This window comes from Pseudomonas sp. NPDC086251, assembly GCF_044746405.1.
GTDB lineage: Bacteria > Pseudomonadota > Gammaproteobacteria > Pseudomonadales > Pseudomonadaceae > Aquipseudomonas.
The window spans coordinates 67539-112216 of sequence record NZ_JBIVBY010000024.1; the positions used below are offsets into that span (position 1 = coordinate 67539).

The following is a 44678-nucleotide window of genomic DNA, read 5'->3' on the forward strand; positions in this document are numbered from 1 at the left end:
CGAAGCAGTCGTGAAACCTGAACTTGCGGTTTTCCTGATGCTCCGCGTTGTCTGATTTCACGACTGCTTCGCAGCCGAACGCAGCCTCGCAAGCTCGACAGCTGCTACAAGGGGCGTGCAATGTTCGGCATTGCTGTCAGGCCAGCTGCTGAAAGTCCTGGCGTATGGGGAGCGGGTTGGCTTCCTTGTTGCACGAAACGGTGCTGGATGAAGTCCGCACTGAGCTCCACGACACGGCGGTATTGCAGGTCGACGGTGATCATGTGATAGCAGTCGTCCAGCAGGATCTTCACCACCGGCCCACCCAGCTTGCGTTCCACATAGTCGGCGTTCCAGGGGCTGGTGATGTCGTCTTCGCGCGAGTGCAGGACCAGCGTTTGAGTGGTGATCTGCGGCATGCGTTTTTTCACCACTGCCACCAACCGATGCAGTTCCCGAACACTCACTCCGGACATGCTCAGCAGCCCGGCACTGCTGCTTTCACCGGCCTTCATCTGCCGCTCGACGAGGGCCCGCAAGCGTTCGTCCTTGATACCGAACGGTGATTTTTCGTTGAAGCGGCACAGGTGCACGCCAAACGGAATCGACATGACAAAGCGGCTCAACTTTGCCACCCAGGGCATGTTCCAGCCGTCGTAACGCAGCGTGGTCGAATACAGCAACAAGCCTTCGATCTGCCCCGGATGCTCGGCGGCCAGGTACATCGACAGCACCGCGCCCATGGACAAACCGCCGACAAACACATGCTCGTGTTTGCGGCGTACGCCGATGAAGGTCTTGCGCGCGCTCTCATACCAGTCGCGCCACCCGGTGGCTTGCAGGTCGGCGTTGTTCCCACAGTGCCCGGCCAGGGTCGGCACGTAGACCGTACACCCAGCCTTGGCCAGGCCGGTGGCCACCCGGCGAAATTCGGTCGGCGTGCCGGTGAGGCCGTGGATCAACACCACCGCGACCTCGCCGCTGCCGAGAACGAAACCGGCGCTGCCTTCGCCCATGTCGATCGCTTCGGCCATCATCTTTGCATCGTCCGGTGCAGCAGACGGTCGAGCAGGGCGATGCCCAGATCGATTTCCGGGTAGCTGATTTCCAGCGACGGCGCGAGGGTGATCACGTTCTTGTAGTAACCGCCCACGTCGAGAATCAGGCCCAGGCGTCTGCCATCGATTTCGATGTCGCCCTTCATGCCTTCCTCGACCATGAAATCCAGGGTCGCCTTGTCCGGCGTGAAACCGTCCGGGCCGCAGATCTCGCAGCGCAGGGCCAGGCCCAGACCGTCGACATCGCCGATGATCGGGTAGCGTTTCTGCAAATCCTTCAGGCCTTCCAGGAAGTATTTGCCCTTGTTCATCACCATCGAGCCGTAGTCGATTTCGCTGGTCATCTTGAACATTTCCAGACCGACTGCGGTGCCCAACGGGTTCGACGCAAAGGTCGAATGCGTTGAACCGGGCGGGAAGATTTTCGGGTTGATCAATTCTTCCTTGGCCCAGATGCCGCCGAGCGGATTGAGGCCGTTGGTCAAGGCTTTGCCGAAGACGATCACGTCCGGTTTGACGTCGAAGTGCTCGATCGACCACAGCTTGCCGGTGCGGTAGAAGCCCATCTGGATTTCGTCGACCACCATCAAGATGCCGTGCTGATCCAGCACATGCTTGAGCTCGCTGTAGAAATTCATCGGCGGAATCACGTAGCCGCCGGTGCCCTGGATCGGCTCGACGTAGAACGCCGCGTATTCGCTCTGGCCGACTTTCGGGTCCCAGACGCCGTTGTATTCGGTCTCGAACAACCGGGCGAAATTCTGCACGCAATGGCTGCCGTACTCTTCCTTGCTCATGCCTTTAGGGCCGCGAAAGTGGTACGGGAACGGGATGAACTGCGCCCGCTCTCCGAAGTGGCCATAGCGACGGCGATAGCGGTAGCTGGACGTGATCGACGAGGCGCCGAGGGTGCGCCCGTGATAGCCACCCTCGAAAGCGAACATCAGGCTTTTGCCGTTGGTGGCGTTGCGCACGACTTTCAGCGAGTCCTCGATGGACTGCGAGCCACCGACGTTGAAGTGCACGCGACCGTCGAGGCCGAATTTTTTCTTCGCGTCCACGGCGATCATTTCCGAGAGCTCGATCTTGCCTTTGTGCAGGTACTGGCTGGCGATTTGCGGCAGGGTGTCGATCTGCTGTTTCAGCGCATTGTTCAGGCGCGGGTTTGCGTAACCGAAGTTGACCGCCGAGTACCACATTTGCAGGTCAAGGTAGGCCTGGTCTTCGGTGTCCCAGACGTAGGAGCCTTCGCAACGGCTGAAGATTCGCGGCGGTTCGATGTAGTGAACGGTGTCGCCGTAGGAGCAGTACCTGGCTTCTTTTTCCAGAAGAACCTGGTCTTCAGGCGTGGCGATTCGAATATCAGACATGGTGGAAGAGCTCCTGTGTTTCGACGTTGAAGGAAGTGGCGTTGGCGGCGCTGGCGCTTGGCAGCAGGGCCAGCAGCGCAGGCAGTTCGGCGAAGCTGTCGAAACGCGCATAGGCGATGCCATTGCGTTCGCAGTGCTCGGCCAGGCGATCCTTGGCGAACACGAAATCGGCGGTGGCGGCCACGCACAGGTCGGACTGGCCATCGCCAATCACCAGCACCCGCTTGGTGCCGGGGGTGGATTTGCATTTGCAGTTGCCGGACGCGGCGCGGCAGGCGTCGCTGGCGTGCGGGAAGTCGATGCGCCAACTGTGGTGATCGACCTGGCGCAAGCGGTTGGCGAGGATCGGCAAGAGGCTGACGTAGTGACGCGCGAGGATCCGCGCGATGCCTTGTTCGATGCCGTCGCTGACCACTTCAAGGGAGGCGCCGAGGCCGATCACGTGGTCGACGAAGTCAGGGAAGTCCGGGTCGATGTCGATGCTGTCGAAAAATCCGAGCAGCTCGGCGGGTGTGGCCTTGACCAGCGAGAGCTGGCGGCTGAGGCATTCACGGGAACCGATGTCGCCCGCCAGCCACTCGTTTTCGATCGCTTCCCAACTCGGGTCGGCGAAACGCTGGAGGATGCTGTCGATCACGTCGGTGCGGGTGATGGTCCCGTCGAAATCACACACGATATGCCAGTCAATCATCTGCTGTACCTATTGGGCAGGGTGCGCTGTCTGCGCTGCAAAAGGGGTAGAGCAGGGAGTGTGCCAACAGGGTTTGGCCCAGCAGGGCTGGGGTTTCAGTAGGTTTCGATGTCGGCGAAGCTACAATTTTTGTAGGTCGCTACAAACAACATGAGTGCTTGCGCGAGGGGTGGGGTTCGGGGATTGATGCGCGCCTATCCCTATCAAGGAACCGCCTCATGTCGAGGGTTGTTTTTGCTTTGGTCGCCGCGCTGGCGTGCCTTTCAGCCAACGCTATGGCCGATGAGATCACCGGCGAAGCGGGGCTTGGGCTCAGCTATCAGCCGCACGATCCCACCGGCAGCCGCTACGAAACCCGGCCCGTGCCGTACCTCGATCTGGACTGGGGCGATGTCAGCCTCAGCACCGACGACGGGTTGACCTGGGACGCGTTCAACGCCAACGGTTTCAGCGCCGGACCGTTGGTGAATTACCTGCCCGGACGGACTTCCAACGGCGAGCTGCTAGGCTTGCGCGACGTGCCGGACATGGGTGAAGTCGGCGGGTTTGTGCAGTACGCCCCGGCTGATTTCTGGCGGGTGTTTGCCTCGGTCGGGCAAGCGGTGGGTGGGCGCAGCGGTCAGGGCGGGGTGCTTGGGCGGGTCGGTGGCGAAGTGGGTTATCCCGTGGGAGGCGGGGTAATCGGCAACTCGAATGTGACCGCGCATTTTGCTGATGCCCGGCAGACCCAGACGTTCTTTGGGGTCAGTGCCGATGAGTCCCAGGCGTCCGGGGTTCGGCCGTACAACGCTGGCGGTGGATTGCAGAACGTGGCGCTGACCCAGAGCTTTGAATTTCCCTTGGCGCCGCAGTGGTCGCTGCTGACCAGTGCCAGCTGGATTCACCTGACGGGCTCGGCGGCGGACAGCAGCATTGTCAAACAGGTTGGGGACAGCAATCAGGCGGAAGTGCAGGCGGCGGTGGCCTACACATTCGACTGACCACCACCGAAACCCTGTAGGAGCTGTCGAGTGAAACGAGGCTGCGATCTTTTGATCTTGATCTTTCTAAAATCAAAAGATCGCAGCCTCGTTTCACTCGACAGCTCCTACAGGGGGATGTTGTTTTCAGGTTTTTTCACCCTCGGCCAACAACGCAATCCCGCCCATAATCACTGCCACACCCACCCAGTGCAGCACGCTGATCTGCTCGCCCAACCCCAGCCACGACCCCAACAACACCCCGACAAATACCAGCGAACTCAGCGGGAACGCCAGGGACAAACTGCTGCGCCGCAGTATCAGCATCCACACAAAAAACGCCCCGATGTAGCAGGCAATCGCCAGCCACACGCCGGGGTTGACTGCCACCGCCAGCAGCCATTGCACATTGAAATCCATCTGCCCCAGTTGATCTCCGCCGACCTTGGTCGCGATCTGGCCGGCACTTTCAAAACCGATCAACAGCGCCCAAAGCACCACGGTGCCGAGGCGCTCATGCAGCCAGTCGGTCTTGCCTCTGAGCATCGATTGAGCCTCATGCATGGGCGACACACACGAGCATGACGCCCGCCGTAATCACCAACGTGCCAAGCCAGCGCCGGCGGCTGACGGTTTCACCGAGGATCAGTTTTCCGGCTAGCACCACGCCGCAATACGCCAGCGCCGCCGCCGGAAACAACAGGCTCAGTGGCGCCCGGGACAGGGCTTCGAGCCAGACGAAAAATTCGATCACGTAGGCGCCGATGCCGCACCACAGCAGCGGCGCATTGAACACCTGGCCCCAGAACGCATTCAGCCGAAAGCCGCCTTCGAGCTCGGGCAAACGATCCAGGCCGAGCTTGAAACAGAGCTGACCGATGACGTCCAGCACAATGGAAAACCCCACCAGCACAATCACCGTGAAGGTCATGGGAACAACTCCTCGAACAGCTCGATCAGCGCCTGATTGGTCGCCGCGTTGCGCAGCAAATCGGCTTCGCTCCAGCGTTCGGCGGGCGGCTGGTCGGACTTGGCTTCCCAGCGTTTGAAGGCGTTGCTGAAGGCCGGCGGGGCGTATTCGCCGCAGATGTCGATGCCGATGATTCGTTTACCGGCCGCCAGCACGCGGATGGCGTGCAGCAAATGACTGAGGCGCATGCCGCCCTGATCCCAATTGGTCGCCGCGTCTTCGCTGGCCAATACGTCCTTGTCGATGCTGATCCACACCGCGTCGGTGGGCAGGCTGGCGATCATCTGTTTAAGAAACATTGGCCAGTCCAGCTCGGCCAGATTGCGCCAGTGCAAAAGGTTTTCCTGCTGCTGATGCCCGGCACCATCGCCGACCCGGCCCCAGACCTTGGAGGGCGGGTGCTGCCACGGGAACAGCTGCAAGACGCCGCGCCTGAGGGCGTTGAGGTTGCCGCCCTTGAGCTGCGGGTTTTGCAGGTCGTCGCTGCACGGGCCGAGCGTAACGATGCGCCGGATGTTCGGCAGCTTCAGCGCCTGATTGACCCACGAGCCGCAATGCCGACGCGGGGCGAAGTGGACCCAGTCGGGGTGGTTGTCGAAGTGGATCAGGCTCACCGGCTCCGGCAAATCGCTCAGGAAAGCCGGCGTCAGGTGATGGTAATCACCGGAGCCCACGAAGAAAATTTCAGGCTGCGGGCCGCTGTGGCGCGGGCGTTGCTGCAGGCGTTCAGCGAAGCGCTGCCACGTTCGCTCGCTGGACCAGAGCCGCAGCTGCGGGCCGAGGTCGAGCAGGTCCAGGCGTTTGGCACGACCGCTGTCGAGCAGCTGCGCGATCGGTGCCTGGGCGGTGAGGCTGTGGTCGAGATCTAAAATGTTCAAGGTCGCAATTCACCCTTGGCACACCCTCCCAGACACCGGCTCCATCCATCATGAAGGCCGGCCGAGCGGGCTTTTAGGGGTAAATGCAAGGGCCGGGCCAGCCACACACCACTGACCCTGTAGGAGCGAGGCTTGCCCGCGAATGGACCGCCGTGGTGTATCTGGTACACCGCGTTATCTTTCTTCGCGGGCAAGCCTCGCTCCTACGGGAGATGGGGTCACGCTTGGAAGCGAAGAGTGGCCGCCATCACAGCCACACACCGCTGACCCTGTAGGAGCGAGGCTTGCCCGCGAATGGGCCGCCACGGAGTATCTGGCACACCGCATTATCGTTCTTCGCGGGCAAGCCTCGCTCCTACGGGAGATGGGTCACGCTTGGAAACGGAGCCAGACGGTGACGAGGACAGTGGCCGCCATCAACCACGCCACCGACGCCACGGCCAGCGAAGCCTCCAGCCGCATCCGGTCGACCATCACGTATAACGTCGCCAGGTAGATGAAGTACGGAATGATCGACCACATGCCAAACACGATGGTTGTCTTCAAATCCTCCAGCGAGCGCCCCTTGCCGACAATGTAATGCGCAATCAGGGCAAAGGTCGGAAACAGCGGCACCAGCCCGGCGATGTAATAATTCCTGGTCTTGGCCAGGGCGGCGAGGATCAACACCACCGCCGCACCCAGGGTTGCTTTGAGAATCAGGTCCATCAGTGGCTCAGCCCGTACTTCTTCACTTTGTCGAACAAGGTGGTCTTGGCCATGCCCAGTTCCTGGCTGGCCTGGGTCAGGTTGCCGCCGCTGCGCTGCAACGCATCGCTGAGCAGATTGCGTTCAAACGCTTCCACGGCTTCAGCGAACGCCAGGCCTTGATTGCTGCCGCTGGCGCCGGATTTCTTGAACGCTGGCAGACCGAGGGCGAAGCGCTCGGCGACGTTGCGCAGTTCACGCACGTTGCCCGGCCAGTCGTGGCTCATCAAATTCGACAGGGTCTGGTTGTCCAGTTCCGGCACGGCGCGGTCGAAACGCAAGGACGACTGCTGCAGGAAGTGTTCGAACAGTTGCAGGATGTCTTCGCGGCGTTCGCGCAGCGGCGGCAGTTCCAGGGTCACTACGTTGAGGCGGTAATACAGGTCGCTGCGGAATTCGCCGGCCTTGCTCGACTGATCGAGGTCGGACTTGGTCGCTGCGATCACCCGGCAATCCACCGCAACGCTCTGGTTCGAGCCGAGGCGTTCGAGGGTGCGTTCCTGCAACACCCGCAGCAGTTTGATCTGCAAGGGCAGGGGCATACTTTCCACTTCGTCGAGGAACAGCGTGCCGCCGTCGGCGTGCTCGATTTTGCCGATCCGCCGTTTACCGGCGCCGGTGAAAGCGTTGGCCTCGTGGCCGAAGATCTCGCTTTCGAACAGGTTCTCCGGCAGGCCGCCGCAGTTCAGCGCGACGAACTGTTTGGTGTGGCGCCGACTGAAGTCGTGCAGGCAGCGCGCAACCAGTTCCTTGCCGGTGCCGGTCTCGCCTTCAATCAACACGTTGGCCGAGGTATCGGCGACATTGGCGATCAATTCCCGCAGGTTCTGCATCGCCGGCGAGCGGCCGATGATCCGGCCTTCGAGTGAATCGCGCTCGGCCAGTTGTCGGCGCAGCGACGAGACTTCCCGCGCCAGACTGCGTTGCTCCAGTGCGCGGCGCGCTACATCCACCAGGCGTTCGGGGGAGAAGGGTTTCTCCATGAAATCGTAGGCGCCTTTCTGCATCGCGCCGACCGCCATGGATATGTCGCCGTGGCCGGTAATCAGCACCACCGGCAGGCTGCGGTCGCGGGCCTTGAGCCGGGTCAGCAGTTCCAGGCCATCGATGCCCGGCAGGCGGATGTCGCTGATGACGATCCCGGCAAAGTTGTCGCCGACGCGCTCCAGCGCTTCTTCGGCGCTGCCCACGCCCACGCAGGGAATGTCTTCGAGGGTCAGCGCCTGTTGGCAGCCGAGCAGCACATGGGGGTCGTCTTCGACGATCAGCACACTAAGGTCGTTGTTCATATTGGCTCGGCGGAAGTGAGGCTTACCAACGGTAAACTGAGGACGAAGGTGGTACCACCGCTGGCCGGGTGTTCGACACCCAGGTGCCCGCCGGTGGCGGCGGCCAGGCTCGCCGACAAGGTCAGGCCGAGGCCCAGGCCCTGCTCGCCGGGTTTGGTGGTGAAGAACGGTTCGAACAGATGCTTGCGCGCTTCGGCGTCGATGCCGTGGCCATTGTCGCGTACCCGAAGGCGATATTTGCCATCGAACACTTCGCCTTCGAGCCACAACTCCGGCAGCGGTTGCGCCTGCATGGCATCGAGGGCGTTGCCGATCAGGTTGACCAGGATCTGCTCCAGGCGGGTCTGGTCGATCTGCACCTGCACATCGGCAAAGTCACGATGCAGTTGCAGATGGATGCTGTCCACCCGACCGCCGAGCAGTTGCAACGCGGCATCCACCGCTTTGCCGAGGCAGGCCTGGCCTTTGTCATCGCCGCGACGGGCGAAGGAGCGCAGGCTGGCGGTAATCCGGCCCATGCGGTCGATCAATTCGTTGATGGTTTTGAGGTTGGTGCTGGCCACGTCCAGCTGACCGCGCTCGAGAAAACGTACAGTGTTGCCGGACAAGGTTCGCAGCGCCGCCAACGGCTGATTCAATTCATGGGCAATGCTGGTCGACATCTGGCCGATGGCGGCGAGTTTACCGGCCTGCACCAGTTCATCCTGGGCCCGGCGCAACGTCTCTTCAGCCTGACGCCGTTCGCGGATCTGGCCCTTGAGCCGTTCGTTGCTGGCGCGCAGGTCGGTGGTGCGTTCGGTAATCCGACGCTCCAGTTGATTGTTGGCTTCCTGCAAGGCTTCGCGGGCGGCGAGACGGGTGGCGATCACTTTGCGCCGCTCGTTCCAGGCGATCAGCAGGAACGCCACCAGGGCAAACGCCACCGCCACCAGAATCCCCTGATTGATCGCCTCGCGGCGCAAATCCTGGAGGGGCGTGAGCAGGGTGAAATTCCACGGGGTGTCGCTCAGCGGGCGGGTTTGCGAGAGGTAGCTGATGTCCTCTTCGTCGGATTCCACTTCGCTGTTGGCGGGGAAGGTCAGTTTCTCCTCGCCTTCGGCCAGTTTCTCCCGGGCCAGCGGTTGCAGTTCGTTCAGCGGGAACCAGTAATACTGCAGGCTGCGGGCGAGTTTTTCCTTGGTCTCGTCGCTCAGCGGTATCACTGATTTGAGCCGCCGCGCCGGGTCACTGGAGAGAATGATGATGCCATTCTCGTCGCTGACGAACGCTTCGAGGCGCGCCCGCTGCCAGCGTTCTTCCATGGCTTCGAGGCGCACCTTGACCACCGCGACGCCGATGATCTTGCCGTGCTCTTCCAGGCCATGGGCCAAGTAGTAACCGGGTTCGCCGTTGGTGCTGCCGATGCCGTAGAAGCGCCCCGGCTGACCGCGCACGGCGTTCTGGAAATAGGCGCGAAAGGACAGGTCTTCACCGAGGTAACTGTCGACATCGCGCCAGTTGCTGGTGGCCATCACGCGGCCGGTGGTGTCCATCACGTAGATAGCCCGACTGCGGCTGCGCCGGTTCAGGCCTTCGAGGTAGTCATTGACCGTCTGTCGGTGTTCCGGCGTCGGGTCGGCCAACAGCGTTGAAACGCTGGTTTCGAGTTCCAGCAGGCTGGGCAGGTAGGTGTACTTGCTGATCTCGCTCTCGACGGCGCGGGCGTGCAGTTCCAGCTGACGCTGGCCGTTCTCGCTGAGGCTGCGAATGCCGTAGTGCTCACTGACCCAGAAGCCGATGTAGCCCAATCCGATCATCAGGGCGATGACCAGCGGCGGCAGGAACAGATGGCGAATCAGACGGGGTTTCACGGCGAGTGATGGCGGCGCGGCGCGATAGAGAGTGGGGTCGCATTTCATCACAGATGCCTTGGGTCAACCACAACACAAATCTACAAGCCACCACCGACCCCTTGTGGGAGCGGGCTTGCTCGCGAAGAGGCCGGCACATTCAACATTAATGTCGACTGACGCGACGCCTTCGCGAGCAAGCCCGCTCCCACATTTGGGGAGCGGTGTCTTTCTTAGTGCTGCAGGATCTTGTTGAGGAAGTGCTGCGTACGCTCGGCGCGGTGGCTGATGTCGCCGAAGAAATCCTCTTTCTTGCAGTCTTCGATGATTTTGCCCTGGTCCATGAAGATCACGCGGTCTGCCACTTTGCGGGCGAAGCCCATTTCGTGGGTCACGCACATCATGGTCATGCCTTCGTGGGCCAGTTGCACCATCACGTCGAGCACTTCGTTGACCATCTCCGGATCGAGCGCCGAGGTCGGTTCGTCGAACAGCATGACGATCGGGTCCATCGCCAACGCACGGGCAATCGCCACACGCTGCTGCTGACCGCCGGAGAGTTGCCCCGGATGCTTTTTCGCGTGGGCCGAAAGACCGACGCGTTCGAGCAGTTGCAGGGCTTTCTTGGAGGCCTCGTCCTTGCTGCGACCCAGCACCTTGACCTGGGCGATGGTCAGGTTGTCCATGATGCTCAGGTGCGGGAACAGTTCGAAATGCTGGAACACCATGCCCACGCGCGAACGCAGCTTCGGCAGGTCGGTCTTCGGGTCGGCGATGGACGTGCCATCGACCACCACGTCGCCTTTCTGGAACGGTTCCAGGGCGTTGACGCATTTGATCAAGGTGGATTTGCCGGAGCCGGACGGTCCGCACACCACGATCACCTCGCCTTTTTTGACCTCGGTGCTGCAATCAGTCAGTACCTGGAAGTCCCCATACCACTTGTTGACGTTCTTGATAGAGATCATACGGCGAACCTTTTTTGCAGACGCTTGACCAGCTGCGAGGCGGCAAAGCTGATGATGAAGTAGGTGAAACCGGCGAAAATCAGGAACTCATTGGAGCGCCCGATGATGTCGCCACTGGCGCGCGAGGCGTTGAGGAAGTCCACCAGGCCGACCGCGTAGACCAGCGAGGTGTCCTGGAACAGGATGATGCTCTGTTGCAGCAACAGCGGGGTCATCTTGCGAAACGCTTGCGGCAGGATGATCAGGCGCATCATCTGGCCGTAGGTCATGCCCAGGGCTTGCGCGGCACCCATCTGGCCCTTGGGAATCGACTGTACGCCGGCCCGGACGATCTCGCAGAAGTACGCCGCTTCAAACATCATGAACGCCACGATGCACGAGGCGAACGCGCCGATTGGGGTGTCTTCGCCGGTGATCCAGCGCAGCACGAACGGCACCGCCAGGTAGAACCAGGTAATGACCAGCAGCAGCGGGATCGAACGGAAGTAGTTAACGTAGGCGCCGGCGATGTTCGACAGCAGTTTGCTGTGGGACAGGCGCATTAGCGCCAGGATAGTGCCGAGGATGATCCCGCCGACGACGCCCAGCGCCATCAGTTGCAGGGTCATGACCATGCCGTTCCACAAGCCCGGCAGGGACGGGATGATGCCCGAGAAATCGAATTCCATCATTTACCCCCTACGGAGATCAGGCCAGGCACGGCAACTTTCTTCTCGACGCCGCGCATCAGCAGCATCAGGCCCATGTTCAGGGTGAAGTAGATCAACGTCGCCAGGGTGAACGCTTCGAACAGGTTGGCGGAGAACTCGGCGGTCTGTTTGGTCTGCGCGAGCAGCTCCATCAGGCCGATCAGCGAGGCCACGGAGGAGTTCTTGAAGACGTTGAGGAATTCCGAGGTGAGCGGCGGAATGATGATCCGGTAGGCCTGGGGCAGCAGGACGTTCCAGTAGATCTGCGGCAGCTTGAAGCCCATGGCGCGAGCGGCCGCTTCCTGGCCGCGAGGCAATGCCTGTATGCCGGTGCGCACTTGTTCGCAAACCCGTGCGGTGGTGAACAGGCCCAGGCACACGACGACGCTGAGGAACGCCGAGGTAGTCGGGTTCAGGTCCTGTTTGTACCAGTCCTGCAAATTCTGCGGCAGCAGGTCGGGCACCAGGAAGTACCAGATGAACAGCTGCACCAGCAGCGGCACGTTACGGAAGAGTTCGACGTAGCAGGTCGCGATGCCCGACACGATGCGGTTCGGCACCGTACGCATGACACCCAGCACCGAGCCCAGCAGCAGCGCGATGATCCAGGCAGCGACGGCGATGGCGATGGTCCAGCCCAAACCGGAGAGGTACCAGTCGAAATAAATCTCGCTGCCCACGCCGGTGGACTTGAAGAACACGCCCCAGTCCCAGTTGTAATTCATTAGGGTCTCCCCTCAGATCGTTCGATGTACAAGTGCCCGCCTGGGGAAACTCCGTTCCCGCCCAATCTTGAAGACCGGGCACACACGAGCGGCTCGACAGCCACCGGTTCGAGTGTTTCCAAAAATGCCAGCAGGGAGTGACAACCTCCTGAAAGGGCAAAGGCCCTCTCAGGAGATAAGGTTAGTCAGAAATCAGGACTTCTTGTCGTCAGCCGCTTTATCGGTCGGATTAGCGATCAAGGCCTTGAGCTCGTCGCTCATCGGGAAGTTCAGGTTCAGGCCTTTAGGCGGGATTGGCTGCATGAACCATTTGTCGTAGATCTTGTTGATCTCGCCCGACTTGTAGGTCGCGATGATCGCGTCGTCTACCGCCTTCTTGAACGGCTCGTCGCCCTTGCGGACCATGCAGCCGTAGATTTCGTAGGACTGTGGCGTGCCGGTCACAGCCCAGTCATCGGCCTTCTTGGCTTTGGCGGCTTCACCGGCCAGCAAGGCGTCGTCCATCATGAAGGCCACAGCGCGGCCGGTTTCCAGCATCTGGAACGACTCGCCGTGGTCTTTGGCGGAGATGACGTTCATGCCCATTTGCTTGTCGGCGTTCATCGACTTGAGGATGCGCTCGGACGTGGTGCCCGCGGTGGTCACGACGTTCTTGCCTTTAAGGTCGTCGAAATCCTTGTACGCGGAGCCTTTCTTGGACAGCAGGCGGGTACCGATTTCGAAGATGCCGACGGAGAAGGCAACTTGTTGCTGACGCTCGACGTTGTTGGTGGTGGAACCGCACTCGACGTCCACGGTGCCGTTCTGCACCAGCGGGATACGGGTTTGCGAAGTGACCAGGTTGTATTTGACCTGGAGGTTCGGCATGTCCAGGTCTTTCTTGATGGCTTCGACGATTTTCAGCTGGATATCGTGGGAGTAGCCAACCGGTTTGCCGGAAGCGTCCGCGATATAGGAAAACGGAATGGATGCGTCACGATGCCCGAGGGTGATGACGCCGGACTCTTTGATCTTCTTCAGTGTGCCGGTGAGTTCGGCAGCGAAAACTGGAGTGCTAATCAGAGCGGCAGCAATGGCTGCGCCCAGGATGTGGGGAACGATGCGCATCAAATTTTCCTCGACATTGTTTTTTTTATGGAGCCAGTTCATCGGCCCTTTTTGTGCTTCGAATGTCTGCCGGCTCCTGAAGGGTTGGCGCAACAAAGCATTCGTCCAAGAGTGTAGAGCATGACTCGTGCCAGGCCAGGCCTGACAGATCAAGTTATTGATTTATAAGGGGATTAAATATTTGTGGCGCCGATTTGGCCACTGGGTAATCCGGTTAACCGAACCGACCGGCAGGTCGCGTTCGGAAAACCGAATGAATTATCGAGGTCAGACGGATATCAGGTGTATTTGCGCTTGTCCGGCGCTGGCGGGAAGTACTGGTACAACCAGGTTTCACTCAACGTGCGGTCATGGGTGCGAATGAACAACCGCAGCTCCACCGGCTCTACGCTGTCGTTGGTCGGGTACCAGTCGAAGGTGATGCGGTAGCCCTTGATGTCATCGAGCACCAGCACGTTGAAGTCCTTGACCTGACCGTTGGAGCACGTGACCACTGGCTCGATCCCGGCGCCCTCGGGCAAACGGTCCAGACCGCCGCCCGTGAAGTCCACGGCGAAACGCCGCGCCCAGACTTCCGGATAATGCTCGCCGGGTGCCCAGCCTTCGATGAAACCGCCCATGCCGGAACGGGTCGCGTTGACCCGGGCCAGCGGCGTGCCGACCGGCGGCAAGGCGCTCCAGTAGAGCTTGTAGCCGTAGTTCAGCGAGTCACCGGCAGCCACCGGCTTTTTCGGGGTCCAGAACGCGACGATGTTATCCAGGGTTTCGCCGGTCGTAGGAATTTCCAACAGATCGATAGAGCCTTCGCCCCATGCGGTTGTCGGTTCTACCCACAGGCTTGGGCGTTTGCTGTACCAGTCGACGGTGTCTTGATAGCTGTCGAATTCGTGATCCGTTTGCACCAGGCCGAAGCCTTTCGGGTCGGTGTCGGCAAACGCGTTGAATTGCAGAGTGGCCGGGTTGTTCAGCGGGCGGCAGATCCACTCGCCATTACCGCGCCACATGGCCAGACGGTCGGAGTCGTGGATCTGCGGGTGAATGGTGTCGCACATGCGCCGCTCATGGGTGCCGCAGCTGAACATGCTGGTCATCGGCGCGATGCCCAATTGTTCGATGGCGGTGCGCGCATTGATGTGGGCGTCGATGGCCATGACCACCTGGCTGGCCTGGCAATCGATGTCGAAACGGTAGGCGCCGGTGGCGCTTGGCGAATCCAGCAGGGCATAGACCACGAAGCGGGTGCTGTCCTTGTCCGGGGTCTCGAACCAGAACTTGGTGAAGTCCGGAAACTCCTCACGCTTCTTGGCATAGGTATCGATCGCCAGGCCGCGCGCCGACAGGCCGTACTGGCCGCTGGCGTCTACCGCACGGAAATAGCTGGCGCCGAGGAAGGACAACACATCGTGTTGATCCAGCTCGGGGGCCTTGAACAGCTTGAACCCGGAAAACCCCAGGTCAGCGCCGAGCTGCTTGGTGTCGACGGTGGTTTTTTCATAGTTGAACAGCGATGGGCGGAAATGCACTTCCCGCGCCTGACGCGTCTTGGGATCGACGCTGTACATGCGCACCGGCTGCTTGAACCCCATGCCGACGTGGAAAAACTGCACATCCAGCTGACCGTTCAGATCATTCCACAGGGAATGATTGCCGTCGTAGCGGATCGCATTGAAATTCTGCGGCGTCATGGTCGCCAGTGTCGGCGGCAGCACCTGCTTGGTGTCTTGATAACGGTTGCCAGCGAGCTGCTTGGCTTGAATCTTCAAGGCTTCGAAGTCGAAAGCCTGGGCGTCGCCGTCGGCCGCGCCATTACCGGCCCAGGCACGAGCGGCCAGGAGGCCGCTGGCCGAAAGACCGGTGTAGGCCGCAATGGCCATGGACGCTTTGAGCAAATTCCTGCGGTGCATAAGTATCAACCTGTCGTGAACAATCCCGCGCCGTTCCTGGCACGTACTGGATCAAAAATAACGGTTCGGACATGCCTTCGGCCAAACGCAACGGACTCTAAACAGATGCCAAATAGCTTAAACCGTTCGGTTGCGGAGGAAAAATGATTGATATCACCGTGACAGCGCGGCAATGAAACAAGAAATGTCGGTGAAGTTTTCCGACAGGACTTTCTGATTTATAGGGCATTTCTGCTTTTTTCGACTAATTACTCTAAAAACGCTTTTCAGCGCCGATTTACTTCCTATTCTATGGGCATGACCGGTTTCGGCCCTTCAGGCCGGTGCGTTTCAGCGGGCACAGAGCGACTGCTGAAAGTAATAGGGCGATGCAGGTTTTTCAGATTTCTTTGACGTATAGAAGGACATCGTCCATGTCAAAAGTACAAGGCATTACTGAATTGTTGGGAATCCTTCCATGCCTGGTCACAGGGCGGCGCAGGCGTCGGCTGAATTCGGAGGAAATGAAATTGGTGGAGCGGTATCGGGAGTTGTCGGAGAGCGACCGGATTGCGATGCGGTATCTGGTGGATGCGATGAGGAGTGTTTCGCGGTTTTGAAGAGGAGAAGGGCCTGGCCGTGACGCTGTGTTGCGGCCGCGGTCTGTAACAGCAGGCTTCGCCAGCTGCTAAAAGAGCGTGTCTGTGCTGAGGTTTTCTTAATAGGTCGTAGGAATTGGTGTTCTGGTGAGAAGGGCTGATCTGTAGGAATTGCCTGTTTTTGCATGAAGTGCAGTGAAGCAACGCCGCACCTGAAGTTTTTCCTATAGTTTTTCTGCCTTCAGTCATGAACTGCAGGTTTGCTACATGTTGATCGAGTTTTCGGTTGCCAATTATCGCTCCTTCCGTGAGAAGCAGACCCTGTCCATGGCTGCGACGCCGCGCCTGAGCAAAAAACGCAATGTGTTCAAGCCTCCTGTAAAGGGAGAAAAACTGCCGGACTTGCTGAAGGTGGCCGCGATTTACGGACCCAATGCGTCCGGCAAATCTTCGCTGATTCGGGCAATGGGAATCATGGGGTATTTGCTCGCTTCTACAGCGACTTCAAATGATGAACCTCTGCCGGTTTCACCGTTTCGTTTTGACCCGCAGCTGAAGGACGAACCCAGTTTCTTTGAGTACAACTTCATTCAAGGCAAGCTCCGATATCGGTTTGTTCTGCGCATGACGGCGCAGCGGATAACCGAGGAGCAATTGGTTTCATACCCCAATGGCAAAGAAACGCTGCTGTATGAGCGTCGCTTTGATGAGGAAAGGGAACGCTATGTTTTTGGCTCTAGCCTTGAAGGTGGCGAAGAAGTTCACAACGCCTGGCGGCGTCTGACGAGCCCGAAGATGTTGTTTATTTCGCAGGCGGTTTCGAACAGTAACGAGGAGCTGACACAATTGCGGGGGCCGTTCAGCTGGTTTCAAACCGGTCTGCTCGTTATTGAACAGAACAACATGATGGGGCTGTCAGCAGCGTCCATCAGGTTCCTTCGAATGGCTTCGGATTACACGAGCGATTTGCGCGACTTTCTAAAGGAAGTGGACATTCCGGTGTCAGCGATCCAACTCAATACCGAGGACGCAGAGTCTGTTCAACGCGTTAAAAAACTCACACTCAAGGAGTTCTTTGCCGCGGCCCAAAAAGACAAAGTCACCCTGACGCACACAAGCCTTTTAGGCAAAGCCGAGTTTGATTTTTCCGAGGAGTCCGGTGGTACAAAAAACCTGATTGGATTCTGGCTGCCCTGGTTCATGATCAATCACGCCGATGGGAGCGGAATCCTTGTTGTCGACGAGTTGGACAGCAGCATTCACCCCTCAATCGTCGCTGGCCTCATTGAGAAACACCTGAACAGTGGGTTGGATACTCAGCTGATTTTTTCCACTCACGACACACATCTAATGGACGCCAAAGCGCTTCGGCGCGATCAGTTCTGGCTCACCGAACGAGATGCTAACGGCGCAACCGGCCTTTTCTCTGTTCACGATTTTGATGGACGGGAAGGGGAAGACGTCGAGAAACGTTACTTTGAAGGCCGTTATCGCGGGTTGCCATTGATAAGGCGGGGTTGATCATGGCGCGCTCGATACGGCTGTTTGATCGAAAGGCACCGAGATTCAGGCCTCAACCGAAAGTGTTAATCCTCTGTGAAGACAGCAAGTCAGGAAAACGATATCTGGAGGAAGCTGCCGTTCACTTTCGTGCCAACGCTCAGGTTGAAATTGCTCACTGTGGATTAACGCATCCAAGTGGCATTGTGGAAAAAGCGATCATCCGTCAGAAAAGCTTCGACAAGGTATTTTGTGCATTGGACCGGGATACGCATCTTTGCTTTGAACGGGCAATAAATCTGGCGAGGCCACACCCGAAAATCAAAATCATCGCTTCGTACCCCTGTTTTGAGTTTTGGCTGCTACTGCACTTCGGTTTCAATCGAAAGCCATTTCGAGAGGTCGGGAAGCATTCTCCGGGCGACTTGGTAACCAAGAGCCTAAGAGAAAAACCCAATATGGATAAATATGAGAAGGGTGAAGATACCAACTATTTCGCACAGCTCTTGGGTGAGCCTTTTCAAAAGGCACGCGCTTTAGGACCAAAGATTATCGAGGACGTCGCTGTCAGCGGCGAACCCAACCCCAGTACCGAAATCCACCTGCTGATGGATGAATTCGAAACCCTCTCCAAGCCTCAAGCAATCTAGTATCGCGAGCCCTGCCCGCATCACTGCGAGCAGGGTAACCGCCATTACCGACTAACCTTCCAGGCATCCCCCGCAGGCGCAGTCCCATGGTCATACGGCTTGGCCAGCCACATATAAAGCAACCCCAGCCCAATCACGATCGCCGTACTCAACACCATCGCATAGTTGATGTACCACGCCGCATCCGGCGTGCGTGGCCAGGCCATGTTGATGATCGCGCCGACACCGTAAACCAGTGCGCCTATGTTCACGGCCCAGCCCCAGGCGCCGAGGGTGAATTTGCCGCTGGGTTTCCAGCCTTTCAGGCGTGCATAGAGCGCCGCGAGGACGATCATCTGGAAGGCCAGGTAGATGCCGATCGCCGCGAAGCTGACGATGGTCGCCACCGCGTCCTGCAGGAAGAAGCCTAGGATGATGATCAGCGCCGGCAGGACGCCGGAGACAAACAGTGCAGCGACCGGCACTTGGGTCGTAGGGGAAATCTTTTTCAGCAGTGAGCTGCCGATGACCATTTCATCCCGGGCGTAGGAATACAGCAGACGACTCGCCGCCGCTTGCAGGCTGATGACGCAGGAGATGAAGGAAATCATCACCACGCCCATCACCACTTTCGAACCGACCGGACCGAAGGCATTGTTGAGGATGGTGGTGACCGGGTCTTTGTCGGTGCCGTTGATCACGGCTTGCATGTCGGGCACGGCAAGGATCAGCGCCAGGCACGCGAACATCGCGGCGATGCCGCCGATGTAGATGGTCATACGCATGGCCACCGGGATCTGCTTGCTCGGGTTCGGGGTTTCTTCGGCCACGTCGCCGCAGGCCTCGAAGCCGTAGTAGAGGAACATCCCCGCCAGCGAAGCGGTGAGGAAGGCCGGCAGGTAAGAGCCGTCGATGCTGATGTCGAAGGTGTTGAACAACACGCTGATCGATTGATGACGTTCGAAAATCAGCAGGTAAACGCCGACGATCACGGCGCCGACCAATTCGCAGAGGAAGCCGAACATGGCGATCCGCGCCAGCACTTTGGTGCCGCTGAGGTTGACCAGGGTGGCGAACAGCGTCAGGAACAGCGCAATGATGATGTTGGTGTTGTTGCTGGGTTCAAAGCCCATCATCGCGGCCAGGTACGGGCCGGCACCGACTGCCACAGCGGCGATGGTCACGCACAGGGCGATGGAGTAGATCCAGCCGACCATCCACGCCCAGCGTTTGCCCACCAGGCGGCGGGCCCACGGGTACACACCGCCGGAAATCGGGAACTGCGAGACCACTTCACCGAAGATCAGGCACACCAGCAACTGGCCGCAACCGACCAGCAAATAGGCCCAGAACACCGGTGGCCCACCGGCGGCGAGGCACAGGCCGAAGAGGGTATAAACCCCTACGACCGGCGAGAGGTAAGTGAAGCCCAGGGCGAAGTTTTCCCACAGGCTCATGCTGCGGTTGAAGTTCGAGGTGTAACCCAGCTTGCGTAGTTGCTCGGCATCGCTGTCGGCGACGGCTGTAGAGAGTTCGGGTGATGCACTCATGTGTGTTCGCTCCGGAAAATCGGCAGATTTCGGATGTCCGAAGCCGTGGCGGGGCCTTTAAGGCTCAGCCAGGATCGGTGGTTATTGTTTTGACTTCTTTGGTGTGGAGCCTGGTGGTGCGTACTGCCGGTTTCTGCCTTGAAACCGAGGCTTGCCCGCGAAGCTTTTAATGCTTGAACATCACATGCCGCACGACGGTGTAATCCTCCAATCCATACATGGACATGTCCTTGCCGTAACCGGACAGTTTCTGACCGCCATGGGGCATTTCGCTGACCAGCATGAAGTGCGTATTCACCCACGTGCAGCCGTACTGCAACCGCGCTGAAAGACGATGCGCACGGCCGACGTCCGCGGTCCAGACCGACGACGCCAAGCCATAGTCCGAATCGTTGGCCCAGCCCAGCACCTGGGCTTCATCGGTGAATCGGGTCACCGACACCACCGGCCCGAACACTTCGCGACGGACGATTTCGTCGTCCTGTTGCGCGTCGGCCAGCACCGTCGGCTCGAAGAAGAAACCATTGCCTTCAACAGCCTTGCCACCGGTGATCAAGCGAATGTGCGGCTGCGCCACGGCGCGCTCGACGAACCCGGCGACGCGGTCGCGATGTTGCGCGGTGATCAACGGCCCCAGTTCGGTCGAGGGATCATCCTGCAAACCGTACTTGATGCTGCTGACCGCTGCGCCGAGCTTCTCGACGAATTTTTCGTAGATGCCGGCCTGGGCGTAGATGCGGCAGGCCGCCGTGCAGTCCTGGCCGGCGTTGTAGAAGCCGAAGGTGCGAATGCCTTCCACGGCCGCCTCGATGTCGGCGTCGTCGAAGATGATCACCGGGGCTTTGCCGCCCAGTTCCATGTGCATGCGTTTGACGCTGTCGGCGGTGCTGGAAATGATATTCGAGCCGGTGGCGATCGAGCCGGTCAGCGACACCATGCGCACTTTCGGGTGCGTGACCAGCGGGCTGCCGACCGTAGGACCCCGGCCGAACACCAGGTTGAGCACGCCGGCCGGGAAAATCTCCGACGCCAGTTCGGCCAGGCGCAGGGCGGTCAGCGGGGTTTGTTCCGACGGCTTGAGCACCACGGTATTGCCGGCGGCGAGGGCCGGGGCGATTTTCCAGGCGACCATCATCAGCGGGTAGTTCCACGGCGCGATGGAAGCGATCACGCCGACCGGGTCGCGGCGGATCATCGAGGTGTGCCCGGCCAGGTATTCACCACCGGCCGAACCGCTCATGCACCGGCTGGCACCGGCGAAGAAGCGGAACACGTCGGCAATCGCCGGGATCTCGTCGTTCAGCGCGGCGCTGTAGGGCTTGCCGCAGTTGTCCGATTCCAGTTTGGCCAGCTCTTCACCGTGGGCTTCGATGGCGTCGGCGAGTTTGAGCAGCAACAGCGAGCGTTCTTTCGGCGGGGTCAGCGCCCAGCTGGCGAACGCCGCATCGGCAGCCCGCACGGCGGCATCGACCTGGGCTTCGCTGGCTTCGTTGATTTCCACCAGCACACGGCCGAGGGCCGGGTTGAACACCGGTTGGGCGGGGCCGTCGCCGTCAATCAGTTGGCCGTTGATCAAGAGTTTGGTTTGCATGGCATTGTCCTCATTGCAGCTTTTATTTTTCTGTCGGAACCGGGTCCCTGTAGGAGCGAGGTTTGCCCGCGAAGAGGCCATCACATTCAACATTGATGTTGGCTGACACACCGCCTTCGCGGGCAAGCCTCGCTCCTACAGGAATCGGTTTCGGTAGTGGTAATGAGTTGTCCGTTATTTCCCGCCACTCCCCGCAACGCTTTCGCCGCCACGGGTCAGGTAATAGGCGCCGAGAATCGGCAGCATGGTCACCATCATCACCAGCATTGCGACGACGTTGGTCACCGGCACGTCCCGTGGGCGGCTGAGCTGGTTGAGCAGCCACAGCGGCAGGGTGCGTTCATGGCCGGCGGTGAAGGTGGTGACGATGATTTCGTCGAACGACAGCGCAAACGCGAGCATGCCGCCGGCCAGCAACGCCGAGCCAAGGTTCGGCAGGACGATGTAGCGGAAGGTCTGCCAGCCGTCGGCGCCGAGGTCCATCGAGGCCTCGATCAAACTGTGCGATGTGCGGCGCAAGCGGGCGATGACGTTGTTGTAGACGATCACCACACAGAAGGTCGCGTGACCGACGATGATGGTGAACATCCCCGGCTCGATGCCCAGCGTCTTGAAGGTCGCCAACAGCGCGATCCCGGTGATGATCCCCGGCAACGCAATCGGCAGGATCAGCATCAGCGAAATGCCTTGCTTGCCGAAGAAATTCCGACGGTACAACGCCGCCGACGCCAACGTGCCGAGGACCAGCGCAATCAACGTCGCGACGGCTGCAATCTGCAGCGACAGCTTGATCGCTTCCAGGACGTCGGGCCGCGAGAAGGCCACGCCGATCCACTTCAGGGTGAAACCCTTCGGCGGAAAACTGAACGCCGCGTCTTCGGTGTTGAAGGCGTACAGGAAGATGATCAGGATCGGGAAGTGCAAAAACACCAACCCACCCCAGGCTGCAATGCGAAGGCCGATAGACGCTTTCTCAGAGTGCATCGAAGGCCCCCATTCGTTTGACGATGGACAGGTAAATGGCGATCAGCACGATTGGCACCAACGTGAACGCGGCGGCCATCGGCATGTTGCCGATCGCACCTTGCTGGGCATACACCATGCTGCCGACGAAGTAGCCCGGTGGGCCCACCAGTTGCGGCACGATGAAATCGCCAAGGGTCAGCGAAAACGTGAAGATCGAACCGGCAGCGATGCCCGGAATCGACAGCGGCAACGTCACCTGCATGAAGGTCTGGCGCGGTTTGGCACCGAGGTCCGCCGAGGCTTGCAACAACGAGGGCGGAAGACGTTCCAGCGACGCCTGAATCGGCAGGATCATGAACGGCAGCCAGATGTAGACGAACACCATGAAACGCCCCAGGTGCGAGGTCGACAACGTGCTGCCACCGACACCCGGAATGCCCAGCACGAATTGCAACACCGGCTCCAGCCCTAGGTGCTGAACGAACCACTGCGCCACGCCGCCCTTGGCCAGCAGCAGCGTCCAGGCATAGGCCTTGACGATGTAACTGGCCCACATCGGCATCATCACCGCAATGTAGAAAAACGCCTTGGTCTTGCCGGTGGTGTAGCGCGCCATGTAGTAGGCAATCGGAAACGCGACGATGGCGCTGGCGATCGACACGACCACGGCCATGCTTAAGGTGCGCAGGATGATGTCGAAGTTCGACGGCTGGAACAGCGCGGCGAAGTTCGCCAGCGTCAGGTCCGGCGTGACCGCCATGGTGAAGTCATCGAAGGTGTAGAAGCCTTGCCACAGCAGCACCAGCAGCGAACCTAAGTAGATCGCGCCGAACCACAGCAGCGGCGGCACCAGCAGCAGCGACAGGTAAAAGTTCGGTCGGCGATACAGCAGGTTGGCGAACCTGCGCAGCGGCGAGCCGCCCGCCGGGGTATGAGGCAGAGCCACGCTGGTCATTTCACACCCCGCCGACAATGTTGTCGTGCAGCGGGATCATGGCTTCCCGTGCCCAGCGTGCGCTGATGCGTTGCCCGGTCTGGTGTTGCGCGCTGACGTCCAGCCACTGCACGTTGGCCTGGCTGATGTTCAGGGTCTGGCCGTTTTCCAGTTTCACTTCATAGCGCGTGGCGCTGCCCTGGTACTGAATGTCGTGGAGCAGACCGCTGACTTCGATCTCGTGACTGGCCAGCGGGCCTTCGGCAAAACGCACGTGTTCCGGGCGAATCGAAAACGGCTGTGGATTGCCGCTCAGCTGCTTCGCCAGATCGCCGCGAATCACGTTGGAGGTGCCGACGAATTCGGCGACGAAGGTGGTCGCCGGTTTCATGTAGAGATTGCGCGGCGTGTCGACCTGCTCGATGCGCCCCTTGTTGAACACCGCGACGCGGTCGGACATCGACAGCGCTTCGGTCTGGTCGTGGGTGACGAAGATGAAGGTGATGCCGAGCTGACGTTGCAGCTTTTTCAGCTCGCTCTGCATTTGCTCGCGCAGCTTAAGGTCCAGTGCGCCGAGCGGTTCATCGAGCAGCAATACGCGCGGGCGATTGACCAAGGCGCGGGCGAGGGCCACACGCTGGCGCTGACCACCGGACAGTTGCACCGGTTTGCGCTCGCCGTAGCCGCCGAGGGCAACCATGTCGAGGGCTTCTTCGGCGCGCTTGTTGCGCTCGGCCTTGCCGACGCCTTTGACTTTCAGACCGTAGGCGACGTTGTCGAGGACGTTCATGTGCGGGAACAACGCGTAATCCTGGAACACGGTGTTGACGTCACGCTGGTACGGCGGCAGCCCGGCGGCTTCTTCGCCGTGAATACGGATGGAGCCTGCGCTCGGTTGTTCGAAACCGGCGATCAGGCGCAGGCAGGTGGTTTTGCCCGAGCCGGAAGGGCCCAGCATGGAGAAGAACTCGCCGTCCTGGATGTCGATGGAAACCCGGTCAACGGCTTTGACTTCGCCGAACTGACGGGAAACGTTGGTGAACTGGACTGCAAGCGTCATGGTGCGGTGCTCCAAAAAGGCGAGGGCCGTCGCAGCGGCCCTGCCTGGACTTCTGAAAAAGCGAGGAATCTGTTGTAGGAGCGAGCTTGCTTGCGAAGAACGCCAGGACTATGCGTTCATTCAGGATGCTCGCGTGATCGTTAACGACCATCGCGAGCGAGCTCACTCCTACAGGGCTGGGTTATCTATCGACCGCCCATGATTGCGATGTAATCCTGGGTCCAGCGGCTGTACGGCACGAACTTGCCGCCTTCGGCCTGCGGGGTTTTCCAGAAGGCCAGGTTGGCGAATTGGTCGTAACCATTGGCCGCACACCCTTCGGCGCCGAGCAACTCACTGGCCTTGCAACCTTCAGGCACTGCCGGCAATGCGCCGAACCACGCCGAGACGTCTCCTTGCACTTTCGGTTGCAGCGACCAGTCCATCCACTTGTAAGCACAGTTGGGGTGCTTGGCCTCGACGTGCATCATCGTGGTGTCCACCCAGCCTGTTGCGCCTTCTTTAGGGATAACCGAAGCCACCGGCTGCTTGTCGGCCACCAAGCCGTTGACCATGTAGCCCCAGGTGCTGGACGCCACCACGCCTTCGTTTTTGACGTCACTCATCTGCACGGTCGCGTCATGCCAGTAGCGGTGGATCAACGGCTGTTGCTTGCGCAGCAGGTCCAGCGCCGCTTTGTACTGGGTTTCGTTGAGCTCGTAGGGGTTCTTGATGCCCAGTTCCGGATGGGTCGACTTGAGGTACAGCGCCGCATCGGCGATGTAGATCGGGCCGTCGTACGCCTGGACCCGGCCCTTATTGGACTTGCCGTCTGGCAGGGTCTGCTCTTCGAACACCACGCTCCAGCTGTCCGGCGCTGTCTTGAATACATTGGTGTTGTACATCAGCACGTTCGGACCCCACTGATAGGGCGTGCCGTAGGTTTGTTTATTGACGACGTACCAAGGACCGTCCTTGAGGCGCGGGTCAATGTTCTTCCAGTTTGGAATCAACGACGTGTTGATCGGCTGCACACGCTTGCCGACGATCAACCGCAGCGAGGCATCGCCCGACGCGGTGACCAGGTCGTAACCGCCCTTGGCCATCAGGCTGACCATTTCATCCGAGGTCGCGGCGGTCTTGACGTTGACCTTGCAGCCGGTTTCTTTCTCGAAACCGGTGACCCAGTCGTAGGCCTTGTCGCTTTCGCCACGTTCGATGTAGCCCGGCCAGGCCACGATATCCAGCTGACCTTCGCCGGCGCCGACAGCTTTCAGCGGTTCGGCGGCCTGGATACTGGCACTGGCGAGCAATGCAGTGGTGATTGCACTGAGCAGTGCGGTCTTGTGCACGAACATGGGAATTCCCTCTTCTTTAATTATGGTCGGGGCAGTTGTGAACGTGGTGAAGCATGCCGCTGGCGGCTTGTTATTAGCGTAGTCAGAGATGCTGGCCATGGCGGGCCATGATGTGCCGCACCACGCTGTAGTCCTGAAGCGAATCGCTGGATAAGTCTTTGCCGTAGCCCGAACGCTTCAGGCCGCCGTGGGGCATTTCGCTGACCAGCATGAAATGGCTGTTGATCCAGGTGCAGCCGTACTGCAAGCGCGCCGCGACCTGCATGGCTTTGTCGAGGTTCTGGGTCCAGATCGACGAGGCGAGGCCGTATTCCGAATCGTTGGCCCAGTCCACCGCTTGCTCCAGTCCATCGAAGCGGGTCACGGTGACCACCGGCCCGAACACTTCGCGCTGGACGATCTCATCGCTCTGTTTGCAACCGGCCAGCAAGGTCGGCTGGTAATAGAAGCCGGCGCCGGAATGCACCGCCGCACCGGTCACCCGTTCGATGTGCGGCTGCCCAAGGGCGCGTTCGACGAAACTGGCCACGCGATCGCGCTGGCGGGTGCTGATCAGCGGGCCGATTTCGTTGTCGGCATCGCGTTTGCCAGCAAAACGCAGGCTGCTGACCGCCGCGCCGAGTTCGGCCACCAGGCGGTCGTGAATCCCGGCCTGTGCATAAATCCGGCAGGCGGCGGTGCAATCCTGGCCGGCGTTGTAATAGCCGTAGGTGCGCACGCCTTCGACCACGGCTTGAATGTCCGCGTCGTTGCAGACGATCACCGGGGCTTTGCCGCCGAGCTCGAGGTGCGTGCGTTTCAGGGTTTTCGCCGCGGCCTGGAGGATTTTTTGCCCGGTGACGATATCGCCGGTCAGCGAGACCATGCGCACTTTCGGGTGACTGACCAAGTGGCTGCCGACGCCTTCGCCGCCACCGCAGACGATATTGATCACGCCGCGCGGCAGAATCTCGGCCAGCGCCGGCGCCAGGGCCAGGATCGACAGCGGCGTGTGTTCCGACGGCTTGAACACCAGGGTGTTGCCAGCGGCCAGGGCCGGGGCGATTTTCCACGCGGCCATCATGATTGGGTAGTTCCACGGCGCAATTGATGCCACCACGCCTATCGGATCGCGGCGAACCATGCTGGTGTAACCCGGCAGGTATTCGCCGCTGAGCTGGCCGGTCTGGCAACGCACGGCACCGGCGAAAAAGCGGAAGACGTCGACTGTCGCGCTCAAATCGTCCTGACGGGCCAGGTGCAATGGCTTGCCGCAGTTCAGGGATTCGAGGCGGGCGAGCAGGTCGGCGTTTTTTTCGATGGCGTTGGCGATGTCCAGCAGCAGGTTCGAACGTTGCTGCGGGGTGGTCCGTGACCAACTGGCAAAGGCGCGATGCGCGGCAAGGATCGCCGCTTCAACCTGCTCGGTGCTGGCTTCGGCAATGTGCGTCAACACTTCACCGGTGGCCGGGTTGAGGATGGGTTCGACAAACCCCTGGCCCGCGACCAATTCGCCATCGATCAACAACGCGGTGAACAACGGGGTCTGCGCGCCAGCCATTTTTCGGGTTCTCTTTTCTTGTGTGGCCATGCTGCTCCCTGTGACTGGGGCCCGGCCGTCTTATATAGATACAACAAGACTAGTGCGCGGGTCCGAGGTCGACAAATACTAAATACTGAAGGTGGCATTCGATTAAATAGATGGCTTGCGTCCGCCGTGGGGTTGTTCGCGGGCGACGGTCAGAAAGGGGTCCACCAGCGCCGGGCGCGCGGTGCCTCGGCGCCAGGCCAGGCCGACATCGAGGGTCTGGCTGAGGTCGGCAATCGGCCGGGCTTCGATGATGTCGCCCTCCAATGACCACGGGCGGTAGGTCATGTCGGGCTGGATCGAGACGCCCAAACCTGCTGCCACCAGGCTTCGTACGGCTTCCGTCGAGGCGGTTCTGAGGGTGATGCGCGGTTGCAGCGACGCCGCCGACCACATGCGCTGGGCGTTGCGGTCCATCTCATCGACGTTCAGTTGAATCAACGGCTCGCGGGCCACATCGGCCAGGTTGATGCTGTCGTGTTCGAGCAAAGGATGCTGGGCCGGCAGCCACAGTCGATGCGGCGAATGGGTCAGGACTTCGGTCTGCAAGGCGTGACGGTCTTCGAGGTTGGAGAGGATCAGTACGCCGACATCGATTTCGCCGCTGACCAGCAAATGCTCGATGTACGGCCGCTCGTCTTCCATCACGCGAATTTCGACGTTGGGGTAAGCGCGCTGGAAACGGGTGAGCAAATCCGCCAGGTAGTAACCGGCCACCAGGCTGGTCACGCCGATGATCAACTGCCCGGCCACCTGGTCAGTGCTCTGCTGGAGGCTGCGTTTGGCGTTGTCGACGGTGGCCAGAATCAGGTGCGCCTGGCGCAGGAACTGGTGACCCTGGTGCGTCAGCGTCATGCCCTTGGCGTGACGATTGAACAGGCCGACGCCGATTTCCTGCTCCAGTTGCTGGATCGCCAGGGTTAATGTCGACTGTGAAATGAAGGCGGTTTGTGCAGCAGCGGAGATCGAGCCGGTCTCGGCCACGGCGATGAAGTGTCGGATCTGACGCAAGGTCATCATGGGGAAGTACCCGGTGGGCGGTTTTTATAGATTTGCTCGAGTGTATATCTATTTTTCTGAGGTGCTGGGGCAGCGCACTGACGCAGCGCAACATCTCGAAGCACTCTCGCGCCCGGATCCCGGGCACTTTCGATCTAGGCTGGAGGCCTTAAGGTCGGTTACACCCATTTCGTAGAGGCAACAAATGAACACCCGTGGATTGCTCGATCAACTACTCAAGTCCGGTCAGGACATGTTGCAGAACAAGGCGGGCGGCACGCAGAACAAGACTTCCGGCGGCGGGCTGGGCGGCTTGCTCGGCGGCAGCGCCGGCTCGGGCGGCCTTGGCAGCCTGCTCTCGGGCGCGGGCGGCGGTGCATTGGCGGCCGGCGCCATGGGCCTGTTATTGGGGAGCAAGAAGGGCCGCAGTGTCGGCGGCAAGGTCCTGACCTACGGCGGTCTCGCCGCATTAGGCGTGATTGCCTACAAGGCTTACGGCAACTGGCAGGCCCAGCAAGGCACTGCGCCGAAGGGCGAACCGCAAACGGTCGACCGCGTGCCCGCAGCGCAAGTCGAACAACACAGCCAAGCCATTCTCAAGGCCCTGGTGGCCGCCGCCAAGGCTGACGGTCATGTCGATGAGCGCGAACGTGCGTTGATTGAAGGGGAGTTCACCAAGCTCGACAACGATCAGGAGCTGCAACACTGGCTCCATGCAGAGCTGAACAAGCCGCTTGACCCGACCGATGTAGCCCGCGCCGCCAGCACGCCGGAAATGGCCGCTGAAATGTACATCGCCAGCGTGATGCTGGTAGACGAGGAGAATTTCATGGAGAAATCCTACCTCGATGAACTGGCGCGCCAGCTCAAGCTTGAGCCGGGGTTGAAGGCCGAGCTGGAGAAGCAGGTGCGCCAGGCTTCGGTGTAAGTCTTCAGGGCCTCTTCGCGGGCAAGCCTCGCTCCTACAGGACTTCGCGTGAACCTGTAGGAGCGAGGCTTGCCCGCGAAGACGTCCTCAGCCCCAACACATCCCCAAATGCCTCAACTCCGGCTATTTCTGCCAGAGATGAGAAATGCTGCGCAACCCTTGATAGATGCACCCCCACCCTCGGCTATACTCCGCAGCATTTGAACGGCCCCGAGGACTGACTGTGAAAAACTGGACGTTGCGCCAACGGATCCTGGCGAGCTTTGCGGTAATTATCACCATCATGTTGCTGATGGTCGTCGTCTCGTATTCCCGGTTATTGAAAATCGAGGCCAGCGAAGCCAGCGTTCGTGAAGATGCGTTGCCGGGGCTGTATTACAGCTCGATGGTTCGCAGCGCCTGGTCGGAAAGTTTCCTGCATATCCAGGAAATGCTGGGCCTGAAAGAAGGGCAAGGCATCAGCGCTGAGGATGCCGCCGCGTTCAAAACCTTCGAAGAACACCTGCAAGAGCAGATGAATAACTACCGCAACACCGTCACCACGGATGAAGACAAGGTCGAGTACGCGATCTTTGAAAAGCTCCATGAGAGTTACAGCAAGGTCCTGGGTGCCGTTCTCGACTTGCATAAAGGCAATCAGGAAGCCGAAGCCATCAAGTTGTTCAACGAACAACTGACCCCGGCCTGGACCGCCGGGCGCATGAAACTCAACGATATTATCCGCGAAAACAAAGCGGTGGCCGATCAGGACATCGCGAATATCGATGACGCGGTAGTCACCGCAAAAGCCATCATGGGCATTTCCCTGCTGGTCGCGGTACTGGCCGCCGGCCTCTGCGGCCTGCTATTGATGCGGGCGATCATGGCGCCGATGAATCGCATCGTGCAGATCCTCGAAATCATGCGCACCGGCGACCTCAGCGGCCGCCTGAACCTGGAGCGCAAGGATGAATTCGGCGCCGTGGAAACCGGCTTCAACGACATGATGACCGAGCTGACGTCCCTGGTGTCGCAAGCCCAACGCTCCTCGGTGCAGGTCACCACCTCGGTCACCGAAATCGCCGCCACCTCCAAGCAACAACAGGCGACCGCCACCGAAACCGCCGCCACCACCACTGAAATCGGCGCGACGTCCCGTGAAATCGCCGCCACCTCCCGTGACCTGGTGCGCACCATGACCGAAGTCTCCACCGCTGCCGATCAGGCCTCGGTGGCCGCCGGGTCCGGGCAGCAAGGCCTGGCGCGGATGGAAGAGACCATGCACTCGGTGATGGGCGCGGCGGATCTGGTCAACGCCAAACTGGCGATCCTCAACGAGAAGGCCGGCAACATCAATCAGGTGGTGGTGACCATCGTCAAAGTCGCCGACCAGACCAACCTGCTGTCATTGAACGCGGCGATCGAGGCCGAGAAGGCCGGCGAATACGGTCGCGGGTTTGCCGTGGTCGCTACCGAAGTGCGGCGTCTGGCGGATCAGACCGCTGTCGCCACCTACGACATCGAGCAGATGGTGCGCGAGATTCAGTCGGCGGTGTCGGCCGGGGTCATGGGCATGGACAAGTTCTCCGAAGAAGTGCGCCGTGGCATGTCCGAGGTGCAGCAAGTCGGCGAGCAGCTGTCGCAGATCATCCACCAGGTGCAGGCGCTGGCGCCGCGGGTGTTGATGGTCAACGAAGGCATGCAGGCCCAGGCCACCGGTGCCGAGCAGATCAACCACGCGCTGGTGCAGTTGGGTGATGCGAGCAGCCAGACGGTCGAGTCGTTGCGCCAGGCCAGTTTTGCCATCGACGAACTGAGCCAGGTGGCCGTGGGGCTGCGCAGCGGCGTCTCGCGATTCAAAGTCTGATGAGCGAACTCACGGCCAAACGCACCGCCGTGAAGCCGGCGGCGCAATCGTTGTTCCTGGTGTTCCGCATCGGCAGCGAGCGCTATGCCTTGCAGGCGACCGAGGTGGCGGAAGTACTGCCGCGCCTGCCGTTGAAACCCATCCCGCGTGCGCCGGACTGGGTTGCCGGGGTGTTCGCCTATCGCGGCGCGGTGGTGCCGGTGATCGACCTCAGCGCGCTGACCTTCGGCCAACCGGCCCACGCCCGGACCAGCACGCGATTGGTGCTGGTCAATTACCGCCCGGATCAAACCGCGCCGGCGCAACTGCTCGGGCTGATTCTGGAGCAGGCGACCGACACCTTGCGCTGCAACCCGGCGGACTTCCGACCGTATGGCCTGGATAACCGCCAGGCGCCGTACCTCGGGCCTGTTCGTGAAGACGCTCAGGGTTTGTTGCAATGGGTGCGGGTCGCCGACTTGCTCGACGATCAGGTCCGCGCGTTGCTGTTCCCGTCGCCGCCCATGGACCTGGCGTTGCTTGAGGAGCGGCCATGAGCAGCGACCAGCGGTTTTTCGATTTCCTCAAAGAGCGGATCGGCCTCGATGTGACCTCGGTCGGCCCGGCGATCATCGAGCGTGCGGTGCGCCAGCGCAGCACCGCGTCCAAGGCACTGACGGCCGACGAGTACTGGCATACCCTGCAAGGTTCGCATGACGAGCAACAGGCGCTGATTGAAGCGGTGATCGTTCCTGAAACCTGGTTCTTCCGTTACCCGGAATCCTTCGCCACGCTGGCGAAACTGGCCACCAAACGGTTGGCCGAGATCAACCACATGCGGGCGCTGCGGATTCTCAGCCTGCCGTGTTCCACCGGCGAAGAACCGTATTCCATCGCCATGGCCCTGCTCGATGCGGGGCTCAAGCCGCATCAGTTCAAGGTCGACGGAATGGACGTCAGCCCGCTGTCGGTGGAAAAAGCCCGGCGCGCGCTGTACGGCAAGAATTCGTTTCGTGGCCAGGACATCGACTTTCGCGAGCGGCATTTCACCGCGGAAAGCGACGGCTATCGCCTCAATGGATGCGTGCTTGAACAGGTGCGTTTGCAGGTCGGTAACCTGCTTGATCCGACGTTGCTGGCCAATGAGTCGCCCTACGATTTCGTGTTCTGCCGCAACCTGCTGATCTATTTCGATCAGCCGACCCAACAACAAGTCTTTGAAGTGCTCAAGCGCCTGACCCATGTCGACGGCGTGCTGTTTATCGGTCCGGCCGAGGGCAGTTTGCTCGGGCGTTTTGGCATGCGTTCGATCGGCATTCCGCAGTCTTTTGCCTTCAGCCGCCAGAGCCTGGTGGAGCCTGAACCGTTGCCCGCGTTCGTTCCGACCCCGTTGCCTGTGCGCCAACCGGTGCGCAGTGTGACCCCGCCGCCGGTACGTAGTCGCCCGTTTGCAACGGTTGCACCGCTGCCCGTTACCCCGAAAACCTCGGACGCCGCGACATTGCTGGCTAACATCGCCGCCCTCGCCAACGAAGGCAAAAGTGCCGAAGCCCGTGCCGCGTGCGAAGGCTATTTGCACAGCCACGAACCCGTGGCTCAGGTGTTCTATTGGTTGGGGTTGCTCAGCGATGTGGCCGGTAGCGCGCTTGAAGCCCAGGGGTTTTACCGCAAGGCGTTGTACCTCGAACCGCAACATCCCGACGCGTTGATGCACCTGGCTGCCTTGCTGCAATCCCAGGGCGACACGGTGGGAGCCAGGCGCTTGCAGGCCCGCGCCGCCCGCAGCGAACGCGCCGCTGACAGTGAGCGTAAACGATGAACGCTGCCGACACTTTTCGCCTCACCCATGATGATGCCGAGGCCATCGACGACTGCTGGAACCGCATCGGTATCCACGGCGACAAGTCTTGCCCGCTGCTGATCGAACATATTCACTGCCGCAATTGCGCGGTGTATTCGGCCGCCGCCACGCGTTTGCTCGACCGCTACGCGTTGCAGCAAGAAGATCGCGGGCAAGTGTCCACCGTGGCCGAGAGCGAGGTGAAAACCCGCTCGCTGTTGATGTTCCGTCTCGGCGAAGAATGGCTGGGCCTGGCGACTCGCAGCCTGGTGGAAGTGGCGCCGTTGCAGGCGATTCACTCCTTGCCGCATCAACGCTCCCGGGCCTTGCTTGGTGTGGCGAATGTGCGCGGCGCCTTGGTGGCGTGCCTTTCTTTGGTTGAGTTGCTCGGGCTCGATGGCGTCAGCAGCGTGGCGTCCGGCGCGCGGGTCAAGCCGCGGATGCTGATCATTGCTGCCCATGGTGGCCCGGTGGTGGTGCCGGTGGACGAAGTGGACGGGATTCATGCCATCGACGAACACATCCTCGAGGCCGCCTCGCGGTCGGGCACTCAGGCCAGCGCCAAGTACACCCGTGGCGTGTTGCCGTTCAAAGGTCGCAGCCTGCGGTGGCTGGATGAAGAACAGTTGCTGTCCGCCGTGACCCGGAGCCTCACATGACCCCTGAGCAAATGCGCGACGCCTCTTTGCTGGAGCTGTTCAGCCTGGAAGCCGAGGCTCAGACCCAGGTGTTGAGCGCGGGGCTGCTGGCGCTTGAGCGCGATCCGACCCAGGCCGATCACCTTGAGTCGTGCATGCGCGCGGCGCACTCGCTCAAGGGCGCGGCGCGGATCGTCGGGGTCGATGCCGGGGTCAGCGTGGCCCATGTGATGGAGGATTGCCTGGTCAGTGCCCAGGAAGGGCGCCTGTACCTGCGCCCCGAGCACATAGACGCGTTGTTGCAAGGCACCGACCTGCTGATGCGCATCGCCACGCCGAACAACAATCCCGTGCCAGCGGACATCGAGTCCTACGTGGCCCTGATGGCGCGGTTACTCGATCCCTTGGCGCTGGCCGCGCCCATCAGTACGCCGATAGCGCCCTTCATGTCTGCGCCCGAGCCCGAGGCGCCCGCCCCCTTTGTCGAAGTGCCAACACCGATTGCCGAGCCGACCAAGACCCGGCGCACCACCGAAAACGGTGAGCGCGTGTTGCGGGTCACCGCCGAGCGTTTGAACAGCCTGCTCGACCTGTCGAGTAAATCCCTGGTGGAAACCCTGCGGCTCAAGCCGCACCTGGCTACCATGCAGCGCCTTAAACGCATGCAGAACAACGGCCTGCGGGCGCTGGAAAACCTCAACGTCCACCTCAAGGATCATGCCTTGAGCCTGGAAGCCCAGGAAGCCCTCGAGGACGCCCGCCGGTTGCTGGCGGAATCCCAGCAACTGCTGGTGGAAAAAAACGCCGAGCTGGATGAGTTCGCCTGGCAGGCGAGTCAGCGGGCGCAGGTGTTGTACGACACGGCACTGGCCTGTCGCATGCGGCCGTTTGCCGATGTGTTGACCGGGCAAGTGCGAATGGTCCGCGACCTCGGCCGCAGTCTTGGCAAACAAGTACGGCTGGAGATCGAGGGCGAAAAGACCCAGGTCGATCGCGATGTGCTGGAAAAACTCGAAGCGCCGCTGACGCACCTGCTGCGCAATGCCGTCGACCATGGCATCGAATCCCCGGAGCAACGGCTGTTGGCGGGCAAGCCGGCTGAAGGGCTGATCCGCTTGCGCGCCTCGCATCAGGCGGGGTTGCTGGTGCTGGAACTGAGCGATGATGGCAATGGCGTCGATCTGGAAAAGGTCCGCCGCAGCATCATCGAGCGCCAATTGTCGCCGGCCGAAACCGCCGCGCAGTTGAGCGAAGAAGAGCTGCTGACCTTCCTGTTCCTGCCGGGTTTCAGCCTGCGGGACACGGTCACCGAAGTTTCCGGGCGCGGCGTCGGCCTGGACGCGGTTCAGCACATGGTCCGCCAAGTGCGCGGCGCGGTGGTGCTGGAGCAGACGGCGGGCGAGGGCAGTCGCTTCCATCTCGAAGTGCCGCTGACCCTGTCGGTGGTGCGCAGCCTGGTGGTGGAAGTCGGTGACGAGGCCTATGCCTTTCCACTGGCGCACATCGAGCGCATGTGCGACCTGGCGTCGGCGGACATCGTTCAGGTCGAAGGTCGTCAGCATTTCTGGTATGAAGGCCGGCATGTCGGGCTGGTCGCGGCCAGTCAACTGTTGCAGCGCCCGGCCAGCCAAAACAGCCCGCAAACCCTCAAAGTCGTGGTGATCCGCGAGCGCGAGGTGATCTACGGCGTGGCGGTCGAGCGTTTTATTGGCGAGCGCACGCTGGTGGTATTGCCGCTGGATGAGCGTCTGGGCAAGGTGCAGGACATTTCCGCCGGGGCGTTGCTCGATGACGGCTCGGTGGTGTTGATCGTCGACGTCGAAGACATGCTGCGTTCGGTGGACAAACTGCTCAATACCGGGCGTCTGGAGCGGATTGCCCGCCACAGCAACCAAATCGTGGAAGCCGCGCGCAAGCGGATTCTGGTGGTCGACGATTCCCTCACCGTGCGCGAGTTGCAGCGCAAGCTGTTGCTCAATCGCGGCTACGACGTCGCGGTCGCGGTGGACGGCATGGATGGCTGGAATGCCCTGCGTTCCGAGGATTTTGATCTGCTGATCACCGACATCGACATGCCGCGCATGGACGGCATCGAACTGGTGTCTTTGTTGCGCCGAGACAATCGATTGCAATCGCTACCGGTTATGGTGGTGTCCTACAAGGATCGAGAAGAGGACCGTCGTCGTGGACTGGACGCCGGAGCCGACTATTATCTAGCCAAAGCCAGTTTTCATGACGACGCCCTGCTTGACGCAGTGGTTGAGCTCATCGGAGGAGCGCGGGCATGAAAATCGCAATCGTCAACGACATGCCCATGGCCGTAGAGGCCCTGCGCCGCGCTTTGGCCTTCGAGCCGGCGCACGAGGTGGTCTGGGTCGCCAGCAACGGCGCCGAGGCGGTGAAACGTTGCGCCGAATTCACCCCGGACCTGATCCTGATGGACTTGATCATGCCGGTGATGGACGGCGTCGAAGCGACCCGGCGAATCATGGCCGAGACCCCGTGCGCCATTGTGATCGTTACCGTCGACCGACAGCAGAATGTGCACCGGGTGTTCGAGGCCATGGGCCACGGCGCGCTGGACGTGGTCGATACGCCAGCCTTGGGTGCCGGCAATGCCCAGGAAGCGGCCGCGCCGTTGCTGCGTAAAATCGTCAACATTGGCTGGCTGATCGGTGACCGAGGCAATCGCGAGCGCGCGGCACCGGCGCCGCTGCGCAGTTCGGGTTCACGCCAGCGCCTGGTGGCCATCGGCTCGTCCGCTGGCGGCCCGGCAGCGCTGGAAATATTGCTCAAAGGCCTGCCGCGGGATTTTTCGGCGGCGATCGTGCTGGTGCAACACGTCGATCAGGTGTTCGCCGCGGGCATGGCCGAATGGCTGAGCAGTGCCAGCGGCTTGAATGTTCGCCTGGCTCAGGAAGGCGAGCCACCGCAAAGTGGCACGGTCCTGCTGGCCGGCACCAACCACCATATCCGTTTGTTGAAAAACGGCACGCTGGCCTACACCGCCGAACCGGTCAACGAGATCTATCGGCCGTCTATCGATGTGTTTTTCGAGAGCGTGGCCCATTACTGGAGCGGTGACGCGGTGGGTGTTTTGCTCACTGGCATGGGACGCGATGGCGCGCAGGGGCTTAAACTCATGCGCCAACAAGGTTACCTGACCATCGCTCAGGATCAGAACAGCAGCGCGGTTTACGGAATGCCCAAAGCGGCAGCGGCCATCGACGCTGCCGTCGAAGTTCGACCACTGGACAAGATAGCGCCACGATTGCTGGAGATATTCCCTAAATGAGCAATTTTCACAGCAATCCTGGCCCAAGTAGTACTCAGGTGACTGCACATGAATGACTTACAGATCGACGGCTTCAAAACCGACGAAAACGCCGCGATGGTGTTATTGGTGGACGATCAGGCGATGATCGGCGAGGCCGTGCGACGGGGGTTGTCGAACGAAGACAACATCGACTTCCATTTTTGCGCCGATCCGCATCAGGCCATCGCCCAGGCGATCCGCATCAAGCCGACGGTGATCCTTCAGGATTTGGTGATGCCCGGTCTGGACGGTCTGACGCTGGTGCGCGAGTACCGCAACCACCCGGCGACCAAGGACATTCCGATCATCGTCCTGTCGACCAAGGAAGACCCGCTGATCAAGAGCGCGGCGTTCGCGGCCGGGGCCAACGATTACCTGGTGAAACTGCCGGACAACATCGAACTGGTGGCGCGCATCCGCTATCACTCGCGCTCCTACATGACCTTACTGCAGCGTGACGCGGCGTATCGGGCGTTGCGGGTCAGCCAGCAGCAGTTGCTCGACACCAACCTGGTGCTGCAACGCTTGATGAACTCGGATGGGCTGACGGGGCTGTCGAACCGCCGGCATTTCGATGAATACCTGGAACTTGAGTGGCGACGCTCGCTGCGTGACCAGAGCCAATTGTCGTTGCTGATGATCGATGTCGACTACTTCAAGTCCTACAACGACAGCTTCGGCCACCTTGAAGGCGATGAAGCCTTGCGCAAAGTGGCCACCGCAATCCGAGACGCCAGCGCCCGACCTTCCGACCTGCCGGCCCGTTACGGCGGCGAAGAATTCGCCCTGGTGCTGCCCAATACATCGCTGGGCGGCGCCCGGCTGGTGGCGGAGAAACTGCGCCAGACCGTAGCGGCGCTGAAGATCCCGCACATTTTTCCGGTAGAAGGTTCGATCCTGACCATCAGCATCGGCTTGTCGACCATGACCCCACAACCGGGCGCCGATTGCCGTCAGCTGATCTCGGCGGCGGACAAAGGGCTGTACCTGGCGAAGAATAATGGGCGTAATCAGGTCGGTATCGAATAATCCACTAACGAACGACGCTCCCTCTGTAGCAGCTGTCGAGCTTGCGAGGCTGCGTTCGAGGACGCAGTCCTCGCCAACCCTGCACGCGCGGTTCGCCTGAAAAACCGCGTTGTCGGGTTCTACGACGGCTGCGCCGCCGAACGCAGCCTCGCGGGCTCGGCAGCTGCTACGAGCGTTGCATGTTGGCGGCCTCTTCCAGCACCCAATCCCGAAACGCCGCAATCCGCGGTTTCGCCGCGCATTCGGGTCGATAGACCACGTAGTACGCCAGGTCGATCGGGCAGGTCAGGTCGCCGAACGGACGCACCAGGCGACCCGCCGCCAGATCGTCGCGCACCATCTCGCTACGCCCTAACGCCACGCCTCGACTGTCGATAGCCGCTTGCAGCACCGCCGCCGAATTGTTGATGCGCAGGCCATGTTCGGCGTCGATATCGGGAAAACCGGCTGCATCGAGCCAGGTTCGCCAAGTGGGAAATCCGCTGTTCTGTTCCATCGTCAGGTCGTGGAGCAGGGTGTAGCGCGACAGGTCAGCAGGTTCCAGGAGCGCGGGTGACTGATCCCGCAATGACTGCGAACACACCGGATATATCTCCTCATCCATCAGCCGTACAGCGGTCAAACCGGGCCAGATACCGGCGCCGTAACGCACGCCGACATCGATACCATCCACCAGAAAATCCACCGGCCGCTGATTGGTATCGAGCCGCAAGTCAGTGTCCGGATGCGCCTGTTGGAAACGCTCGATCCGCGGCAGCAGCCATTTGGCGGCGAACGCCGGGCTGACGGTGACGGTGAGTACGCCGCTGTCGGACGCGTCCTTGAGTCGCGACAGGCCCATGCTCAATCGATCGAACCCGGCGCGAATGTCGGGCAACGCCGCGCGCGCCGCGTCGGTCGGCACCAGTCGGGTGGTGCCGCTGTTGGCGCGATGAAACAGCGGCACACCCAACCACGCCTCCAACACCCGCACCTGCTGCCCCACGGCTGCGGGTGTCACGTTCAATTCCGTTGCCGCTTCGGAAAAGCTCTGGTGTCTCGCCGCAGCTTCAAAGGCCCTGAGTGCATTGAGGTAGGTTGGGTATTTCATGGTTTTCCATTAAAGATTTTCTTTATCGGATTCAAAGATTATCTGGTTTGTCGGGGAATGTCGCGAGGCAGAAAATCAGCACTCTTCTGCACTCCCAAAGGATCATTCCATGTACGACTTTTCTTCGAAGGTTGCCATCGTCACCGGTGGCGGTTCAGGTATCGGCAAAGAAGTGGCCGAGCAATTGGTCGCTGCCGGCGCATCGGTAGTGATTGGTGGCCGTGACAAGGCGAAGTTGGCCCAGGCTGCCGACGCCATTGATCCAAGCGGTGCGCACGTGCGTTTCGTCGCTGGCGACATCGCTGACCCGGCCACGGCCAAGGCACTGGTGGATGAGGCGATCCGTGCGTTTGGCGGTGTCGATATCCTGGTCAACAACGCCGGGGTGTTCAGTCCGAAACCGTTCCTTGAAGTCGATGAGCGTGAGTACGACGGCTTTCTGGACATCATTCTCAAGGGCAAATTCTTCATGGCCCAGGCCGCGGCCCGGGCGATGCAATTGCGCGGTGGCGGCGCGATCGTGCAGACCGGCTCGCTGTGGGCGTTGCAAGCCATCGGCGCGACCCCGTCGGCGGCCTATTCCGCCGCGAATGCCGGCGTGCATGCCTTGACCCGCAACCTCGCCCTCGAACTGGCCTCGCTCAATATCCGCATCAACACCGTCGCTCCGGCGGTGGTAGAGACCCCGGTGTACGGCACCTTCATGACTGCTGAACAGGTCAAGGAAACACTGCCGACTTTCAACGCTTTCCACCCGTTGGGGCGCAATGGCCAACCGGCGGATGTGGCGCAGGCGATCCTGTTCCTGGCGTCGAACCAGGCTTCGTGGATCACCGGCACCGTGCTGCCGGTGGACGGTGGCGTTACTGCCGGTCGCAACTGAAAAGGGGAGTGATCAACATGATGGACTGGAACGGTTACAGAGAGCAGTTGCTGGCCCGGGTCGGCGACTTCGCCAAGCTGAGTCCGGATACGATTCGCGGCTTGCAGGCGATGGACGGTGCCGGGGCCAGGACCGGGCATCTGGACGCCAAGACCCGCGAGTTGATCGCGCTGGCCGTCGGCGTGACGACCCGCTGCGACGGTTGTATCGCGGTGCATACCCAAGCGGCGGTCAAGCATGGCGCCAGTCGTGAGGAAATCGCCGAGGCACTGGGGGTTGCGATTGCGTTGAACGCCGGCGCGGCGGTGACGTACTCCGCGCGCGTGCTGGATGCCCACGCCGCCCTCGGCCATCTGTAAACCCAATCCCCTGTGGGAGCGAGCAGGCTTGCTCCCACAAGGGGGCAGGTTGGACGGGAGAAAGCTATGCACATCAACGCCGATTTCTCACAACGAGTCATCATTCGCCCCGAACAGTTCCACTGGACCGCCTCGCCACTGCCCGGCGTCGAGCGGGTCATGCTCGATCGCATCGGCGGCGAACACGCCCGGGCCACCAGCCTGGTGCGGTATGCGCCGGGGGCCTCGTTTACCGCGCACTCCCATCCGGGTGGCGAAGAAATCCTGGTGCTCGACGGGGTGTTTTCCGATGCAGACCAGGACTATCCGGCGGGCACTTATCTGCGTAATCCGCCGGGTTCGGTGCATGAGCCGTCGAGCGCTGCCGGGGCGCTGCTGTTCGTCAAACTGATGCAGATGAAGCCAGATGAACATCAACCGATTCGGCTGAAGGCCTTTGATCCGAATGGCCCCACACCGACGCAGTGTTTGTTCGACGACCAAAACGAGCGTGTCGATCTGATCTCTCTGAACGCGTTTGAGGAATACAAACATTCAATCGTCGGCGTCGGCGTCGAAGTGTTGGTGCTCAAAGGGCAATTGTCGGATGAGTGTCCGCCGCTTACCTGGCTGCGTTTGCCGGCCGGCGGTCGGGCGCGGTTTTGCGCTGGCGCCAGCGGGGCAGTGTTCTATCTCAAGTCAGGCCATTCGAGGTGCGTGAGTCATGAACAACACTGAAAATAAACCCCTGATGGTGCTGGCCGGTATCGGTGAAGGCCTCGGTACAGCGCTGGCGGCGCGGTTTGCCGAGGGCGGTTACCGGGTGGTCGGTCTGTCGCGCTCGGCTCGCGAATGGCCGCTGCCCGGCTACTTTGCCATTGCGTGCGATCTGACGAAGGAAGCTGAAGTGAAGGCGACATTCGAGCAAATCGAGCGGCAACATGGCGTGCCTGAGGTGGTGATTCATATGGTGGGCGATTTGTTGATCGCGCCCTATCTGCAGCTGTCGGCCGCGGCTTTCGAGGGCGTTTGGCGCTCAATGGTGTTGTCGGCGATGTTGGTGAGCCAGCAGGCTGTCACGCGAATGCTGCCGGCGGTGCACGGAACGTTGCTGTTCGCCGGAGCCACCGCCAGTCTGCGTGGCGGCGCCAGGTTTGCTGCCTTCGCTTCGGCCAAATTCGCCTTGCGCGGGCTGGCGCAGTCACTGGCGCGCGAGTTCCATTCTCAGGGTATTCATGTGGCGCACGTGATACTCGACGGGCTGATCGGCGATGCGGATGGCACAGAGCTGGACCCTGTCGCGCTGGCGGAAAGCTTCTGGATGTTGGCCCACCAGCCACACTCGGCCTGGACTCATGAACTGGATCTGCGTGCGCAACTGGAGCGTTTTTAATGAAGCGGACTCAGGTGATTATCGTCGGTGCGGGCCTGAGCGGCTTGTACGCGGCCTGGCTGTTGGCCCGGTCGGGCGTGGATTTTATCGTGCTTGAAGCGCGTGATCGGGTGGGCGGGCGCATTCTGTCGGCCCGCTCATTTGATCTCGGCCCGTCCTGGTTCTGGCCGGATTTCCAGCCGCACATGACGCGCCTTGTCGGGCGACTGGGTTTGCGTACCTTCGCGCAACCGGTTGAGGGCGACATGCTGGTTGAACGCTTCAGGCTTGAGCCGCCGCAGCGATTGGCCGGGTATCCGTCGGGTAATGAATCGATGCGAATTGCCGGTGGCACCGGGATGTTGGTCGAGGCGTTGGCCGGTACGCTTTCCGGTGGCCACTTGCTTCTGAAGCATCGGGCGGTTTCGGCGCGGCAAGTGGAAGGAGGCGTTGAATTGGCCGTTCAGAATGCTATCGGCGAGGAAGTAGCATTTGAATGTGCCCATGTGATGCTCGCCATGCCGCCACGGATCATCGCCCAAACCGTTTGCTTCGAGCCGCCGCTGAACCCGGTCGAGCAGCAACGCTGGGTCGATACGCCGACCTGGGTGGCGCCCCACGCCAAATACGTCGCGGTCTACGACCAGGCGTTCTGGCGTGACGACGGCCTGTCCGGCATGGCGCAAAGCATGGTTGGCCCGCTGGTGGAAATCCATGATGCCTCCAGCGGAACGGGCGGGGCGGCGTTATTCGGGTTTATCGGATTGGCAGCGGCTTCGCGGCGCAACGTGGGCGAGGACGCGCTGATGCAGCAATGTCGTGCCCAGTTGGTGCGGCTATTCGGCGCCAGGGCCGCCACGCCGCATGCCGAGTTCATCAAGGACTGGGCGGCGGACGAGTTGACAGCGACCGGTGCCGATCAAGTGGCAGGCGCTCACGGGGCAAGCGCTACGGGGATGTCCGGGGTCCAGGGCGGTTGGTCGCCTTACCTGTCCCTGGCCGGCAGCGAGGTGGCGCGTGAGCAGGCCGGGTACATGGAGGGCGCGCTGGAAGCGGCGCAATGGGCTGTCAGCGAGTGGCAAGCATCATCGCGCGCCCAAATCATTCGCCCCTAAAGCCGCCAGGCGGGCTGCCGTGACAGCCTGATTACGGTATACTCGCCGGCTTTCAAAAGTTCGCCAACGAGTGCTGCCCGCCATGGAAATCAACCCGATCCTTAACAGTATCAAGGACCTGTCCGAGCGCTCCGAAACTATTCGGGGGTATCTTTGACTACGATCAAAAGCATGAGCGTCTGACTGAAGTCAATCGCGAGCTTGAAGATCCGAATGTCTGGAACAACCCGTCGTATGCTCAGGAACTGGGCCGCGAGCGGTCCCTGCTGGCGCAGATCGTCGAAACCCTCGACGAAATGCACACCGGCTTGGCCGACGCCAAAGAATTGCTGCTGATGTCCGCCGAAGAAGAAGACCAGGCTGCCGTCGATGACGTCGCGACCGAAGTCGAGCGTCTGCGCGAATCCCTGGAAAAACTCGAATTCCGTCGCATGTTCAGCGGTGAAATGGACGCCAACAACGCCTACCTGGATATCCAGGCCGGCTCCGGCGGTACCGAAGCCCAGGACTGGGCCAACATCCTGCTGCGCATGTACCTGCGTTGGGCTGACAAACGCGGTTTCGACGCGACCATCATGGAACTGTCGGCCGGTGAAGTCGCCGGGATCAAGGGCGCCACGGTCCACATCAAGGGCGAATACGCCTTTGGCTGGTTGCGTACCGAAATCGGCGTGCACCGTCTGGTCCGTAAAAGCCCGTACGACTCCGGCAACCGTCGCCACACCTCGTTCTCGGCCGTGTTCGTGTCGCCGGAAATCGATGACAACATCGAAATCGACATCAACCCGTCGGACCTGCGCATCGATACCTACCGCTCCTCGGGTGCCGGTGGTCAGCACGTAAACACCACCGACTCGGCCGTACGGATAACGCACGTACCGACCAATACCGTGGTCAGCTGCCAGAACGAACGCTCCCAGCACGCCAACAAAGACACCGCGATGAAAATGTTGCGGGCGCGCTTGTACGAGCAGGAAGTGCAGAAACGCAACGCCGCCTCCCAGGCCCTGGAAGACACCAAGTCGGACATCGGCTGGGGTCACCAGATTCGCTCTTACGTGCTCGATGCGTCGCGGATCAAGGATCTGCGCACTAACATCGAACGCAGCGACTGCGACAAGGTGCTCGACGGCGACATCGACGAATACTTGGTAGCAAGCTTGAAACAAGGGCTCTAAGGCACGCGCTACAGGATCGACGGACTCCGCGATCCTGTAGGAGCGAGGCTTGCCCGCGAACCCTGCCGCCAGGCAGGGGCAACGAACCTGTGATGGAATATTTAAAGACATGAGCGACCTAGAACTCGACCCGCAAGCCCTGCAACAGGAAGAAAACTCCCTGATCGCCCTGCGCAAGGAAAAGCTGGCTGCCGAGCGCGCCAAGGGCAATGCCTTCCCGAACGACTTCCGCCGCGAAAACTACTGCGAAGACTTGCAGAAACAGTACGCGGACAAGACCAAGGAAGAGCTGGCAGAGGCTGCAATCCCGGTCAAGGTTGCCGGTCGCATCATGCTCAACCGTGGCTCGTTCATGGTGATCCAGGACATGACCGGTCGCATTCAGGTCTACGTCAACCGTAAGACCCTGTCCGAAGAAACCCTGGCCTCGGTGAAAACCTGGGACATGGGCGACATCATCGCCGCCGTTGGCACCCTGGCGCGTTCCGGCAAGGGCGACCTGTACGTCGAAATGACTGAAGTGCGCCTGCTGACCAAGTCCCTGCGTCCGCTGCCGGACAAGCACCACGGCCTGACCGACACCGAACAGCGCTACCGCCAGCGTTACGTTGACCTGATCGTCAACGAAGAAGTGCGCCAGACCTTCCGCGTACGTTCGCAAGTGATTGCGCACATCCGCAGCTTCCTGATGCAGCGTGACTTCCTGGAAGTGGAAACGCCGATGCTGCAAACCATTCCGGGTGGCGCGGCGGCCAAGCCGTTCGAAACTCACCACAACGCGCTGGACATGGAAATGTTCCTGCGTATCGCGCCTGAGCTGTACCTCAAGCGGCTTGTGGTTGGCGGGTTTGAAAAAGTGTTCGAGATCAACCGCAACTTCCGTAACGAAGGCGTTTCGACCCGTCACAACCCTGAATTCACCATGTTGGAGTTCTACCAGGCGTACGCCGATTACGAAGACAACATGGACCTGACCGAAGAACTGTTCCGCGAACTGGCGCAGCTGGTGCTGGGCAGCACCGACGTCCCTTACGGCGACAAGGTGTTCCACTTCGGCGAACCGTTCGTGCGTCTGTCGGTGTTCGACTCGATCCTCAAGTACAACCCTGAGCTGACCGCTGACGACCTGAACGACATCGACAAGGCGCGTGCTATCGCCAAGAAGGCCGGCGCCAAGGTGCTGGGCTTCGAAGGTCTGGGCAAACTGCAGGTGATGATTTTCGAAGAGCTGGTCGAGCACAAGCTGGAACAG

At 60.8% G+C, this 44678-nt stretch carries 42 protein-coding genes; 19 read left to right on the plus strand and 23 right to left on the minus strand.

Annotated features, from left to right (window positions below; translation table 11 throughout):
* Window positions 1-104: 104 nt before the first annotated feature.
* From ACIPL2_RS24875 to ACIPL2_RS24885, 3 genes are read right to left on the minus strand one after another with little or no spacing between them, the layout of a single operon-like run.
* Window positions 105-1016, minus strand: a complete 912-nt coding sequence (locus tag ACIPL2_RS24875) for an alpha/beta hydrolase (RefSeq protein WP_401360763.1) — start codon at window positions 1014-1016, stop codon at window positions 105-107.
* The gene (locus tag ACIPL2_RS24880) at window positions 1013-2407 is read right to left on the minus strand and encodes an aspartate aminotransferase family protein (RefSeq protein ID WP_401360765.1); all 1395 of its coding nucleotides are present in this window, start codon (window positions 2405-2407) and stop codon (window positions 1013-1015) included. The genes ACIPL2_RS24875 and ACIPL2_RS24880 overlap by 4 nt, the downstream gene beginning before the upstream one ends.
* Window positions 2400-3098, minus strand: coding sequence for an MtnX-like HAD-IB family phosphatase (locus ACIPL2_RS24885; RefSeq protein ID WP_401360767.1), 699 nt, complete (start codon window positions 3096-3098; stop codon window positions 2400-2402). Before ACIPL2_RS24885 ends, ACIPL2_RS24880 begins: the two co-directional genes overlap by 8 nt.
* 218 nt (window positions 3099-3316) lie before the next feature.
* Between ACIPL2_RS24885 and ACIPL2_RS24890 the strand changes: the two genes are divergently transcribed.
* On the plus strand, window positions 3317-4078 hold the full coding sequence (locus tag ACIPL2_RS24890; RefSeq protein ID WP_401360769.1) for a MipA/OmpV family protein: 762 nt from the start codon (window positions 3317-3319) through the stop codon (window positions 4076-4078).
* A 126-nt stretch (window positions 4079-4204) separates the two neighbouring features.
* Here the strand turns inward: ACIPL2_RS24890 and ACIPL2_RS24895 are convergent, their stop codons facing one another.
* The 11 genes from ACIPL2_RS24895 to ACIPL2_RS24945 form a co-directional block, all read right to left on the minus strand.
* A complete protein-coding gene (locus ACIPL2_RS24895) occupies window positions 4205-4603 on the minus strand; it encodes a transporter (RefSeq protein WP_401360771.1) in 399 nt (132 codons plus the stop codon).
* Between the two features lie 10 nt (window positions 4604-4613).
* The gene (locus ACIPL2_RS24900) at window positions 4614-4988 is read right to left on the minus strand and encodes an EamA family transporter (protein WP_401360773.1); all 375 of its coding nucleotides are present in this window, start codon (window positions 4986-4988) and stop codon (window positions 4614-4616) included.
* The gene (locus tag ACIPL2_RS24905; protein ID WP_401360775.1) at window positions 4985-5905 is read right to left on the minus strand and encodes an arginase; all 921 of its coding nucleotides are present in this window, start codon (window positions 5903-5905) and stop codon (window positions 4985-4987) included. The genes ACIPL2_RS24900 and ACIPL2_RS24905 overlap by 4 nt, the downstream gene beginning before the upstream one ends.
* A gap of 369 nt (window positions 5906-6274) precedes the next feature.
* Window positions 6275-6604, minus strand: a complete 330-nt coding sequence (locus tag ACIPL2_RS24910; protein ID WP_401360834.1) for a GlpM family protein — start codon at window positions 6602-6604, stop codon at window positions 6275-6277.
* 8 nt (window positions 6605-6612) lie between these two features.
* Window positions 6613-7941, minus strand: coding sequence for a sigma-54-dependent transcriptional regulator (locus ACIPL2_RS24915; protein ID WP_401360777.1), 1329 nt, complete (start codon window positions 7939-7941; stop codon window positions 6613-6615).
* Entirely contained in the window at window positions 7938-9839 is a 1902-nt protein-coding gene (locus ACIPL2_RS24920) for an ATP-binding protein (RefSeq protein WP_401360779.1), read from the minus strand. Before ACIPL2_RS24920 ends, ACIPL2_RS24915 begins: the two co-directional genes overlap by 4 nt.
* A gap of 164 nt (window positions 9840-10003) precedes the next feature.
* Entirely contained in the window at window positions 10004-10738 is a 735-nt protein-coding gene (locus ACIPL2_RS24925; protein ID WP_059407702.1) for an amino acid ABC transporter ATP-binding protein, read from the minus strand.
* Complete coding sequence (locus ACIPL2_RS24930; RefSeq protein WP_401360782.1) at window positions 10735-11406, minus strand: amino acid ABC transporter permease; 672 nt, start codon at window positions 11404-11406, stop codon at window positions 10735-10737. The genes ACIPL2_RS24925 and ACIPL2_RS24930 overlap by 4 nt, the downstream gene beginning before the upstream one ends.
* Window positions 11406-12152 carry an amino acid ABC transporter permease gene (locus tag ACIPL2_RS24935; RefSeq protein WP_059407704.1) on the minus strand — a complete coding sequence of 249 codons (747 nt, stop codon included), beginning with the start codon at window positions 12150-12152 and terminating at the stop codon, window positions 11406-11408. Before ACIPL2_RS24935 ends, ACIPL2_RS24930 begins: the two co-directional genes overlap by 1 nt.
* Before the next feature lie 192 nt (window positions 12153-12344).
* Window positions 12345-13259: a glutamate/aspartate ABC transporter substrate-binding protein gene (locus ACIPL2_RS24940; RefSeq protein WP_401360784.1), complete on the minus strand. Its 915-nt coding sequence runs from the start codon at window positions 13257-13259 to the stop codon at window positions 12345-12347.
* 278 nt (window positions 13260-13537) lie between these two features.
* Window positions 13538-15163, minus strand: coding sequence for a glucan biosynthesis protein D (locus ACIPL2_RS24945; protein WP_401360786.1), 1626 nt, complete (start codon window positions 15161-15163; stop codon window positions 13538-13540).
* Window positions 15164-15576: 413 nt separating this feature from the next.
* Between ACIPL2_RS24945 and ACIPL2_RS24950 the strand changes: the two genes are divergently transcribed.
* The 3 genes from ACIPL2_RS24950 (at window position 15577) to ACIPL2_RS24960 (ending at window position 17891) form a co-directional block, all read left to right on the plus strand.
* Window positions 15577-15762, plus strand: a complete 186-nt coding sequence (locus ACIPL2_RS24950) for a hypothetical protein (RefSeq protein WP_059407706.1) — start codon at window positions 15577-15579, stop codon at window positions 15760-15762.
* 246 nt (window positions 15763-16008) lie between these two features.
* Entirely contained in the window at window positions 16009-17262 is a 1254-nt protein-coding gene (locus ACIPL2_RS24955) for an ATP/GTP-binding protein (RefSeq protein ID WP_401360789.1), read from the plus strand.
* A 2-nt stretch (window positions 17263-17264) separates the two neighbouring features.
* On the plus strand, window positions 17265-17891 hold the full coding sequence (locus tag ACIPL2_RS24960; RefSeq protein WP_401360791.1) for an RloB family protein: 627 nt from the start codon (window positions 17265-17267) through the stop codon (window positions 17889-17891).
* 44 nt (window positions 17892-17935) lie between these two features.
* On the opposite strand, the gene ACIPL2_RS24965 is transcribed toward ACIPL2_RS24960, so the two are convergent.
* The 8 genes from ACIPL2_RS24965 to ACIPL2_RS25000 all read right to left on the minus strand — a co-directional run bounded on the left by ACIPL2_RS24965 (window position 17936) and on the right by ACIPL2_RS25000 (window position 27895).
* Window positions 17936-19420 (minus strand): APC family permease, encoded by a 1485-nt coding sequence (locus ACIPL2_RS24965; protein ID WP_401360793.1) that lies wholly within the window; start codon window positions 19418-19420, stop codon window positions 17936-17938.
* 166 nt (window positions 19421-19586) lie between these two features.
* Window positions 19587-21011 carry a gamma-aminobutyraldehyde dehydrogenase gene (locus ACIPL2_RS24970; RefSeq protein ID WP_401360795.1) on the minus strand — a complete coding sequence of 475 codons (1425 nt, stop codon included), beginning with the start codon at window positions 21009-21011 and terminating at the stop codon, window positions 19587-19589.
* A gap of 174 nt (window positions 21012-21185) precedes the next feature.
* The gene (locus ACIPL2_RS24975) at window positions 21186-21995 is read right to left on the minus strand and encodes an ABC transporter permease (RefSeq protein WP_401360797.1); all 810 of its coding nucleotides are present in this window, start codon (window positions 21993-21995) and stop codon (window positions 21186-21188) included.
* On the minus strand, window positions 21985-22932 hold the full coding sequence (locus ACIPL2_RS24980; protein WP_401360799.1) for an ABC transporter permease: 948 nt from the start codon (window positions 22930-22932) through the stop codon (window positions 21985-21987). Before ACIPL2_RS24980 ends, ACIPL2_RS24975 begins: the two co-directional genes overlap by 11 nt.
* 1 nt (window position 22933) lies before the next feature.
* Entirely contained in the window at window positions 22934-23971 is a 1038-nt protein-coding gene (locus tag ACIPL2_RS24985; RefSeq protein WP_059407713.1) for an ABC transporter ATP-binding protein, read from the minus strand.
* 185 nt (window positions 23972-24156) lie between these two features.
* Window positions 24157-25308 (minus strand): putative ABC transporter substrate-binding protein YdcS, encoded by a 1152-nt coding sequence (gene ydcS, locus ACIPL2_RS24990; RefSeq protein WP_059407714.1) that lies wholly within the window; start codon window positions 25306-25308, stop codon window positions 24157-24159.
* Between the two features lie 82 nt (window positions 25309-25390).
* Entirely contained in the window at window positions 25391-26848 is a 1458-nt protein-coding gene (locus ACIPL2_RS24995) for a gamma-aminobutyraldehyde dehydrogenase (protein ID WP_401360836.1), read from the minus strand.
* A gap of 132 nt (window positions 26849-26980) precedes the next feature.
* Window positions 26981-27895 carry a LysR family transcriptional regulator gene (locus ACIPL2_RS25000; protein ID WP_008072897.1) on the minus strand — a complete coding sequence of 305 codons (915 nt, stop codon included), beginning with the start codon at window positions 27893-27895 and terminating at the stop codon, window positions 26981-26983.
* 184 nt (window positions 27896-28079) lie between these two features.
* On the opposite strand from ACIPL2_RS25000, the gene ACIPL2_RS25005 reads away from it, so the two are divergent.
* From ACIPL2_RS25005 to ACIPL2_RS25040, 8 genes are all read left to right on the plus strand, one after another.
* Entirely contained in the window at window positions 28080-28802 is a 723-nt protein-coding gene (locus ACIPL2_RS25005; RefSeq protein ID WP_401360802.1) for a tellurite resistance TerB family protein, read from the plus strand.
* Between the two features lie 223 nt (window positions 28803-29025).
* Complete coding sequence (locus ACIPL2_RS25010; protein ID WP_401360804.1) at window positions 29026-30648, plus strand: methyl-accepting chemotaxis protein; 1623 nt, start codon at window positions 29026-29028, stop codon at window positions 30646-30648.
* Window positions 30648-31184 (plus strand): chemotaxis protein CheW, encoded by a 537-nt coding sequence (locus ACIPL2_RS25015; RefSeq protein WP_401360806.1) that lies wholly within the window; start codon window positions 30648-30650, stop codon window positions 31182-31184. The genes ACIPL2_RS25010 and ACIPL2_RS25015 overlap by 1 nt, the downstream gene beginning before the upstream one ends.
* Window positions 31181-32446 (plus strand): CheR family methyltransferase, encoded by a 1266-nt coding sequence (locus ACIPL2_RS25020; protein ID WP_401360808.1) that lies wholly within the window; start codon window positions 31181-31183, stop codon window positions 32444-32446. The genes ACIPL2_RS25015 and ACIPL2_RS25020 overlap by 4 nt, the downstream gene beginning before the upstream one ends.
* Window positions 32443-33126 carry a chemotaxis protein CheW gene (locus ACIPL2_RS25025; RefSeq protein WP_401360810.1) on the plus strand — a complete coding sequence of 228 codons (684 nt, stop codon included), beginning with the start codon at window positions 32443-32445 and terminating at the stop codon, window positions 33124-33126. The genes ACIPL2_RS25020 and ACIPL2_RS25025 overlap by 4 nt, the downstream gene beginning before the upstream one ends.
* On the plus strand, window positions 33123-35393 hold the full coding sequence (locus ACIPL2_RS25030; protein WP_401360812.1) for a hybrid sensor histidine kinase/response regulator: 2271 nt from the start codon (window positions 33123-33125) through the stop codon (window positions 35391-35393). Before ACIPL2_RS25025 ends, ACIPL2_RS25030 begins: the two co-directional genes overlap by 4 nt.
* Window positions 35390-36400: a chemotaxis response regulator protein-glutamate methylesterase gene (locus ACIPL2_RS25035; RefSeq protein WP_401360814.1), complete on the plus strand. Its 1011-nt coding sequence runs from the start codon at window positions 35390-35392 to the stop codon at window positions 36398-36400. Before ACIPL2_RS25030 ends, ACIPL2_RS25035 begins: the two co-directional genes overlap by 4 nt.
* A 48-nt stretch (window positions 36401-36448) precedes the next feature.
* Complete coding sequence (locus ACIPL2_RS25040) at window positions 36449-37450, plus strand: diguanylate cyclase domain-containing protein (protein WP_401360816.1); 1002 nt, start codon at window positions 36449-36451, stop codon at window positions 37448-37450.
* 166 nt (window positions 37451-37616) lie between these two features.
* Here the strand turns inward: ACIPL2_RS25040 and gcvA are convergent, their stop codons facing one another.
* Complete coding sequence (gene gcvA, locus ACIPL2_RS25045) at window positions 37617-38540, minus strand: transcriptional regulator GcvA (protein WP_401360818.1); 924 nt, start codon at window positions 38538-38540, stop codon at window positions 37617-37619.
* Between the two features lie 109 nt (window positions 38541-38649).
* Here gcvA and ACIPL2_RS25050 point away from each other — a divergent pair, with 109 nt between their 5' ends.
* From ACIPL2_RS25050 to lysS, 7 genes are all read left to right on the plus strand, one after another.
* Window positions 38650-39423, plus strand: a complete 774-nt coding sequence (locus ACIPL2_RS25050) for an SDR family NAD(P)-dependent oxidoreductase (protein WP_401360820.1) — start codon at window positions 38650-38652, stop codon at window positions 39421-39423.
* An 11-nt stretch (window positions 39424-39434) separates the two neighbouring features.
* On the plus strand, window positions 39435-39782 hold the full coding sequence (locus tag ACIPL2_RS25055; RefSeq protein ID WP_401360838.1) for a carboxymuconolactone decarboxylase family protein: 348 nt from the start codon (window positions 39435-39437) through the stop codon (window positions 39780-39782).
* Window positions 39783-39848: 66 nt separating this feature from the next.
* A complete protein-coding gene (locus ACIPL2_RS25060; RefSeq protein ID WP_401360822.1) occupies window positions 39849-40499 on the plus strand; it encodes a cupin domain-containing protein in 651 nt (216 codons plus the stop codon).
* Window positions 40486-41154 carry an SDR family NAD(P)-dependent oxidoreductase gene (locus ACIPL2_RS25065; RefSeq protein ID WP_401360824.1) on the plus strand — a complete coding sequence of 223 codons (669 nt, stop codon included), beginning with the start codon at window positions 40486-40488 and terminating at the stop codon, window positions 41152-41154. Before ACIPL2_RS25060 ends, ACIPL2_RS25065 begins: the two co-directional genes overlap by 14 nt.
* Window positions 41154-42248 carry a flavin monoamine oxidase family protein gene (locus ACIPL2_RS25070; RefSeq protein ID WP_401360826.1) on the plus strand — a complete coding sequence of 365 codons (1095 nt, stop codon included), beginning with the start codon at window positions 41154-41156 and terminating at the stop codon, window positions 42246-42248. Before ACIPL2_RS25065 ends, ACIPL2_RS25070 begins: the two co-directional genes overlap by 1 nt.
* A gap of 82 nt (window positions 42249-42330) precedes the next feature.
* Window positions 42331-43426, plus strand: a protein-coding gene (gene prfB, locus ACIPL2_RS25075) for a peptide chain release factor 2 (protein ID WP_401360828.1) whose coding sequence is annotated in 2 segments (ribosomal slippage) — window positions 42331-42402 and window positions 42404-43426 — 1095 coding nt in all. Because the reading frame shifts where the segments join, the coding sequence is not laid out codon by codon here.
* Between the two features lie 109 nt (window positions 43427-43535).
* On the plus strand, window positions 43536-44678 hold a 1143-nt coding region (lysS, locus tag ACIPL2_RS25080; RefSeq protein WP_401360830.1), incomplete at its 3' end, for a lysine--tRNA ligase.

Bases quoted from the DNA above. Each gene is read 5' to 3' on its own strand.
- ACIPL2_RS24945 (WP_401360786.1), bottom strand. From the start codon at position 15,163: ATGCACCGCAGGAATTTGCTCAAAGCGTCCATGGCCATTGCGGCCTAC.
- ACIPL2_RS24970 (WP_401360795.1), bottom strand. From the start codon at position 21,011: ATGCAAACCAAACTCTTGATCAACGGCCAACTGATTGACGGCGACGGC.
- ACIPL2_RS25070 (WP_401360826.1), top strand. From the start codon at position 41,154: ATGAAGCGGACTCAGGTGATTATCGTCGGTGCGGGCCTGAGCGGCTTG.
- ACIPL2_RS25030 (WP_401360812.1), top strand. From the start codon at position 33,123: ATGACCCCTGAGCAAATGCGCGACGCCTCTTTGCTGGAGCTGTTCAGC.
- ACIPL2_RS24980 (WP_401360799.1), bottom strand. From the start codon at position 22,932: ATGACCAGCGTGGCTCTGCCTCATACCCCGGCGGGCGGCTCGCCGCTG.
- ACIPL2_RS25000 (WP_008072897.1), bottom strand. From the start codon at position 27,895: ATGATGACCTTGCGTCAGATCCGACACTTCATCGCCGTGGCCGAGACC.
- ACIPL2_RS24920 (WP_401360779.1), bottom strand. From the start codon at position 9,839: ATGAAATGCGACCCCACTCTCTATCGCGCCGCGCCGCCATCACTCGCC.
- ACIPL2_RS24955 (WP_401360789.1), top strand. From the start codon at position 16,009: ATGTTGATCGAGTTTTCGGTTGCCAATTATCGCTCCTTCCGTGAGAAG.
- ACIPL2_RS25015 (WP_401360806.1), top strand. From the start codon at position 30,648: ATGAGCGAACTCACGGCCAAACGCACCGCCGTGAAGCCGGCGGCGCAA.
- ACIPL2_RS24935 (WP_059407704.1), bottom strand. From the start codon at position 12,152: ATGAATTACAACTGGGACTGGGGCGTGTTCTTCAAGTCCACCGGCGTG.
- ACIPL2_RS24950 (WP_059407706.1), top strand. From the start codon at position 15,577: ATGTCAAAAGTACAAGGCATTACTGAATTGTTGGGAATCCTTCCATGC.
- ACIPL2_RS24875 (WP_401360763.1), bottom strand. From the start codon at position 1,016: ATGATGGCCGAAGCGATCGACATGGGCGAAGGCAGCGCCGGTTTCGTT.
- ACIPL2_RS24895 (WP_401360771.1), bottom strand. From the start codon at position 4,603: ATGCTCAGAGGCAAGACCGACTGGCTGCATGAGCGCCTCGGCACCGTG.
- ACIPL2_RS25025 (WP_401360810.1), top strand. From the start codon at position 32,443: ATGAACGCTGCCGACACTTTTCGCCTCACCCATGATGATGCCGAGGCC.
- ydcS (WP_059407714.1), bottom strand. From the start codon at position 25,308: ATGTTCGTGCACAAGACCGCACTGCTCAGTGCAATCACCACTGCATTG.
- ACIPL2_RS24925 (WP_059407702.1), bottom strand. From the start codon at position 10,738: ATGATCTCTATCAAGAACGTCAACAAGTGGTATGGGGACTTCCAGGTA.
- ACIPL2_RS25020 (WP_401360808.1), top strand. From the start codon at position 31,181: ATGAGCAGCGACCAGCGGTTTTTCGATTTCCTCAAAGAGCGGATCGGC.
- ACIPL2_RS25005 (WP_401360802.1), top strand. From the start codon at position 28,080: ATGAACACCCGTGGATTGCTCGATCAACTACTCAAGTCCGGTCAGGAC.
- ACIPL2_RS25050 (WP_401360820.1), top strand. From the start codon at position 38,650: ATGTACGACTTTTCTTCGAAGGTTGCCATCGTCACCGGTGGCGGTTCA.
- ACIPL2_RS25060 (WP_401360822.1), top strand. From the start codon at position 39,849: ATGCACATCAACGCCGATTTCTCACAACGAGTCATCATTCGCCCCGAA.
- ACIPL2_RS24960 (WP_401360791.1), top strand. From the start codon at position 17,265: ATGGCGCGCTCGATACGGCTGTTTGATCGAAAGGCACCGAGATTCAGG.
- gcvA (WP_401360818.1), bottom strand. From the start codon at position 38,540: ATGAAATACCCAACCTACCTCAATGCACTCAGGGCCTTTGAAGCTGCG.
- ACIPL2_RS24900 (WP_401360773.1), bottom strand. From the start codon at position 4,988: ATGACCTTCACGGTGATTGTGCTGGTGGGGTTTTCCATTGTGCTGGAC.
- ACIPL2_RS24890 (WP_401360769.1), top strand. From the start codon at position 3,317: ATGTCGAGGGTTGTTTTTGCTTTGGTCGCCGCGCTGGCGTGCCTTTCA.
- ACIPL2_RS24915 (WP_401360777.1), bottom strand. From the start codon at position 7,941: ATGAACAACGACCTTAGTGTGCTGATCGTCGAAGACGACCCCCATGTG.
- ACIPL2_RS24940 (WP_401360784.1), bottom strand. From the start codon at position 13,259: ATGCGCATCGTTCCCCACATCCTGGGCGCAGCCATTGCTGCCGCTCTG.
- ACIPL2_RS24880 (WP_401360765.1), bottom strand. From the start codon at position 2,407: ATGTCTGATATTCGAATCGCCACGCCTGAAGACCAGGTTCTTCTGGAA.
- ACIPL2_RS24995 (WP_401360836.1), bottom strand. From the start codon at position 26,848: ATGGCTGGCGCGCAGACCCCGTTGTTCACCGCGTTGTTGATCGATGGC.
- ACIPL2_RS25035 (WP_401360814.1), top strand. From the start codon at position 35,390: ATGAAAATCGCAATCGTCAACGACATGCCCATGGCCGTAGAGGCCCTG.
- ACIPL2_RS25040 (WP_401360816.1), top strand. From the start codon at position 36,449: ATGAATGACTTACAGATCGACGGCTTCAAAACCGACGAAAACGCCGCG.
- ACIPL2_RS24930 (WP_401360782.1), bottom strand. From the start codon at position 11,406: ATGGAATTCGATTTCTCGGGCATCATCCCGTCCCTGCCGGGCTTGTGG.
- ACIPL2_RS24985 (WP_059407713.1), bottom strand. From the start codon at position 23,971: ATGACGCTTGCAGTCCAGTTCACCAACGTTTCCCGTCAGTTCGGCGAA.
- ACIPL2_RS24885 (WP_401360767.1), bottom strand. From the start codon at position 3,098: ATGATTGACTGGCATATCGTGTGTGATTTCGACGGGACCATCACCCGC.
- ACIPL2_RS25065 (WP_401360824.1), top strand. From the start codon at position 40,486: ATGAACAACACTGAAAATAAACCCCTGATGGTGCTGGCCGGTATCGGT.
- ACIPL2_RS24965 (WP_401360793.1), bottom strand. From the start codon at position 19,420: ATGAGTGCATCACCCGAACTCTCTACAGCCGTCGCCGACAGCGATGCC.
- ACIPL2_RS24975 (WP_401360797.1), bottom strand. From the start codon at position 21,995: ATGCACTCTGAGAAAGCGTCTATCGGCCTTCGCATTGCAGCCTGGGGT.